At 38.5% G+C, this 50,392-nt stretch carries 45 protein-coding genes and 1 other RNA gene (1 of these 46 running past the window's edge); 17 read left to right on the forward strand and 29 right to left on the reverse strand.

The window, feature by feature from the left end; genetic code table 11:
• The 3 genes from rnpB to D9O48_RS17260 all read right to left on the reverse strand — a co-directional run.
• Window positions 1-45, reverse strand: an RNA gene (gene rnpB / locus D9O48_RS17250) — RNase P RNA component class A; it reaches 341 nt to the left of the window's first position.
• A gap of 24 nt (window positions 46-69) precedes the next feature.
• The gene (locus tag D9O48_RS17255) at window positions 70-1,107 is read right to left on the reverse strand and encodes a Smr/MutS family protein (RefSeq protein ID WP_126974244.1); all 1,038 of its coding nucleotides are present in this window, start codon (window positions 1,105-1,107) and stop codon (window positions 70-72) included.
• Window positions 1,108-1,167: 60 nt separating this feature from the next.
• Window positions 1,168-2,658 carry a succinate CoA transferase gene (locus D9O48_RS17260; protein WP_126974245.1) on the reverse strand — a complete coding sequence of 497 codons (1,491 nt, stop codon included), beginning with the start codon at window positions 2,656-2,658 and terminating at the stop codon, window positions 1,168-1,170.
• Window positions 2,659-2,883: 225 nt separating this feature from the next.
• Between D9O48_RS17260 and D9O48_RS17265 the strand changes: the two genes are divergently transcribed.
• The gene (locus D9O48_RS17265) at window positions 2,884-4,011 is read left to right on the forward strand and encodes an AI-2E family transporter (protein ID WP_126974246.1); all 1,128 of its coding nucleotides are present in this window, start codon (window positions 2,884-2,886) and stop codon (window positions 4,009-4,011) included.
• A gap of 5 nt (window positions 4,012-4,016) precedes the next feature.
• Here D9O48_RS17265 and D9O48_RS17270 read toward each other — a convergent pair whose 3' ends face one another.
• The 9 genes from D9O48_RS17270 to D9O48_RS17310 all read right to left on the reverse strand — a co-directional run bounded on the left by D9O48_RS17270 (window position 4,017) and on the right by D9O48_RS17310 (window position 15,186).
• The gene (locus D9O48_RS17270) at window positions 4,017-4,598 is read right to left on the reverse strand and encodes a chemotaxis protein CheB (protein ID WP_126974247.1); all 582 of its coding nucleotides are present in this window, start codon (window positions 4,596-4,598) and stop codon (window positions 4,017-4,019) included.
• The gene (locus D9O48_RS17275) at window positions 4,580-5,407 is read right to left on the reverse strand and encodes a CheR family methyltransferase (RefSeq protein WP_126974248.1); all 828 of its coding nucleotides are present in this window, start codon (window positions 5,405-5,407) and stop codon (window positions 4,580-4,582) included. Before D9O48_RS17275 ends, D9O48_RS17270 begins: the two co-directional genes overlap by 19 nt.
• Window positions 5,407-5,775, reverse strand: a complete 369-nt coding sequence (locus tag D9O48_RS17280) for a response regulator (protein WP_126974249.1) — start codon at window positions 5,773-5,775, stop codon at window positions 5,407-5,409. The genes D9O48_RS17275 and D9O48_RS17280 overlap by 1 nt, the downstream gene beginning before the upstream one ends.
• Before the next feature lie 7 nt (window positions 5,776-5,782).
• Window positions 5,783-9,394: a response regulator gene (locus tag D9O48_RS17285; RefSeq protein WP_126974250.1), complete on the reverse strand. Its 3,612-nt coding sequence runs from the start codon at window positions 9,392-9,394 to the stop codon at window positions 5,783-5,785.
• 25 nt (window positions 9,395-9,419) lie between these two features.
• Window positions 9,420-10,991, reverse strand: coding sequence for a response regulator (locus tag D9O48_RS17290; protein ID WP_126974251.1), 1,572 nt, complete (start codon window positions 10,989-10,991; stop codon window positions 9,420-9,422).
• Window positions 10,992-11,059: 68 nt separating this feature from the next.
• Window positions 11,060-11,635, reverse strand: coding sequence for a YceI family protein (locus D9O48_RS17295; RefSeq protein ID WP_126974252.1), 576 nt, complete (start codon window positions 11,633-11,635; stop codon window positions 11,060-11,062).
• Between the two features lie 193 nt (window positions 11,636-11,828).
• On the reverse strand, window positions 11,829-12,356 hold the full coding sequence (locus D9O48_RS17300) for an SET domain-containing protein (RefSeq protein ID WP_126974253.1): 528 nt from the start codon (window positions 12,354-12,356) through the stop codon (window positions 11,829-11,831).
• A 157-nt stretch (window positions 12,357-12,513) separates the two neighbouring features.
• Window positions 12,514-14,238: a sodium:solute symporter family transporter gene (locus D9O48_RS17305; protein ID WP_126974254.1), complete on the reverse strand. Its 1,725-nt coding sequence runs from the start codon at window positions 14,236-14,238 to the stop codon at window positions 12,514-12,516.
• Between the two features lie 291 nt (window positions 14,239-14,529).
• Window positions 14,530-15,186, reverse strand: coding sequence for a C40 family peptidase (locus D9O48_RS17310; RefSeq protein WP_126974255.1), 657 nt, complete (start codon window positions 15,184-15,186; stop codon window positions 14,530-14,532).
• Window positions 15,187-15,553: 367 nt separating this feature from the next.
• Here D9O48_RS17310 and dnaE point away from each other — a divergent pair, with 367 nt between their 5' ends.
• Entirely contained in the window at window positions 15,554-19,192 is a 3,639-nt protein-coding gene (gene dnaE / locus D9O48_RS17315) for a DNA polymerase III subunit alpha (protein WP_126974256.1), read from the forward strand.
• 105 nt (window positions 19,193-19,297) lie between these two features.
• Window positions 19,298-19,615, forward strand: coding sequence for a thioredoxin (gene trxA / locus D9O48_RS17320; RefSeq protein WP_126974257.1), 318 nt, complete (start codon window positions 19,298-19,300; stop codon window positions 19,613-19,615).
• 46 nt (window positions 19,616-19,661) lie between these two features.
• Here trxA and D9O48_RS17325 read toward each other — a convergent pair whose 3' ends face one another.
• Window positions 19,662-20,078, reverse strand: a complete 417-nt coding sequence (locus D9O48_RS17325; protein ID WP_126974258.1) for a hypothetical protein — start codon at window positions 20,076-20,078, stop codon at window positions 19,662-19,664.
• Window positions 20,079-20,295: 217 nt separating this feature from the next.
• Between D9O48_RS17325 and D9O48_RS17330 the strand changes: the two genes are divergently transcribed.
• Both D9O48_RS17330 and mqnE read left to right on the forward strand, forming a co-directional pair.
• A complete protein-coding gene (locus D9O48_RS17330; RefSeq protein ID WP_126974259.1) occupies window positions 20,296-21,591 on the forward strand; it encodes a NupC/NupG family nucleoside CNT transporter in 1,296 nt (431 codons plus the stop codon).
• Window positions 21,592-21,673: 82 nt separating this feature from the next.
• Complete coding sequence (gene mqnE / locus D9O48_RS17335) at window positions 21,674-22,843, forward strand: aminofutalosine synthase MqnE (RefSeq protein ID WP_126974260.1); 1,170 nt, start codon at window positions 21,674-21,676, stop codon at window positions 22,841-22,843.
• A gap of 224 nt (window positions 22,844-23,067) precedes the next feature.
• Here mqnE and D9O48_RS17340 read toward each other — a convergent pair whose 3' ends face one another.
• Entirely contained in the window at window positions 23,068-24,498 is a 1,431-nt protein-coding gene (locus tag D9O48_RS17340) for an L-serine ammonia-lyase (RefSeq protein ID WP_126974261.1), read from the reverse strand.
• Between the two features lie 11 nt (window positions 24,499-24,509).
• A complete protein-coding gene (locus D9O48_RS17345; protein WP_126974262.1) occupies window positions 24,510-24,851 on the reverse strand; it encodes a hypothetical protein in 342 nt (113 codons plus the stop codon).
• Between the two features lie 109 nt (window positions 24,852-24,960).
• On the opposite strand from D9O48_RS17345, the gene D9O48_RS17350 reads away from it, so the two are divergent.
• Complete coding sequence (locus D9O48_RS17350) at window positions 24,961-25,839, forward strand: hypothetical protein (protein ID WP_126974263.1); 879 nt, start codon at window positions 24,961-24,963, stop codon at window positions 25,837-25,839.
• A gap of 328 nt (window positions 25,840-26,167) precedes the next feature.
• On the opposite strand, the gene groL is transcribed toward D9O48_RS17350, so the two are convergent.
• Window positions 26,168-27,799, reverse strand: a complete 1,632-nt coding sequence (groL, locus tag D9O48_RS17355) for a chaperonin GroEL (protein WP_126974264.1) — start codon at window positions 27,797-27,799, stop codon at window positions 26,168-26,170.
• Window positions 27,800-27,882: 83 nt separating this feature from the next.
• A complete protein-coding gene (locus tag D9O48_RS17360; RefSeq protein WP_126974265.1) occupies window positions 27,883-28,170 on the reverse strand; it encodes a co-chaperone GroES in 288 nt (95 codons plus the stop codon).
• A gap of 281 nt (window positions 28,171-28,451) precedes the next feature.
• On the opposite strand from D9O48_RS17360, the gene nusB reads away from it, so the two are divergent.
• The 4 genes from nusB to coaE all read left to right on the forward strand — a co-directional run bounded on the left by nusB (window position 28,452) and on the right by coaE (window position 30,980).
• Window positions 28,452-29,396, forward strand: a complete 945-nt coding sequence (gene nusB / locus D9O48_RS17365) for a transcription antitermination factor NusB (RefSeq protein ID WP_126974266.1) — start codon at window positions 28,452-28,454, stop codon at window positions 29,394-29,396.
• 47 nt (window positions 29,397-29,443) lie between these two features.
• A complete protein-coding gene (locus D9O48_RS17370) occupies window positions 29,444-29,866 on the forward strand; it encodes a DUF1573 domain-containing protein (protein ID WP_126974267.1) in 423 nt (140 codons plus the stop codon).
• Between the two features lie 73 nt (window positions 29,867-29,939).
• A complete protein-coding gene (yajC, locus tag D9O48_RS17375) occupies window positions 29,940-30,284 on the forward strand; it encodes a preprotein translocase subunit YajC (protein WP_126974268.1) in 345 nt (114 codons plus the stop codon).
• 102 nt (window positions 30,285-30,386) lie between these two features.
• Window positions 30,387-30,980 carry a dephospho-CoA kinase gene (coaE, locus tag D9O48_RS17380; RefSeq protein ID WP_126974269.1) on the forward strand — a complete coding sequence of 198 codons (594 nt, stop codon included), beginning with the start codon at window positions 30,387-30,389 and terminating at the stop codon, window positions 30,978-30,980.
• Between the two features lie 23 nt (window positions 30,981-31,003).
• On the opposite strand, the gene D9O48_RS17385 is transcribed toward coaE, so the two are convergent.
• The 3 genes from D9O48_RS17385 to D9O48_RS17395 form a co-directional block, all read right to left on the reverse strand.
• Entirely contained in the window at window positions 31,004-31,309 is a 306-nt protein-coding gene (locus D9O48_RS17385; RefSeq protein WP_126974270.1) for a helix-turn-helix domain-containing protein, read from the reverse strand.
• A complete protein-coding gene (locus tag D9O48_RS19150; RefSeq protein WP_199750611.1) occupies window positions 31,290-31,472 on the reverse strand; it encodes a type II toxin-antitoxin system RelE/ParE family toxin in 183 nt (60 codons plus the stop codon). The genes D9O48_RS17385 and D9O48_RS19150 overlap by 20 nt, the downstream gene beginning before the upstream one ends.
• Before the next feature lie 357 nt (window positions 31,473-31,829).
• A complete protein-coding gene (locus D9O48_RS17395) occupies window positions 31,830-33,020 on the reverse strand; it encodes a pyridoxal phosphate-dependent aminotransferase (RefSeq protein ID WP_126974271.1) in 1,191 nt (396 codons plus the stop codon).
• Window positions 33,021-33,324: 304 nt separating this feature from the next.
• Here D9O48_RS17395 and secDF point away from each other — a divergent pair, with 304 nt between their 5' ends.
• A complete protein-coding gene (gene secDF / locus D9O48_RS17400; protein ID WP_126974272.1) occupies window positions 33,325-36,378 on the forward strand; it encodes a protein translocase subunit SecDF in 3,054 nt (1,017 codons plus the stop codon).
• Window positions 36,379-36,561: 183 nt separating this feature from the next.
• Window positions 36,562-37,263 carry a response regulator transcription factor gene (locus D9O48_RS17405; protein ID WP_126974273.1) on the forward strand — a complete coding sequence of 234 codons (702 nt, stop codon included), beginning with the start codon at window positions 36,562-36,564 and terminating at the stop codon, window positions 37,261-37,263.
• 127 nt (window positions 37,264-37,390) lie between these two features.
• Here D9O48_RS17405 and D9O48_RS17410 read toward each other — a convergent pair whose 3' ends face one another.
• Window positions 37,391-37,726 carry a HesB/IscA family protein gene (locus D9O48_RS17410; protein WP_126974274.1) on the reverse strand — a complete coding sequence of 112 codons (336 nt, stop codon included), beginning with the start codon at window positions 37,724-37,726 and terminating at the stop codon, window positions 37,391-37,393.
• Between the two features lie 114 nt (window positions 37,727-37,840).
• Here D9O48_RS17410 and D9O48_RS17415 point away from each other — a divergent pair, with 114 nt between their 5' ends.
• The 5 genes from D9O48_RS17415 (at window position 37,841) to D9O48_RS17435 (ending at window position 44,072) form a co-directional block, all read left to right on the forward strand.
• Window positions 37,841-38,371: a DUF7935 family protein gene (locus D9O48_RS17415; protein WP_126974275.1), complete on the forward strand. Its 531-nt coding sequence runs from the start codon at window positions 37,841-37,843 to the stop codon at window positions 38,369-38,371.
• Between the two features lie 17 nt (window positions 38,372-38,388).
• Entirely contained in the window at window positions 38,389-39,957 is a 1,569-nt protein-coding gene (locus tag D9O48_RS17420; RefSeq protein ID WP_126974276.1) for an acyl-CoA mutase large subunit family protein, read from the forward strand.
• A 182-nt stretch (window positions 39,958-40,139) separates the two neighbouring features.
• Window positions 40,140-41,435, forward strand: a complete 1,296-nt coding sequence (locus D9O48_RS17425; protein WP_126974277.1) for an amidohydrolase — start codon at window positions 40,140-40,142, stop codon at window positions 41,433-41,435.
• Between the two features lie 10 nt (window positions 41,436-41,445).
• Window positions 41,446-42,750 (forward strand): amidohydrolase, encoded by a 1,305-nt coding sequence (locus D9O48_RS17430; protein ID WP_126974278.1) that lies wholly within the window; start codon window positions 41,446-41,448, stop codon window positions 42,748-42,750.
• Between the two features lie 14 nt (window positions 42,751-42,764).
• Window positions 42,765-44,072: an amidohydrolase gene (locus D9O48_RS17435; RefSeq protein ID WP_126974279.1), complete on the forward strand. Its 1,308-nt coding sequence runs from the start codon at window positions 42,765-42,767 to the stop codon at window positions 44,070-44,072.
• A gap of 392 nt (window positions 44,073-44,464) precedes the next feature.
• Here the strand turns inward: D9O48_RS17435 and D9O48_RS17440 are convergent, their stop codons facing one another.
• The 8 genes from D9O48_RS17440 to D9O48_RS17470 all read right to left on the reverse strand — a co-directional run.
• Window positions 44,465-45,469 (reverse strand): hypothetical protein, encoded by a 1,005-nt coding sequence (locus tag D9O48_RS17440; RefSeq protein WP_126974280.1) that lies wholly within the window; start codon window positions 45,467-45,469, stop codon window positions 44,465-44,467.
• Window positions 45,470-45,530: 61 nt separating this feature from the next.
• On the reverse strand, window positions 45,531-46,625 hold the full coding sequence (locus D9O48_RS17445) for a DNA alkylation repair protein (protein ID WP_126974281.1): 1,095 nt from the start codon (window positions 46,623-46,625) through the stop codon (window positions 45,531-45,533).
• A gap of 182 nt (window positions 46,626-46,807) precedes the next feature.
• Window positions 46,808-47,077 (reverse strand): hypothetical protein, encoded by a 270-nt coding sequence (locus D9O48_RS17450; protein WP_126974282.1) that lies wholly within the window; start codon window positions 47,075-47,077, stop codon window positions 46,808-46,810.
• A gap of 566 nt (window positions 47,078-47,643) precedes the next feature.
• On the reverse strand, window positions 47,644-48,153 hold the full coding sequence (locus D9O48_RS17455; protein WP_126974283.1) for a hypothetical protein: 510 nt from the start codon (window positions 48,151-48,153) through the stop codon (window positions 47,644-47,646).
• A 17-nt stretch (window positions 48,154-48,170) separates the two neighbouring features.
• Complete coding sequence (locus tag D9O48_RS18815) at window positions 48,171-48,332, reverse strand: hypothetical protein (RefSeq protein ID WP_158624930.1); 162 nt, start codon at window positions 48,330-48,332, stop codon at window positions 48,171-48,173.
• 124 nt (window positions 48,333-48,456) lie between these two features.
• Window positions 48,457-48,843, reverse strand: a complete 387-nt coding sequence (locus D9O48_RS17460; protein ID WP_262707395.1) for an RHS repeat domain-containing protein — start codon at window positions 48,841-48,843, stop codon at window positions 48,457-48,459.
• Window positions 48,844-49,106: 263 nt separating this feature from the next.
• Window positions 49,107-49,487: a hypothetical protein gene (locus D9O48_RS17465; RefSeq protein WP_126974285.1), complete on the reverse strand. Its 381-nt coding sequence runs from the start codon at window positions 49,485-49,487 to the stop codon at window positions 49,107-49,109.
• 26 nt (window positions 49,488-49,513) lie between these two features.
• The coding region (locus D9O48_RS17470; protein ID WP_148114552.1) for an RHS repeat domain-containing protein at window positions 49,514-50,392 on the reverse strand (879 nt) is incomplete at its 5' end.

Genomic DNA, 50,392 nt, shown 5'->3' on the forward strand with positions numbered 1-50,392 from the left:
TCCTCCCTCCTGAAATATCAGGAGAGCGATAACCTGGTTTGTAGTTTTACAAAGTTAAGAAGACTATTTTTAATATTGGAAGAAGATCTCCGTTGCCCCGAAACCGTAGGCCGGGTGATATCTGTTGACAAAGTGCTTTACTTCCTTTTTAGTACGCAATACCTCGTGAATTTCATCACGCAGTTTTCCGGTTCCCACGCCATGAATAGCAATAAACATCGGTAAATGGTGCGCGATAGCCAGTTCAAGGTATTTCTCAAACGTATCCAGCTGTAAAGTCATTTTTTCAAAATTATCCAATACATCCGGATCAGGAGTAAGATTTTCAATGTGCAGATCAATATTCTGACGGGCAGGTTCTAAATATTGCCTGCCTTTTGAAGCATCATATACTTTTACTTTGAATCCTTTGTTCATTAAAGAACTCATATCTAACCCCTTATCTTCTTCAAAAGGTTTATCAGGATATTCATCAAACAGTTTGTAAGAGAATGTAGGTTCACCTTTTTTCTGAAGCTGTTCAATCTGTTTGAATACCTGCTTGGGTTTCAGTTTCAGGTGAGCTTCATGGTGAGCAGCTTTTTGTTTACTTGACTCTTTCAAAGAAAATTCAAAGTTGAATGCCGGAGAATCGTTCAGATTCTCAAAGTCTATATCATGAATGTAAAAGTCTTCAAAAGCGATCACTTCATTATTCAATTCAAAATGAGTTTCTCCGAAATAATCTAATTGATAAGTAAACTTAAAATGATCGTTCGTTTTGTTAATCAGGTGAATTTTCAGGCGGTCAACAACATCATCACCAAATTCATCTTCTACAAAAACGGGGATAAAGGTTAACCAAACACCGTCAGCTTCTTTCCGGATAATTTTTTTGTTTTCGCGCGGAATATGATCAATGTATTGTTTTTCAACCTTTTTTTTGTCCTGAACCAGTTTTTTCTCCGTAAACCATTTAAAATATGGGAAATCGAGCTGATCTGTATAAGCAGGAAACTTCACCCCACGCACTTCCACAATCACCATTTTTTCATCGATGATTTCAATTACTTCTCCTTCCTCATTTGAGAGTCTGACCACTACTTTATCGCCTACTTGAAATTTCATTCTGCAAATATAAATAATATCATCGTCTGTTCGGTGCAGACATCAGACAGATGATAATATTTATGATTTCATCGATCCTGTTTCAAGATACCGTATGTGCCATGTAAAAGCCTCGGAAAGAATATGTGGCGTTTGTCCGCCTCTCACTTCACCGGCGCGGTTAAAATAATCGAGTAATGCTTCTTTATAGTCAGGGTGTGCACAGTTTTCAATAATTGTAACGGCTCTCTCACGGGGCGCTAATCCGCGTAAATCGGCATAACCCTGGTCTGTTACCAGAATATCTACGTCGTGCTCATTATGGTCTACATGCGGAACCATCGGCACAACATGCGACAACCGGTTTGATTTTGATGCTGCCTGACAAACAAATACACTCAGGTAGGAGTTTCGTGCAAAATCTCCGGAGCCTCCGATTCCGTTCATAATATGGGTTCCGCTTACGTGCGTAGAGTTTACATTTCCGTAAATGTCAAATTCAAGAGCTGTATTGATGGCAATTACTCCCAATCGACGGATAATACCAGGTGAATTGCTTAAATTCTGCGGGCGGAGAAGAATTTTTTCGCGGTAAGTATCCAGATTATCCATGACTTTCTGATAACATTCTTTTGACACGGTAATTGAAGATGCAGAAGCAAACTGCAATTTTCCTGAGTCAATCAACTCGAAAGTAGAGTCTTGCAACACTTCCGAATACATAGTAAGGTCATAAAAATTAGAATCTTTAAAGCCGGTGAGCACAGCATTGGCTACTTTTCCGATACCAGCCTGCAAAGGCAATAACCGGTCAGTTAACCTGCCTGCTTTTACTTCTTCCTCAAAAAAGCGGGTAAGATGTTGTGAGATTGCGATTGTTTTTTCGTCAGGTACTGCAATATCTGCCGGAGAATCCTGAATATCAGTAAAAACAATAGCTACAATTTTTTCGGGATCAACCGGAATGGTAGTTCTTCCCACACGTACTCCTGGGGCAATTACCGGAATATAATTGCGGTGAGGATAGTTCTCCGGTAAAAAGATATCATGAACTCCTTTAATACTTTCGGGAATGGATATATTAACTTCCAGAATGATTTGTTTAGCTAATGCAGCAAAAGAAACAGAGTTTCCAACTGAGGTAGTTGGTATAAGACTACCGTCTTCTTCGATTGCCGCTACTTCAATAATCGCAATGTCAATATCACCGATGTATCCGCCATGCACCAATTCGGCCGTTTCACTCAGGTGTTGATCAGTAAATAATACTTCGCCTTTATTAATAGCAGTTCGTAATGTTTTATCTACCTGAAAAGGCATTCTTTTATGTAAAACCTTTGCCTCGGTTAATTTAGCATCGGTATCATGCCCTAAAGAAGCGCCAGAAATCAGCGTGATCTTCAACGGTTCTTTTTTGGCTCTTTCGGCTAATGCCGGTAATACCACTTTACTATCTCCGGCTTTTGTAAAACCGCTTGTACCAACGATCATTTTATCCTTAAACAATTTTGCTGCTTCTTCTCCTGTCGTTACTTTATCCAAAAGCTGAGAGATCTTAATCCTGTTATTCATAAAAGAATCGTTATAAAAAAGAGAGTTAAAAATAGGTTTACCAAAGTAGCCATTGTGACTGAGAAACTTATTCAAAATTAATTAAAACATTAGCTATCAAAGTTTTTTTATTGATTGTAAGCGGTAAACATGATAACAATCATGTTTGAGTGATTGTCTTATTTAAATCATTTATAATAAAAATCTTAGGTATAAGATTTGGATAGATGATTCAAAATAAACTTCATGAGAACCTTACCTATAACAGTTAAACGATCTATTGAATTGTTAGGATTAGTGCTGCTCTTTTTTGTATTTTATGTGGGGCAGAGTATAATTATGCCACTGTTAATGGCTTTTTTCATCAGTTTAATGTTATTACCCGTTTACCGGTTTCTGAAAAGGCTGCGCATTCCGGAGATTATTGCAATTGTTTTGTCCATATTTTTTGCCATTCTGATCATTCTGGTAATCGCAGGTTTTTTTAGCTGGCAGGTAGGTTTACTTGTACAGGATTTTCCCCAACTCAAACAAAACTTTATTGCACATTGGGATAACCTCAGTGCCTGGATTCAGGAGAAGTTCAACATCAGCAGTACAGAACAGGGCGAAATGCTGAAAGAACAGAGTCAGAAATTACTCGACAATACAAGTTCTGTTTTAAGTGGAGCTATGGTTTCGCTTACGGGAATTTTTGTATTCATCGGTCTTATTCCTATCTATACCTTTCTGATACTGTTTTATAAAAACATGATTTTAAGATTCATTTTTTTATGGTTTAACAGAGACGATCATGAAACTGTTGAATGTGTTTTAAGAGAAAGTGAAGTGATGGTAAAAAGTTATCTGATCGGTTTATTGATTCAGGTAACTTACATGACACTTTTACTGGGAGGAATTCTTTTGGTGATCGGAATAGACCATGCACTTTTAATTGCTATTCTTTTTGCAGTGCTGAATCTCATTCCTTATGTGGGGGCACTGGTGGGTAATATCCTCGGTGTATTAATTACCCTGAGTTCTTCGAACCAGTTGTGGCATGTAGCCGCCGTACTGATAGCTATTACAGTAGTGCAATTTCTCGACAACAATATTCTGATGCCGAAAATAGTAGGATCAAAAATTAAAATCAATGCGCTGGTTTCTATATTAGGAGTGGTTGTGGGTGGAACTTTAGCTGGTGTATCAGGTATGTTTTTGTCGCTACCGATTATTGCATTGATCAAAATCGTTTTTGACCGTACAGATCAGTTTAACCATTGGGGCATGTTATTGGGAGATGAGCGCCCTAAATTAAGTCCGATGTCGAATTATGTGGTTCGTTTACGTAACCGGCATGTTCGCAAAAAGGGATCAGAAGGTGAGATTGATTAAAGATACTATATAAGAGAATTGATATAAGTGGCAATTTCGTCGGGATGAATAACTCTGTCGATTGCCACTTTTTCTATTGCCTGTTTAGGCATATATGGCACTTCAGCAGTCTCAGGATCCTGTACCATACAAATACCACCTCTGTCTTTCAGATAAATCAAACCTTCTACCCCATCTGCATTTGCACCCGACAATAAGATTCCGGTAGCAGAATGGCGGAATAAATCAGCAGCCGATTCAAACGTGATATCGATGGCTGGCCTGCAAAAGTGAATTTTTTCTGAAACGTCGAGCGAAAAAGTAAAATCTTTTTCAATCAATACATGATAATCAGCGGGAGCTACATAAACGGTTTGAACAAGCAGCGGGTCTTTATCAGAAATTTCAATGACAGGCCATTTGGTGCGTGATTGCAACAGAGGGGTAAGCAGGTCGTCTGCTGCGGCTTTTCGGTGCATGATAAAAACAATACTTACGTTTGCGTTAGATTTCAATTGAGCAACCATAGATAACATTACATGCAACGAACCGGCAGAACCTCCTATTACCACAAGATGTGATGGTATGCTTAGGATAGTTTTTTCCATATTTTCTCTTTGCCTACATGTTGATAACGTTTATAAACATCCACATACTTTAAAGCTTCTTTACTTCCCAGTGCCAGATATCCCCCTACCTCAAGACTGGCATCGAAAAGACGTATAGCCCTGTCTTGCAACTGCTTTTCAAAATAGATCAGTACGTTTCTGCAAAGTATTAACTGAAACTCATTAAACGATCCGTCTGATACCAGGTTATGCGTAGAGGTCACTAACCTTTGTACGAGAAACTTACTGAATTTAACATTATCGTAATTGGCAGTATAATAATTTGAAAAATCGAATTTTCCTCCTGAGTTGATATAGTTCTCAGAATACAGTTTCATATGTCTGAGCGGATATATACCTTTTGATACAGTTTCCAGTACCTGTGCATTTAAATCGGTAGCGTATAATAAGCTTTTCTCCAACAATCCTGCTTCGTGCAATAAGATGGCCATAGAATAAACCTCTTCACCTGTGGCGCATCCTGCATGCCAGATTTTAATGAACGAGTGATGTGCTATATTAGGGAGTACGTCCTCGCGCAGAGATCGAAAGAACTTGGGATCACGGAACATTTCCGTAACGTTTACCGTTATCTCTTCTACAAAACGAAGAAAGTATACTTCGTCTAATTTGATACGGTTTCTGAAAGAGTTAAAATTGGCAAAATTATCTAAATTAATTAATCTCAAAATCCTTCTTTTCATAGAAGCTTTTGAGTATTCAGTAAAATCGTATCCGTACCAATCGCTAATATCTCTCAGCAATTGAAATATTTCTTCATCCTTTATGTCAAACTTTCTTGAATACATTACAAAAATTGATCAATCTGTTTAAAAAGTTCTGTGACATCTACGGGCTTAGAAATATAATTATCGGCTCCGGCATTTAAGCATCTTTCTCTGTCTCCTACCATTGCCTGGGCTGTAACAGCGATAATGGGTACTGTTTTATATTTTTCTATTTCTCTAATTTTCGGTAACGCTTCATATCCATCCATAACCGGCATCATCATATCTAGTAAAATTATGCCTATATCATCCCGCTGGTTCAGAATTACAAAAGCTTCTTTCATATCTGAAGCGGAAATGCTTTCATAATGCCTTGATCTCAATACCGCACTTAATGCGAATATGTTTCTGGAATCATCATCAATGATCAAAATCACTTTGTTACTCATTGTTCACTTATTTTATTGAATCGTATAACCAAACTCTCAATAGGGACAGTAATTGGTCTATATCCACCGGTTTACTAATATAATCGGATGCACCTGCATTCATACATTTCTCACGGTCACCAGCCATAGCCTTTGCCGTCACAGCAATAATGGGTACTTTTTTGTACGTTTGGTTATTTCTTACTCTTCGTGTAGTTTCATATCCATCCATTTCGGGCATCATCATATCCATTAATACGATATCGATGTCATTTCGTTCGTTTAACACATCCAGCGCTTCTTTACCATTCACTGCCGAAACAACATTCATATCCACTCCTTCCAGTGCTTTCGTTAATGAGAAGATATTTCTTACATCATCATCGGCAATGAGTACATTTTTATTCTGCAAAACATCTTTCAATTTACCTTTCCGCTGTACTTTCGATGTTTTTTCACTTTTCTCAGCCACCAGGTGTAAGAATAAAGAAACCTCATCTAACACACGCTGATAGGATTGTGCAGTTTTAATCACAATGGAAGAAGAATATTGCTTCAATCTTAATTCTTCGGTTTTAGAAAGATTTTTACCGGTAAAAATAATGATCGGAATCAATCCGAAAGAAACCATTCCTTTTAATTCATCCAGAATAGAATAGGTTTGTTGTGAAGGACTGTCTAAGTCGAGCACAATACAATTAATACCATTTTGCTTTAATTGCAATTTCGCGTTTTCAGGGGTCGGGCTGATCACCACTTTTACATCAAGAGATTCCAGGTAATAAGCCAATGCACGTGCGTGTTGTATATTATCTTCAATAATCAATACTTTATCCGGTTTATGACTGTTGAAAACCTCAATCTGTTTGAAAATATCCTGTATTTTTTCAATAGAAACCGGCTTGTTGATAAAGTTGATCGCACCTTTACTGATCGACTGATACTTGGCATCATGGCTCGACATCATATGTACCGGAATATGCTTGGTAGCCGGATTACCTTTCAACTCTTCCATGATTTCCCAACCGTCTTTCAACGGTAGTTGGATATCGAGTAGAATTCCGTGCGGTTGGTACTGCTCAGCCAGTTTGGTAGCTTCCTCACCGCTTACGGATATAATACCTTTATACCCATTCTGACGGGTAAAATTGAGGAGTGATTTAGCAAATGGCGTATCATCTTCCACAATCAAAATAACTCTGTCATTAATCTCAATAGCGTCACGGTCATCTTCTATCGCTACCGGAATACGCTGTGCAATCAATCTTTGATTTTTGAATGCGTCTTCGTCTTTATTCAAATCACTTTCGGTTACTTCTCCTTTGATCAGTTTAGTTAAAAGCTCTTCTTCCGCAACTATTTTGTCGGCAACGCTTTTATTGATCGGAATCGTTATGGTAAATATACTTCCTTTGCCCGGAGTCGATTCCAGCTGAATTTCTCCTTTTAATAATTTAGCCAGTTCACGACTGATAGATAGTCCAAGTCCGGTTCCACCATATTTTCTTCTGGTAGATCCGTCTTCCTGTTGAAATGCTTCAAAGATAATATTTTGTTTTTCAGGGATAATACCGATTCCTGAATCAGTTACGGCAAATGAGATATGATCGTTTTTACCTTCACTTACTTTCGCTTCCAGTTTTACATAACCCTCTGCAGTAAATTTCAGGGCATTTGAAATCAGATTTTTTAATATCTGCTCCAGCCTCATTTTATCAGTATCTAATAAAGCCGGTAGCGAAGCATCTAATTCAAGATAAAAATTCAGATCCTTTTCTTTAGCGATCGGATCGAACAACGAGCGCATATCTTCTAAGATTTCCTGTACCGGAACCGATTGATAAACCAGATCCATTTTACCTGCTTCTATTTTTGAAAGATCGAGTATTTCATCAATCAAGGCAAGTAAACCCTGTCCTGAACCATGAATCACCTGTGCATACTCCACCTGTTCCAGTGTTAAGTTTTTAACGGTATTCTCTACCAATAAACGGCTCAGCAGTAAAATAGAATTTAAAGGAGTTCTCAGTTCATGCGACATATTAGCAAGGAACTCAGATTTATAACGGGTACTTTGTTCAAGTTCTTCAGCTTTCCTTTGAATTTCAAGATTACGTTCAAATACCAGCTGATTTTTTTCTTCCAGCATTTTCGCTCTTTGCTCTAACGTTTCATTTACTTCTATGAGCTCTTCCTGTTGCACACGTAATTCTTCTTCGGAAGCCTGTAATTTTTCAGTTTGTGCTTCTAACTCAGAGTTGATGTTCTCCAACTCATTATGTTGAGCTTGTAATTCTTCGGCCTGCGATTGAGTTTCCTCAAACAACTCCTGTAGTTTCTTCCTGTTTTTAATGCCGTTTACAGTTGTTCCTATATTACTACGAATATCATTGAAAAACGCCATGGCTTTTTCAGAGAATGGTTTTACTGATCCGATCAACAAAACGCCTTCTACTCTTCTCTCGTGCTGGAAAGGGATTACCAGCAAGTGTGCCGGCACCAGATTTCCGCTACCGACCGGAATCACTACATTTTCTCTGGGAATATCTTTTAAATGAATCACCTGATTTTTTCTGATGGCTTCATACAGCAACCCTGACTTTTGTGTTAACAGCATTTTAGTAGCAACATCTTCTACTCCGTATCCTGCACAATATACCAGCTGCCTGTTTTCGTCTAACTGATAGAAATTACCCAATACAGAATCAGTATATTCTACTACATAATCAATCACTTTTCTGCTGAGCACTTCCATTTCGTATTCACCCAGCATGGCATCATTTAAATGAGTAACTCCTGTTTGCAGCCATTCTCTGTCAGATAGTGCATTAAAAGAGTTTTCTAAACTTTTAGCCATTCTGTTAATGGCAATAGAAACATTACCTAATCCGTCTTCACCCTGATCTTGCGCCCTTGTAGAATAATCTCCTTCTGAAATTTTATTAGCAATGTCGCGGATAACGTTAATACGATGCGTGATATCCGCATCCTTCTCTTCAAGTGCCCGCTGCATTTTAGAACGGCTTTCAAATTCTAACATCGTTCTTCTGAATGAAACAACGGTAATTAAAATAGATATAAGAGAAGCTAAAACTATAATAATCGGTGTATAAGTAGCGAATGCCTTTAAGCGCGCATCTCTTCTGTTAAGGAGTTGCAGTTCATCCTGTTTCATGATACCGATATAGGTACGTATATTGTCCATCATCTCTTTACCCAACAATAGCTGATGATGCAATTCATCATTTTTAGTACCGTACAATTCGATGTTATTTTTCAGAAAACGAACTCTTTCTGTCACCAGGCCTTTTAACGTATCTGCTCTGAATACCTGAATGGGATTGTCTGCCACCAAACTTTTTAACGCAGTGGTTTCCACACTAATTTCTTCCAGCGCCTGATCAAAAGGTTTTAAAAAAGTTTGGTTACCGGTCAGTAAATATCCACGCTGACCGGTTTCGGCATCCTTCGCCAGTGAAAGGATATTATCCAGTTTCGATAATACTGTCATTGTATGATTTACCCTATCGGTACTTGTAAGCAGGGTTTGTATACTGATATACGACGCTATTGATGCAATCAATAACAAGACTATCGAAGTACTATAACTGATAATAAGATTTCTACGAAAAGACTTCATATTTTTTTATTAAGGCAATTTAACATTAGACTTTTTGAGCAACCGGCAACAGAATATGAAAAGTGGTTCCGATACCTTCTTTACTCTCCACAAATACTTTTCCTTTATGGTTCTCAATAATTTTTTTCACGATAGCCAGACCGATTCCGGTACCTTCATATTCTTCTTTCGAGTGTAACCGTTGAAAGATAGAAAATATTTTCTCTTTATACACTTCATTAAATCCGATTCCATTATCTGCAAAAGATAAACATACATAATTACCATTCTCATCTTCCGGTGCATCCGGTTGTAATACATCTACTCTTTTGTGTGTAATATCGAGTATCAAAGGAATATCTTGTTTGGCAAATTTCAATGCATTCGATAGAATATTTTGAAAGATCTGTCTGATCTGCGGCTCCAGCACATCTATCACCGGAAGCTGCTGCCACCGGATAATAGCTTCTTTTTCTTTAATCAGCAATTCCATATCTATCATTATACCTTCCATGATCACATTCAGGTCTACCGGTTTAAAAGCATTTTCAATTGAAAGCTTTGAATAACTCAATACGTCAGTAATGAGGTTACTCATCCGGTTTGATGAACGCATAATCCGTTGCATATAATCTTTGGCATCATGGTTATCGGCCAGAAATTTTGAAGTAATCAGATTGCCGAACACCTGTATTTTACGAAGCGGTTCTTTCAGATCATGAGAAGCCACATAAGCGAATTGCTGTAACTCATGATTAGACACTTCTAATTCATGGTTGATTTGCTGTAATTCTTTCGTTCTTTCCTGTACTCTTTGTTCCAGAATCTGATTCATCATTTTCTGTTCATGAATGTCTGTAAACATCCCAACCCACTTCAAAATTTCATCATTCTTTTTTACAGGAGTCAACGATAAAAGATGATGACGATACGTTTCAGCATTTTTAAGTGCGATAGTTACGTCATAAACCGATGCCTGCTCATTTGTTAGTGTAAGATCAATCAGCTGACGAACAGATTTTTCTCCTTCTGCTGTTTTCGGAAATTCATCTTCATTTCCGGAATAAAGAAACCAGAAATGATTGACGAATTCAATTTCGCCCGCAGTATTTAAAGTAAAGGCAATTTGAGGGATAGAAGCCAGCACTGATCTGAGTTCTTCAACACTTTGATTCAATCGTTCCTGTGCAGCTTTTCTTTGTTCAACTTCCTGCAATAATGTATGATGGATTTCATTCAACTCACGTGACTGCATACTCAGGCGATAAAAGGTTTTCACCTTCATGAGCAAAATATCCGGATCAAAAGGCTTGGTAATATAATCCATCGCCCCTGAATCATATCCTTTTGCAATAAAAGTTTTATCAGTATTTACTGCCGAAAGAAAAATAATAGGAATATCTTTTGACTTGCTGAAACCGGTTACTGCTTCTGCTACCTCAAAACCATCCATATCCGGCATCTGTACGTCCAGAATAATAACAGTGTAATCATTTTTTAAAATTTTCAACAATGCCTCTTCTCCGGAAGTTGCCGTGTCAACCTGAAAATGGTTCAGCACCAACAACTGCTTAAGGGAATATATATTCTCCTGACGATCATCAACTAGCAGAATCATACTCAAATATATTTCAAATAAATATATCACCTGTGTAGAAAAAAATCCCCGATATGGGGATTTTTATTTTATCTCGTAAATTCTCCGTTTATCTCTATTTCAACCTCATCGCTAATCATTGGCGGTGGAAATTTAGCACCGATATTAAAGTCGGAGCGTTTAATTTTTCCGTCTGCTTTGAACCCTGCCGTCATCTTTTTATTCATTGCGTTCTCTACCATTCCATTATACTTTACTTCCAGCTTAACTTCTTTGGTAATTCCGTGCATCGTCAGGTTTCCGGTCACTTCTAATTCGTCTTTTCCTTTTTTCTTAACTGCGGTACTTACAAAATCAATTGACGGATATTTTTCTGCATCAAAAAAATCCGGGCTTTTCAAATGATCATCGCGCATTTTTACGCGCGTATCAATCGAAGCTACTTTTGCAGAAAACTTAAAAACGGCATCTGTAAAGTCTTCTTTATTGGTTTGAATTTCGATATCAAAATCCTTAAAATGCCCTGAAACTTCTGAAATACCTAAGTGTGTTACTTCGAAAACCACTTCAGCGTGGGCTTTATCAACCTTCCACGTATCCACTACAATAAAAGAGGTGGCGGCAATAAACAGAGTCAACAAAAAGTAATAATAGCTTTTCTTCATAATACTTGAGTTTTATTGAATTATAAATTTCCTTTATATAGACTACGGTCTGTTAATTTAAAGCTTTATGAATTGAGTCAATTCAGACAGTTACACTATTATAAAATTAAAACCAAGGTATATGCGAATTACGAAATCCGGGCCAGGTACCGGCAAAGCATAAAAAAAGCGAATCAGATTGATTCGCTGGTATTTATTTTTTCTTCGCTTTTTTAGCGGTGCCGGAGGCTTTTTTTGAAGTTTTCTTTTTTGCGGAACTTTTTTTCTCAGTAGCGGCTTTTTTAGCTGCTGCTTCTTTTTCTTCCTCTTTTTGTAGCTTAATATTAAACTTCACAACGTCCCAATATTCTTTACCGTAATCTACGAAGATCTCACTTCCTTTTGGAATATCTTTTTTTGCAACGATAAATACACGTTTTCCTTCCTCGTGGTATGCTGCATTATTGCTGATACCTTTCACTTTTGAGATGCCTTTTGCATCATTGGCATATCTGGCAATAGCTTCAGGATCTCCCATTGCATCGATTACAGTATTTCGGGTGATATAGTAAATATATCCATTGAATCCTTCCTTTGGTTCGGCTTCTTTCCAGCTAGAAACTTTTCCTTTATACTCTACAATAAATGCTCCTTTAGGAATGAATATTTTTGTAAATAATCCTTTTCCTGCTCCGGGCAATGTTGATTTCTTTACGACTAATTGACTATCCAATAATTCCATGATACGTTTTTTCGAGGGCGTGAAGATAGGCAAAAACAATTAACAAATAACTCCTGCATGAATAGTTTAACCAAAACAATACAATTTATACTTTACCATAAAAAAACTGCCCCACAACAAAGTTGGGGGCAGCACTTAATTTTATAAATTTTACTTACTACCAGAATCGGGCATACAACGCACCGATAATCATTAACGTTATAACGATTAAAGCAATGGTAGCCGGTTTCAATTTGAACATAGAAGCATCCAGGTCTAATGCCTTAGGATTAACTTTCGGACCAGCTAAACTCACGATGACCATTAACGACACGGTGAAGAAGAAAGACCATCCCATACTGATAAGGAAAGGAATTTCAACAATTGTCTGAACATTGCCATCAATTAACTTCTCATACTGATAAGCAGTGTACAATAAAGTTTCTTTTCCGAAAATATCTACTGCAAAACTGTTGAAGAACACCGACATCAGAAAACCTGTCAGAATACCCACTATGGCTGCTGTACCGGTTGTTCTTTTCCAGAAGAAGCCCAGAATAAACAACGCGAAGATACCCGGAGAAATAAAGCCGGTATATTTCTGAATAAAGGTGAAACCGCCTTCTCCGCCGATACCTAAAGTATCATTCCAGGTAAACAGGATAGACACCAGTAATGCTACCACTACTGTCATTCTTCCTACCCACACCATTTTCTTTTCGGTAGCTTCTTTATCAAAAAAGCGTTTGTGAATATCCAGCGTGTAAATAGTGGATATACTGTTTAATTTTCCCGCTAACGAAGCAACGATCGCGGCCGTTAAAGCAGCAATTGACAAACCTTTTAAACCTTGCGGTAAGAAAGCAAGAATAGCTGAATAAGCACCATCTTTACCACCCGACATTTCCGGTAAATGACCGTTTTTATAAAGTACCCAGGCAGCAATACCCGGCAGCATTACAATAATAGGCATCATCAGTTTTAAAAATCCTGCGAACAAAATACCGTTACGGGCAGTGGTTAAATCAGCCCCTAAAGCTCTTTGAGTAATATATTGATTACAGCCCCAATAGTTCAGGTGAACAATCCACTGGCCTGCAAAATACATAGCGATACCCGGTAAAATCACATACTTCTGAATTTCCGTATTCAAAGGATCTGTGATAGTAGCCACATTTACGGCCGGCTTGTCCAGCATAAGTTTAAAGTGTTCAGGTGAATCCTGCAACAGGGCATTGAAACCTGCCAGCACATCTCTTCCCAATCCGAACTTTTCACTTACAATCGTTAATGCGAAATAAGTAGTGGCCAAACCTCCGATAATCAGCACTGCCACCTGTATTACATCAGTATAACCGATTACTTTCATACCACCCAGTGTAATGATCAGGGCACAAAATGCCAGAATAATCATCAATATGTGCAGGTATTCTCCACCTAATAATCCATTAATGGCAACAGCACCGAGGTAAAGAATTGAAGTAAGATTTACAAAGATGTAAAGGAATAACCAGAAGATAGCCATGATCAGGGCAACGGTTTCATTATACCGTTGTTTCAGGAACTGAGGCATTGTGTATATCTTGTTCTTCAGATAAATCGGAATAAAATATACTGCGATAATAATAAGTGCGATAGCAGCGATCCACTCATAGGCAGCTACGGCAATACCCACAAAAAAGCCATCTCCGCTCATACCGATAAACTGTTCTGCAGAAATGTTAGAAGCGATCAGGGAAGCCCCGATTGCCCACCAGGTCAGTGAACCTTCTGCTAAAAAGAAGTCTTTAGTATCAAGCGTTGCTTTTTGTTTTTTCTTATAGATCCAGTACCCATAAGAACCTACTACGATAAAATAGAGGAGAATAATAATGTAATCAATCGTCTGAAGACTAGTGTTCATATGCAGCTTTTTACAGTTTTGTTTTGGATTGAGGGTTAAAAAATACAATCGGTTGCACTAAGTTAAGGTTTGGATTGAATAATTCAATAACATTGACAAATTATGCATAATTTTTTTCCTAAATTATTTAAAAATCATCCTTTTAAGAGGCTTGTTATGCAACAAAATGCAACTTCGGAATATCCGTTTTTTTTCGTATCTTAATAGATAGGCCCTTTGGTTTTTACAGCAGATCACAGAAAGGAACATACAAAAAAATGCAACTGTTTATAAACAGTTGCACATAATTTTTTATAATCTACCTGCCCCTACGTATCTTTTCGAGAAATAAAAGTCATCCAAATCGCTGATCATTACTCCCGAAGAAGTTGAAGCATGTACAAATTTGTTATTCTTTAGATACACCCCCACATGCGTGATAGCTCCCTTCCGGCGCTGGGTATTAAAGAAAACCAGATCTCCTTCTTTGAGATCTTTTTTCTTGATTTTTACCAATGCCTGGTATTGCTGAGCTGAGGTACGGGGTATTTCTTTCTGGTAAATAGCGCTTACAAAACGTTTGGTAAAAGCTGAGCAATCGATCCCGTCTTTGCCATCACCGCCATATTTATAACGGGTTCCCCACCACTCATCGAGAAAACTCAGCATTTTTCTGTTATTCATCTCCTCCACTGCAACATCCAGCAAAATCGCATATTTGAACTGGGCCGGAAAACTCATCTCAATACTTAAGGCCGGTATATTTTTAGATTCGTTCGATAAACTCGGACGGATATAATCGTTGGAGGAAGTCGTTTGTGTTGAAATATCTTCTAAATAGCGCGATTTGGCAGCACCCGACTGATTTCGCTGGTGCGGCGATGCCGTGGAATTGGATTGCGTAGCCTTTTTTGTACCACAACTCACAAGTGCCAATGAAACAATCGCTAAAACAATTCTAAAATGCATATCACTTAATGGGTTTTTCAGTTAACTGCCAAATTTACAAATACATTGCCAAAATGTATATATTTTTTGAGAACAGAAAGCCATTAGTTTTGTTAACTTACCAAACGGATAGAAATCTGCAGCAAATCAGCATCCGCTGAAGTGAATGGTAAACAGACGTTATGGATGATGATAGTTACCCTGACCACTCAGGTTTTATTTCAATTTTCATGAAGGTTTCAATCTGATTCGGTACTTTTACCGGCTTATTGATAATGAAGAATTTAGAATTCAGCATTCAGAACGAAAGACGCTTAAGATTTAACTTGTTGCTGCAGGATGATTCACGCTCTCAATGCTCAATTCGCCACGCTCAATTTTTTAAAGGATGACTAAATTTTCTCACTTACACTGCCATACTCAGTTTTCGTTGTTAGACGGGGCTGCCTCCATTCAATCGATGTACTCAAAAGCGATCAAAGATGGAATGCCGGCTGTTGCGATTACCGACCACGGTAATATGTTCGGAGCTTTTGAATTTGTATCGGAAGCATACAAACATAAAAACGATGACGGTTCTTTAAAAGTGAAACCCATCGTGGGTTGCGAGTTTTATGTAGTGGAAGACAGGCATCGTAAAACCTTCTCTAAAGAACAAAGAGACAGTCGTTACCATCAGGTATTACTGGCAAAAAATGCCAAGGGCTATGAGAACCTGATCAAACTTACCTCGCTCGGGTTTATAGAAGGAATGTATTCGAAATACCCGCGTATCGACAAAGAATTGATATTGCAATATCACGAAGGCCTCATCGCTACCACTTGTTGTATCGGTGCTTATGTGCCCCAAACCATACTGCATAAAGGCGAAGCAGAAGCGGAAAAAGAATTTAAATGGTGGTTAGACATATTCGGCGAAGACTTTTTCATCGAATTACAACGCCATGATATCAAAGAACAGATAGTCATCAATGAAACACTGCTGAAGTTTTCTAAAAAATATAACGTTCCGGTAATTGCTACCAATGATAGTCATTATACGGATCAGGACGATTATAATGCCCACGACATCTTACTTTGTATTAACACAGGTGAGAAAAAAGCAACACCTGGCTATGATGACTTTGTAAACGACGATAGCAATACCAAAGACAGAAGGTTTAAATTTCCGAACGATCAGTTCTATTTCAAATCACAGGATGAAATGAAAAAGCTTTTTCATGATATTCCTGAAGCTATCGACAATACCAATATGATTGTTGATCGTGTTGAAGTATTAAACCTGAAAAAAGATATCTTACTACCGGCTTTCCCTATCGAAGATAAATTCAAGATCCATAATGATTCGAACCTTAATCAGTGGGAATATCTTAAACACATCACTTACGAAGGGATGTATCAACGATATAACGATGTAACACCGGATATTCAGGAACGGATCGATTTTGAATTATTCACTATTAAAACGATGGGATTTGCCGGTTACTTCCTGATTGTATCCGACTTCATTAAAGCAGGGAGAGACCTTGGTGTATTCATTGGCCCCGGAAGGGGATCTGCTGCAGGTTCTGCAGTAGCATACTGTATTGGTATTACCAATATTGACCCTATTAAATACAACTTACTTTTTGAGCGTTTCCTCAATCCCGACCGTAAATCGATGCCGGATATTGATACAGACTTTGACGATGAAGGACGCCAGAAAGTGATTGATTATGTAGTTGACAAATACGGCAAAAACCAGGTAGCACAAATCGTTACTTACGGTACCATGGCAGCGAAAATGAGTATTAAAGACGTTGCACGTGTGATGGATTTACCCTTGTCTGAATCAAATGCCCTTGCTAAACTGGTGCCGGATAAACCCGGTATTGAACTGGGCAGGGTATTAAAAGCACCACTCACAGCGAAGGAAGGTCCTAAATCACTGGAAGAAAAAGACGGGATCAGTAGCGACGATCTGGAGAATGTGAAAAAAATCAGAGAAGTATATCATTCAGATACACTGGCCGGCTATGTATTACACGAAGCAGAAAGGCTGGAAGGTTCTGTAAGAAATACCGGTATTCACGCGGCGGGTATCATCATCGCTCCACAAGATCTTACCGAATTGATTCCGGTATGTACTGCTAAAGATTCTGATTTGTGGGTAACGCAGATCGAGGGATCTATGATTGAAGATGCTGGTGTAATCAAAATGGACTTCCTGGGTTTAAAAACCCTCACGATTATTAAAAACGCCCTGGAGATGATTAAACAGAACCATGGTGTTGAAATCGTAATCGATGATATTCCACTCGACGATCAGAAAACATTTGAGATATATCAGAAGGGAGATACCGTTGGTACGTTTCAGTTTGAAAGTCCGGGTATGCAAAAATACCTGCGCGATCTCAAACCTGACCAATTTGCGGATCTGATCGCGATGAACGCCTTGTATCGCCCCGGTCCGTTGGCTTACATTCCTAACTTTATCGACCGTAAACACGGAAAAGAAGTCATCAGCTATGACCTCCCGGAAATGCAGGAATACCTTGAAGAAACTTATGGTATTACCGTATATCAGGAGCAGGTAATGCTATTAGCCCAGAAACTGGCCGGCTTCAGTAAAGGAGACGCCGACGTTTTACGTAAAGCCATGGGTAAAAAGCAAAAGGCTGTTCTCGATAAAATGAAAGCACAGTTCATTGACGGGGCTGTAGCCAAGGGGCATCCTGCTGATAAATTGGATAAAATCTGGACCGACTGGGAGGCATTCGCCCAGTACGCTTTTAATAAATCACACTCTACCTGTTATGCGTTCGTAGCTTATCAAACGGCTTATTTAAAAGCTCACTACCCCTCTGAATACATGGCGGCAGTTTTGAACAACGCCGGTAGTATTGAAAAAATCACCTTCTTTATGGAAGAGTGTAAACGCATGGGATTAAATGTATTAGGACCCGATGTAAACGAGTCTAATAAAGGATTTGCCGTTACACCCAAAGGAGATATCCGCTTTGGTTTGGGAGGATTAAAGGGCGTGGGTGAAGCCGCCGTAATCAGCCTGATTGAAGAGCGTCAGAAAAACGGTGCTTATCACGATGTATTCGATATGATCAAACGGGTGAATCAACGTACCGTAAACAAAAAAACACTGGAGAGTTTAGTGTATGCCGGGGGATTTGATTGTTTCCCTGATTTTCACAGAGCCCAGTATTTTCATATTCCTCCGGGCGACACCTCTACCGGACTTGAAAAAATTATTAAATACGGAAATATATTCCAGGCAGAATCAAACAGCTCTGCCAATACACTGTTCGGAGAATTATCGAACAGTATGGACATTCCTCTTCCAAAAGTTCCGGAATGTGAAGAATGGACGTTAACTGTTCTGCTGGAACATGAAAAAGAAGTTACAGGAATTTTCATGAGCGGCCACCCGCTCGACCACTTCAAATTTGAATTACAACATTATAATATCACACCGTTGAACGAATTCAACGAAATCAAGGATAATATTGTTCATAATCCTACCAACCGGAATTTCCGTTTGGCGGGTTTAGTAACCGATGCTCAACACAGAGTTTCAAAAACCGGTAGAAACTTCGGCTCATTGATGATTGAAGATTATAACGGAAAATCAGAATTTATGCTGTGGAGTGATGATTACATCAAATACAACAATTACCTGGAAAAGGGTAAAATGGTATTCATTACCGGTTTCTTTAAACAACGTTTTAATCAGAATCAGTACGAATTCAAGATCGAAAAGATTATTTTACTCGAAAGCATTAAGTCTATTTTAACAAAAAACATTACCATCGACATCGAAGCACGGTACCTGAATGAAAAAATGGTAAATTTCCTTTCAGAGAACCAACAGAAGCATCCGGGTGTTATACCTATTAAGTTTAACATCAAAGATCCGAAAATGGGGTATAAAATCAGCCTCAATACGGTGGATAAAAAATTTGAAATGAATGACGATTTGGCCATCTGGCTGCAACAAACGCCTGAATTTGAGGTAAAAGTTGAAGTTGCATAATGTGGATATGTCGTAACGTCACAATTCCAAACTTGGTTGTAAATTTGTTTTTACTTAATTGTACTTTTTATAAACTATTTCATAGAACACATAAAATATAAAATCATGGCATTAGAAATTACAGATACCAACTTTCAGGAAGTGGTTTTGAATTCTGATAAATTATCAGTAGTAGATTTTTGGGCTGAATGGTGCGGACCTTGTCGTGCGATCGGACCAGTAATCGAAGAATTACATAAAGAGTACGATGGTAAAGTGAATGTTGGTAAAATGAATGTTGATAACAACTCGCAAGTACCTGTAGAATACGGAATCACTAATATTCCAGCAATTTTATTCTTTAAAAATGGTCAGTTAGTTGACAAATTAGTAGGTGCACACCCTAAAGCTAATTTTGTTAAAAAAATTGAACAACACTCATAAGGCATTCAAAAAGCCCCCAAAATATTGGGGGCTTTTTTTATTGATATTATTCGTATTTCAGTTTTTCGAGCACTTTCACGACCCACCGCATTTTCAGGTAAATTCCGATAAATAGTAGTGCTGCAGTATAGTAAAAAATCGGATATCCGAAGGAGTAACCCCAGTAAATAAACATCCCGGCAACCAACCCCCATTCTAAAAAAAATCTGAATTTTAAGTTCTTTTTAGATTGCCACCAGCCGAATAATACCAGGTCAGCCACCATTAAGCTCAATAATAGTTGCAACCAGTACCATTTACAGAGATTCCAATAACTGTCTACTGCCCATTTCAATTTTCCCCAACTCCAGCTAACATCACTGGTAATCATTGAGAAATGAATCAGGAAAATAATACAACTAATCAACGTCGTCCACATAATGACCACCCAGTTAGCCTTTAACACTGTCAATAATTTACTCATAGAATTCGGGATATTAATCTAAACGACCGGTACGGATGGTTAGTATGTAAAAGTTTTACACAGAATCGAAGAAAAAACGCACATGCGCAGTAATTCCACTCATGAAGTGTTTAAAAATGCGATTTTAGGAATAACTTGCACGATATTTTTTGACTATATTTAAAGTCAACCAGTTATCGCATCACCCGTAGGCTTCTGCCTGCACATTTAAATTTATATGGACCAGGTCTTAACAAACGTTGGTAGAGGGTTATTCGGCATGTTGGTGCTTATTTTTATTTGTTTTATATTCAGTAATAACCGAAGAGCTATTAATTGGAGATTAGTAATGATCGGTATAGTAGCCCAGATCTGTTTTGCGTTGGGTGTATTGAAGATTAATTTTATAAAAACAATCTTCGAGTGGGTTTCAGACGGTTTTGTCAAGATCATAAACATCGGGCATGAAGGAACCAAATTTTTATTCGGTAATCTGGCGGATGCTTCTCAAAGCTGGGCTTATGTTTTTGCCATTCAGGTACTTCCCAACATTATCTTCTTTTCTGCGCTCAGCGCTTTATTATACTACCTGGGTATTTTACAAAAAATTGTATGGCTGTTTGCTTTTCTGTTAAAAAAAATAGGTATTACAGGGCCGGAATCTGTTTCTACTGCCGGTAATATCTTCTTGGGCCAAACGGAAGCGCCATTAATGATCCGCCCTTTTCTTGAAAAAATGACCCGTTCCGAAATGCTGTGTATCATGGTGGGTGGTATGGCCAATACTGCCGGTTCGGTTTTAGCAGCTTATGTAGGTTTCTTAGGTGGCGATGACCCCGACCAGCAACGTTATTTCGCCTTACACATGTTAAGTCAGTCTATCATGAGTGCTCCGGCGGCGATTGTAGTTTCAAAAATATTATTTCCCAGTACTGAAAATGTAATATCCAACCTTTCAGTTCCTAAAGAAAAAATCGGCGACAACGTATTGGATGCAATTTCAATCGGAACAACCGATGGTTTAAAACTGGCTGTCAATGTAGGTGCGATGCTGATCGTATTCACTGCATTAATGTATCTCGCCAATGCAACCCTGGGTTTTACCGGCGATTTACTTTCTATCAATGATGATATTGCCCGGATGACCGGCAACCGTTATGAAGGATTATCCTTACAAATGATATTAGGCTACGTCTTCTCTCCTATTGCATGGATCATTGGTGTGAATTCTAATGAAATGATTCAGGTGGGGCAATTGTTAGGAGAAAAAACGATCCTCAATGAATTCGTTGCCTATTCCAGTTTTGGAGCGATGAAAAATGCCGGCGTGATACAGGATCCGAAATCGATTCTCATTACAACTTACGCATTGTGTGGTTTTGCCAATTTCGCCTCTATAGGTATTCAGATCGGAGGTATCAGCCAACTGGCTCCGAATCAAAGAAAAAACCTTACGGAATTAGGATTAAAAGCTTTGTTGGGAGGTACAATTGCCTGTTTAATGTGTGGTTGTGTAGCGGGTATGTTAATGTAACCCCGGCGTTTAAACATTCTAATAGGTTATTTGTTAATATTCTATCTTAAATTTGTGAAGGATTGCAAAAAATATTACGTCCATGAGTCAATCAATAGAACAAATAGTAGCGTCAGAAAAAGATCAGGATTTACAACGCATTGGTCAGAAAGTAATCAATAAAGAAAGAATTACTGCTGCTGAAGGTGTGATTCTTTATGAAAAAGCCCCTTTAGCTTATGTTGGAGCTTTGGCCAATTTTGTAAGAGAGCGATTACATGGTAATAAAACGTTTTTCAATAGAAATTTTCATATCGAGCCTACCAACGTTTGTGTATTCTCATGCAAATTTTGTTCTTATTCTAAACTATATGCGCACCGTGAAGAAGGTTGGGAATTAACCACCGACCAGATGTTGGAAATTGTAAAAAAATACGATGATCAACCGGTAACGGAAGTGCACATTGTAGGTGGTGTACACCCTAAATTAACGCTTGAGTTTTTTGCAGATTTACTGAGAAAGATAAAAGCTCATCGTGCAGATTTACATGTGAAAGGATTTACTCCTGTTGAGCTTGATTATATGTTCCGTAAAGCGAAGAAAACACGTCGTGAAGGAATGGAATATTTAAAAGAAGCAGGATTAGAATCATTACCAGGCGGAGGTGCTGAGATTTTTGCACCGGAAATACGTACGCAGATTTGCCATGATAAAGTAGACGCTAACGGCTGGCTGGAGATTCATGAAATAGCGCATGAATTGGGTATGCATTCGAACGCTACAATGTTATACGGACATATAGAAGGATTTGAACACCGGATTGATCACATGGAACGCTTACGTCAATTGCAAGACAAAACCGGTGGTTTTAATACTTTCATTCCACTGAAGTTCAGAAACAGCAACAATGAAATGAGCAATATTGCAGAATCTACCATTATTGAAGATATGCGCAATTATGCCATTGCCCGGTTATACATGGATAACTTCCCTCACCTGAAAGCTTATTGGCCGATGCTGGGAAGACAGAATGCACAATTAGCGTTACAATTCGGCGTGAATGATATTGACGGTACGATTGATGATTCTACCAAGATTTATTCAATGGCCGGATCTGAAGAACAAACACCGGCAATGAGTACTGCCGATCTGGTAAGCTTAATCAAGCAGGTAAAACGTCATCCGATAGAGCGCGATACCTTATACAATGAATTACGCGATTATAATGATGTTGATTTAGCAACAATTGAAACGAATCCGTTGTTGAATTAATTTCGTTAATAATATTGGATGTGAAAAAGATTAAACAAAAAATCTGATCATCCTGAAATATCGTAAATATATACAGTTGGGAGTCTTAAGACTCCCAATTTTCATTTTAAGTTAAGGTGGCACCGCTGCACTGCTTATCCATCTCCACAGCCTAACCTCATAACACTCAGTTCAAAACGAACGGTAATAAGTTCATTATCTCAAACAGTTCACTTATCAACTGTCTAACACTCGGGCAATGAAATCGGAATATGTACCGCTAACCCGCCTTCAGCCGTTTCTTTATATTTAAAACTCATATCAACCGCGGTATCCCACATCGTTTTTACCACGGTATCGAGCGATACCTTTGCAAAATCTGGCGTGCTTTGCAGTGCCAGTTGTGAAGCCGTGATAGCCTTGATAGCACCCATTGTATTTCGTTCAATGCAAGGTACCTGCACTAAACCGCCGATCGGGTCACAAGTCAATCCCAGGTGGTGCTCCATCGCAATTTCTGCCGCCATCAATGCTTGTCGCTGACTGCCTCCTAAAGCCTCTGTTAACCCCGCTGCCGCCATAGCTGAAGATACACCTATCTCTGCCTGACACCCTCCCATTGCAGCAGAAATGGTAGCACCCTTCTTAAAAATAGACCCTACTTCCGCAGCAGTGAGCATGAACTGTAAAATTTTGTCTTCACGGTTTCCATCACAAAACACCACAAAATAATGTAATACTGCCGGAATCACTCCTGCAGCACCGTTAGTAGGAGCTGTTACAACTCTCCCGAAAGAGGCATTTTCTTCATTTACAGCGAGTGCAAAACAACTTACCCAGTCGAGAATATATTTAAAATTGGTACCGCCTTCCTGAATAGCAGCAATCCATGAATCATAATCAGTGTACGTTTTACCGGCCAGTAACTTTTTAGAAAGGTCTGCAGCCCGACGTTTTACGTTTAGCCCGCCAGGTAAAACACCCTGTGTGGTAGCACCCCGTAAAATACATTCTTTCATCACACGGTAAATATTCATCAGCCCTTCTTTAGTAGTCTTTTCGTCACGCCATGCCAATTCGTTTTCCATTACTACTTCATGAATACTCAAACCGGTTTTACGGCACCAGTGCAAAATATCATCTGCATGATCAATCGGAAAAGGAAGATCTATTTTTTGAGTATGGGCTGTTGAAAGCTGACCTTCTTTCTGAATGAATCCACCTCCTACCGAATAGTAAGTTGAGGCGAAGTTTTCTCCGTTTTTGAAATTCACCAGAAAAGTAACTGCGTTCGGGTGATACGGTAATGATTCATTCATCAAAAACTGAAGGTGTACACCTTGTGTAAAAGGAATGGACACCTGGCCCCCCAAACTTAATACCTGGTTCTGCTGAATAGATTTAACTTTTGAATTAATTAAACTCGTATCAAAAGTAACGGGATCGTCGCCGCTTAGTCCTAATAAGATAGCAATATCGGTTCCGTGTCCTTTACCGGTTTTAGCTAAAGACCCGTATAGTAAAACGGTAACACTCTCTACTTCGGTAAGAGATTGTGCAGCTTGAATTTCTTCAACAAATGCCTGAGCTGCCCTCCACGGTCCGAGTGTGTGGGAGCTGGAAGGACCAACGCCTATCTTAAAAATATCGAATACTGAAATTGCTTCGTGTGGCAAGGCTGATCGTTTTATTGGTTAGGTGAATTTTTCTCTTCTTCTAAACGTTGTTTCTGCTTTAATCGCATGTATTCCTGATCTCTCAATTCAAATTGATGCTTCTTATAAAAAAATGCAACAAAAAGGGTGATGATCAGGATAATTATAGTTAACAGTACAGGGTTCATTTTGGCATTTGCTTCCCAATCTGCCCGAACATACCAGTACTTTGCCGTCCAGGTAATAAAAGCAATCGGAAGTGCAAACAATAATCCGTAGGGCAAACCCAAAATAAACTGACGCAAAGGTGCTGCTTCTTTTTCACGAATAGACTCCCAATAGCTAATAAATTTTTTTTCCGACTCTGTAAGCATGAGAATAATAATTTGGCATTTTTCAAATAAGTACCACAAATTTAACGTTAGGAAAGGTAGGAAAGTTGAATATTTAGTAAATTGTAGCTAACCCTAAACATTTATCGAGTTGAAAATTTCAGTTTTAGTAGCCCAATATCTCTATGACCACCATCTTTTGGAATTACCCGGATTGGGCGTTTTTAAAGTAGAGAATGATTCAAAATCAACGACTGACCATCACTCTTCAAAAGAGGCGGAGTCGCGGAATATTACCTTTCAGGGAAAAAAAATCACTCAGTTATCACCGGAGCTCATCGAGTATATCCGTTTGAAAACAGGTAAATTACGTCCACTGGCAGAAGCCGATGTGGTGAGTTATCTGGAAGATGCCAAAGCTTTTTTGAATTTAGGCAAGCCTTTTCATCTGGAAGGTATCGGAACACTTCTTTACCTGAATGACGGTAAACTACAATTCACGATGGGCGCTCCCATTCTTGAGAAAATAGAAAGTAAATCTATTAATACAATTGAGGAGAAGGCTAAAGACTATTCAAAAGCCCAACCTGTACAAATTCCTGTAAAAGCTATCTTGTTCGGCTTTATCGGTATCATTACTTTAGCTGCTGTATGGTGGTTGGTCGGACTTTTCATGAAAGCTAAAAACACTCCGTCAGAAGTAACACAAACGCCTGTTGTAGAGCAAGTTCAGATAGTAGATACAGCTGCATTAAGAAGAGACTCCATTGCGCTCGCACTGGCCAAAGAAAATGAAGGCAAGTATAAATTTGTAATGGAAGTAACCGATAGAAAAACACGTGCATTGAGAAGGTTTGCACAAGTAAATGAGTTGAACCCAAGAATAAAAATGGAAACCGGTGACTCAGTTACCTATAAAATATTTGTAGTATTACCGGCAACAGAAAGAGATACTACCAGAATCAAAGATTCGCTGAATGCATGGTATTATGGTACTTTACCGAATAAAATAAAAGTGGAAAAACCATAAAAGATTGGATACGAAACGGTTGTATTTTTTCTAAAAAAAATTTCAGAAATCTTTCGCAAAAGCGCAACTGTTTTAAGTAAAGTGACGTCTAATAGAAAAGGATTCCCTTTTTAACTCATTCCCAAAGTTAATCCGTAAAGTACCCACAATTGAGGTTTGATCTCATATGGAAATTTTTAATAAGGACAAGGCTGGGCAGTTTGCCCAGGCCTTTTTTTAAAATAATTTCAGATTCAAGCAACTCTCCTAAACCCTTTATACGACACGATATAACTAAAAAACCTCCTCAACTTAGTTGAGGAGGTTTTTTAGTTATTATATGAGAAGACTAGTATCCCATACCACCCATATCAGGGCCAGGCATTGCAGGAGCGTCTTTTTTCTCAGGTTTGTCAGCAATTACACACTCGGTAGTTAATAACATACCAGCGATAGAAGCTGCATTTTCCAAAGCGATACGAGTCACTTTAGTTGGGTCGATAACACCCGCTTTCAACAAATACTCGAATTTCTCGGTACGTGCGTTGAAACCGTAGTCAGCATCGCCTTCTTTGATTTTTTGTACAATAACAGCACCTTCTAAACCACTGTTATGAACGATCTGACGAAGAGGCTCTTCAATACCACGTTTAACGATAGCGATACCTGTAGTTTCATCTTCATTAAGACCTTTTAACTTATCAAGAGATTTGGTAGCGCGGATATAAGCAACACCACCACCAGGTACGATACCTTCTTCAACAGCGGCACGGGTTGCGTGTAAAGCGTCATCCACACGATCTTTTTTCTCTTTCATTTCAACTTCAGTAGCTGCACCAACATATAATACGGCAACACCACCGGCAAGTTTAGCTAAACGCTCTTGTAATTTTTCTTTATCGTAATCAGAAGTAGTTACTTCGATTTGTGCTTTGATTTGATTAACGCGGGCAGCGATATCATCTTTTTTACCTTTACCACCTACGATGGTAGTGTTATCTTTATTGATTGTAATAGAAGCAGCCTGACCTAAATAAGTTAAATCAGCACCTTCTAATTTATAACCTTGCTCTTCGCTGATAACAGTACCTTTTGTTAAGATAGCAATATCCTGTAACATTTCTTTACGACGATCGCCAAAGCCAGGAGCTTTTACAGCTGCAACTTTTAAAGTACCGCGTAATTTGTTTACCACTAAAGTAGCTAAAGCTTCGCCTTCCAGATCTTCAGCGATAATTACTAATGGACGACCACTTTGAGCAACTTTTTCTAAAATGCTCAAAATGTCTTTCATTGCACTGATCTTTTTATCGTAGATCAGGATATAAGGGCTTTGTAATTCAGCTTCCATTTTTTCGCTGTTAGTAACGAAATATGGAGAGATATAACCTCTGTCGAATTGCATACCTTCTACTACATCAACAGTAGTTTCAGTACCTTTTGCTTCTTCTACAGTGATAACACCTTCTCTACCTACTTTACCGAAAGCCTCAGCAATTAATTTACCGATTGTTTCGTCGTTGTTAGCAGAGATAGTAGCTACCTGCTGAATTTTTTTGGTTTCGTTTCCTACCGCCTGAGATTGTTTTTGCAAGCTTGCAACAACCGCCTCTACAGCTTTGTCTATACCACGTTTCAGATCCATAGGGTTTGCACCGGCAGCAACGTTTTTCAAACCTTCGCTGATAATTGCCTGTGCTAAAACAGTAGCAGTAGTGGTACCATCACCTGCAATATCAGCAGTTTTAGAGGCTACTTCTTTTACCATTTGTGCACCCATGTTCTCGATCGGATCTTCCAATTCAATTTCTTTCGCTACAGATACACCGTCTTTAGTGATATGAGGTGCACCGAATTTTTTCTCTAATACTACGTTACGGCCTTTAGGACCTAAAGTTACTTTTACCGCATTTGCCAGGGTATCTACCCCTTTTTTCATTCTGTTGCGGGCTTCGATATCGAAAAATAATTGTTTTGCCATTTTTACTAAATTGAAGTTTAGAAAAAGGATCTATATAGAAAGAACTTCTTCTAAAAAATAGATTGTTTAATTAAAGGTTCAGATTAAGCAGGAACAATTGCCAGAATATCGCTTTCGCGCATAATCAATAATTCCTCTCCTTCGATGTTAATTTCAGTACCACCATATTTGCTGTACAATACAGTATCTCCTACTTTTACAGTTACCGGCTCGTCTTTTTTACCTGCGCCGGCAGCCACTACTACTCCACGTTGAGGTTTCTCTTTGGCAGTGTCAGGAATAATGATACCACCAGCGGTTTTTGCTTCCGCTTTAGCGGGTCTCACAATTACCCTGTCGTGTAATGGGGTAACATTTAACTTCTTAGCCATAGTTTTATCTATTTTTTTAAGTTGAAATTTTATTTCTTCTGATGAGAAGATGCCAAAAGTACTCGAATTTTATACCAATACGTTCTTTCAGGTCATTTTTTCAGTAATATAACCTCCCTGCTCAAATTTGACAGCACAGTTAAAATAGAATAGCAGGTATAAGTGCCAATTTTTCAGCTAAATAGGTATTTTTATTAAATTACTCACAAAGCCTTCATTGAAACTTTGACACTATTCTAAAATACAGTAGCTTTGCCCGCTTAAAAACAAGCTCTTATAAAATGATTAGCCGAAGAAATATACGCGTAAAAGTGATGCAGACGCTCTATACTTTGGAAACACAGTCCGAAGATGTGATGAATGGTAATTTGTCAAAACCCGGCGCCCCTCTCCGACTCCTGAACGCTCATTTTGATGATTCAAACAAGTTATTCTTATTTCTGGTACATAGTTTAGTGGAAATCTGCCGCTATGCAGAAACGGATTCTCGTCAGAGAGCCTCAAAATATTTGCCTTCTGCTGAAGACCTGAATGTAAATACCAAACTGGCCGGAAACGAGTGGATCTGGAGACTGATTGAATCTCCGTCTTATCAAAAGGCAGTAGCTGAACTCAAACCTGATTTATTATTGCCGGCCGACTTTATCAAAAAACTCTATTATGAATTGACAGATAAAGCTATTTATAAAGAGTATATCCAAACTCCTTCCCGTGATCCTAAAAAAGAAAAAGAGATCATTCATTATATTTTTGCAGAAATCATGCTTCCTTCTTCATTGCTGGAAACAGCGGTGGAAGATCAGTTCAATAACTGGTTTGACGATGGAGATATGATGATTACCAATATGCAGAAACTGATTCAGAAACCTCATCAGGTAAACTTTCAGCAGTTCATTGACCCGGAAAAACTGCAATACGCAAAGTCTTTACTGAAATCGGTGATCGATAAAGAAGATTATCTGATGGATTTAATTAAACCCAAATTAAAAAACTGGGAAGCAGACCGTATTGCCGTACTCGACCTGATCATTATCAAGATGGGGGTTGTAGAATTTTTGTATTTCGATACAATTCCAACAAACGTAACGATTAATGAGTATATTGATCTGGCAAAAGAGTATAGTACTCCATCAAGCGGACAATTTACTAACGGTATTTTAGACAACATAAAAAAAGACTTATTGGCTAAAAACCTCATTAACAAGGTGGATTTTAAAGGAAAATAATAGAGATTTACATTATTATTGAAATTATCATTTAAAAACTTTACGATATGAAAATGCCTTATGCTTTATTAGTAACTGCACTGGTAGTTTTTTCAGCTTGCGGAAATCAGGACAAAAATGCCGAAGCTGGCACTGAACAGTCTGCAGCCAATGAAAAATTAACTTCTATCGAATGGGAAGCTACTTCAAAAGACTATGGCAATATTCAGGAAGGCCAGAAACTGGAAGTAACTTTTACCTTTAAAAATGTAGGGCAATCCAACCTCGTGATCAAAAGCGTACGCCCAAGCTGCGGATGTACGGCTGCAGAACCTCCGGCAAAACCTATTCCTCCGGGCGGAACTGGCGAAATTACCGCAACATTTGATTCAAAAGGAAGAAAAGGAGCTAATCATAAAGACTTATATGTAGAAGCAAATACAGACGGTACAGCAATGCACAGGTTGCTGTTTGATGTATTTGTGGACTAATTTTTATGGGTTATTAATGCATTATTAATGCCTTAATCCCTAACTTTACACTCTCATTTACAAATTTAATAAGATGACGTTATCAGCAGTTTTATTACAGGCTCCTGCTCCGGGTGGTGGTTATTCTACCTTGATTATGTTAGGAGGTATGATTCTAGTTTTCTGGTTGTTTTTAATCCGCCCGCAAGCGAAAAAAGCAAAAGAAGCTAAAAAATTTCAGGAAAATATTCAAAAAGGAGATAAAATCGTTACGATCGCCGGTATTCACGGTGTAGTGAACAAAGTAAACGAAGATAATACAACGATCAATTTAGAAACTTCTCCCGGAAGCTACATCAAAATTGAAAAAAGTGCTATCTCTTTAGAGTGGACAAATGCAATCAACAAAGCAGCTGCCGCTCCTGCTCCTGCAAAATAATTTCAGAGAGGTTGTTCAAACATGAACAACCTCTTTTTTTCTCTATTTTGAAACACTTCCCCTGCATTCTCAACTCTACACTTATATAGCTATCTTGCAGTCATGCTTAAAGTTGGTATTACCGGCGGTATTGGTTCCGGCAAGTCTACGGTTTGTCAGATATTCGCAACATTAGGGATTCCTGTTTATCAGGCAGACGATGCTGCGAAACGTTTAATGTGCGAAAACGAAGCATTAAAAGAGGCAATTACGGCCTTGCTGGGCGCAGAGAGTTATGAAAACGGACAATTAAACCGGTCGTATATTTCTCAAAAAGTTTTTCACTCACCCACCCTTTTAGAAAAACTGAATGCACTGGTACATCCTGTAACCATCGCTGACGGACAAGCCTGGATGGCAGCCCAAAAAACGCCCTATGTCATCAAGGAAGCAGCATTGATTTTTGAAAGTGGTACTCAAAACGAACTCGACTTTGTGATTGGTGTGTATGCGCCGAAAGCCGTACGTATTCAAAGAGTAATGAACCGTAATCAGATTACCAGAGAGCAGGTAATCGAAAGAATGAAACAACAACTGGAAGAGTCAATTAAGATGAGATTATGTGATACCGTTATTGTAAACGATCATCAGCAGGCGCTGATCCCTCAGGTAATGGCTTTACATGAGCAGTTTAATCAATTGAAAATTGAAAATTGAAAGATTACGATTGTTGATACTTATCAGAAATCTACACTAAGTTTTAACCGTCCACCTAACCCTTCCTGAACAATTCTCATTAAAGTAGATAATCTGATATCACTGGCATCATTTTCAATTCTTGAAATATAGTTTTTTGTGGTACCACATTTTTGTGCCAGCTGTTCCTGTGAAAGACCTTGTTGCTTTCTCATTTCCTTTAATAATACCCCCAATTTAAAAGCTTTAAACTCCTGTTCATACTTTTCTCTCGAAGCAGTGCCACGCTTTCCATATAGCTCATCCAGATGATCCACAAAGCTGGTAAGATTAGAACGATTTCTTTTCATCGAAGTATTGTTTTTTTAATTTTTCGGCCTGCCTGATTTCATTTTTAGGTATTTTCTGAGACTTCTTCTGAAAACCATTAAAAAGTACAATCAGATTTCCTTCATCAAAACATGCAAATACCCTATAAATATCGGATGCAACCTCTACTCTGATTTCAAGCAATCCGGAGGAACCTCTTATTCATTTAAAATATTTTTCAGATACCCTCGGAGTTGTCGCAATCAGATGCAGGGTTCACATAAATTTCTTTTTTACTTCGGATTTTAATTCTTCAAAAAAGAAAGATAGTACCTTTTCCAATAGAATATCTTTCTAACAAAAACCTTTTCCATAAGATTACAGAATGACAAAGTTACCGAATAAGGCAACATTTTGAAAAAATATTATATTAGATTATATACGAATACGAGGTTCATCCGGATGAAATGATTCTATCAAATAACAAACCGGACTGATAATCAATCCGGTTTGTTAGTTAATAAGTATTTCCTGGTATTCAGGCATACTGATATTTATAATTTATTTCAGTTTTGCCAATGCTTCTTTAATTCTCGCCCATGCTTTTTCGATATTTGTCATACTGTTCGCGTATGATAATCTGATGCAATCCGGTTCACCGAACGCTGATCCGGTAACTGAAGATACGTGTGCCGTGTTTAACAGATACATACAAAGCTCATCAGCATTCTGAATAGTGGTAGTACCGTCAGATTTACCAAAGTATGATTTTACAATCGGAAATACATAAAAAGCTCCGTCAGGTTCAACACATTGAAGTGCCGGAATTTCAGCCATTAACTCCAATACTCTTTTCTTTCTGCGTTCGAATTCGGTTACCATATCATAGGTAGGCTGCATATCACCGGTTAAAGCTACTACTGCTGCTTTTTGGGTAATAGAGCAGGTACCGCTGGTCATCTGGCCCTGTAACTTCTCAGCAGCTTTTACCACATCAACATGAGCAGCGATGTAACCTAAACGGTAGCCCGTCATAGCATAACCTTTAGAAAGACCATTGATGAGTATCACTCTGTCTTTCAACTCAGGGAACTGCGCAATAGATTCGTGTTTTGCTACATAGTTAGTATACTCATAGATCTCATCTGAAATGATATACACATTAGGATATTTTTTAAATACTTCTGCCAGTGCTGTCAGTTCTTCTTTTGTGTAAACAGAACCACTTGGGTTACAAGGAGAAGAGAACAGGAATAACCTTGTTTTCTCATTGATACTTTCTTCCAGCTGGGCAGGAGTGATTTTATATTTACTTTCAACGGAAGTTCTCACCAGTTTCACCACACCTTCGCCCATTTTTACGATTTCAGAGTAAGTTACCCAAAACGGTGTTGGAATAATCACTTCATCGCCGGGAGAAACCACTGCAAAAATGGCGTTTAGTAAACTTTGTTTGGCACCGGTAGAGGTAATGATATTTTCAGGCTTATAATCAAGGTTGTTATCACGTTTTAACTTGGTACAAACGGCTTCGCGGAGATCGGGGTAACCCGCTACAGGAGTGTAATGGCTCCAGTTATCATCAATTGCCTTTTTTGCGGCATCTTTAATATGCTGGGGGGTGTCGAAGTCCGGTTCGCCTAAACTCAGGTCGATAACGTCAATGCCCTGGGCGCGCAACTCGCGTCCCAGTTTAGCCATTTTCAATGTTTCCGGCTCATTGAAAAGCTGTAAACGGGTAGATAGTGCCATAATGATAATAAATAATGTAGTTGATTTGCTTGTTTGTAGAACAAAAATAAGAAAGAATAAATGAACATTTTTTCACTTATTTTAAAGAAAGAATTTATTTTTTGAAATCTTGTAACTATCTTGAATCCCAAAATTTTATCACAAAAATTCTTTTACTTGAAAATTTGGCTTTGAAGGGATGGAAGGGGAGGATAAAAATTCAATGTAATGCCTTAACACACTACATTACAGACATTTTTTGCTATTTCCTATTCAGGACTAAAACCCTATCTTTGCCAACTCTTAAAAAATAAACAACATTGCAATGAGAGTACTGGTTAGCATTTTTGCTGGTTTTTTAATTCTTATCTCCCTTTACCAGCTATCTTTTACATGGTTTGTAAATAAACATGAAAAAGAGATAGCGGCGCAAGCAGAGCTATACATCAGCAACAATTATGAAGCAGCTGCTGCAAAGTATCCTGAAAGCAAGGAGGCACAAAGCCTTTATCAGGATTCATTAAACCTCATCCGTAAGTTTTATGCGGACAGTTTATTAGATGCCAGCAAAGAAGACAAAATCACCTGGTGGGGTCATTCTTACCAGAAAGCTAAGGAAAAAGAGTTATTACTCGGCTTAGATTTACAGGGCGGTATGAACGTAACAATGGATATCGCTTTAGATGGATTAATCAAAGGCTTGTCTAATAACGCTTCAGACCCGATCATCGTAAGTGCTATTGATGAAGCCAACCGTTTAAAATTAAACAGTGATCAGAACTACATTACGTTGTTTGATCAGGCCATCAAGAAACTTCACCCGAACGTACAATTAGCTCCTTTATTCGCGAATCCGAACCGTAGCTTAAACGCCAACGCTTCCAACGATGACGTGATTAAGTACATTCGCACCCAGGCTGACGCTGCAATGAGTCAAACCTATCAAGTATTAAGAAAACGTATCGATAAATTCGGAGTTGCCCAACCTAATATTTCTCTGGATGAAAATAAAGGTATTATTACCGTAGAACTGGCAGGAGCTTCTGATCCTGACCGTGTTCGTACCTATTTACAATCTACTGCGAACTTACAATTCTGGGAAGTATATACATTAGCTGACAACGCTATCCAAACAGGTTACCAGAATGCTGACAAAGCATTGGAAACTATTTTATATGGCAATGAAATCGCTGCTAAAGATTCTATCGCAAAAGCCAATAATTTATCTGATTCAGCAAAAGCACTGGCAGATAGTATTTTCCTGGCTGAGCGTGCAAATCCTTTAATGCGTATTCTACAACCGGCTTTCCCTTCAGCAGATGAGAATGGCAGACCGCATTATGCAGGTTTCATCGGTTCTTCTTTAATTAAAGATACTGCCCTTGTTAACGCTTACCTTAAAATGAATGCAGTGAAAAACTCTTTCCCTGCAAACGCTAAATTCCTTTGGGGTAAACAAGAAAGAGACGCACAAGGATCTTTATTACCTTACTTAAACTTATACGCCATCAAAACCATCCCTGGTAAAGAAGGTGCTGAGTTGGAAGGTAACGCTATTGAAGACGCTGCTCAACAATTCGATCAGATTACCAATGAAGTGGGTGTTAGTATGACAATGACTAATGCCGGTGCTAAAGTCTGGTCTAAAATGACTGAAAGAAATATCAATAAACCAATTGCGATTGTTTTAGATGATATCGTTTATACAGCTCCTAACGTAAATCAGAAAATCGACGGTGGTCAATCAAGAATTACTTTAGGCAGAGGTGGTAATGACAAAAATGCTGCGGTTGAAGAAGCAAATGACATCGCTAATATCTTAAAGAGTGGTAAACTGGATGCACCGGCTAAAATCGTTCAGGAGCAGGTAGTAGGACCAACTTTAGGTGAAGAAGCCATCAAAGGTGGTATTTTATCATTCTCTATTTCTTTTGTGGCGATCTTCTTATTGATGATCATTTACTATAACTCAGCAGGTATCGTTGCCAATATTGCATTGATCTTAAACTTACTATTAACTTTCGGTATATTAAGTTCTTTAAATGCTACATTAACTGCTGCAGGTATCGCAGGTTTAGTATTAACCATCGGTATGGCGGTTGATACGAACGTGTTGATCTTCGAGCGTATCAAAGACGAATTAATACATGGCCACTCTCATGAACAAGCCGTTAATCTCGGTTATAAACGTTCACTGGCTCCGGTATTAGACGGTCACATTACCTCATTATTAACAGCGATCATCCTCTTTATTTACGGTTTAGGTCCGGTATTAGGGTTTGCTACCACTCAGATCATCGGTTTATTATTATCAATGTTCTGTGGAATCGTTATTTCTCGTTTAATCACTGATTTCTACATGAGAAATGGCAAACACTTTAACTACTTTACCAACCTGTCTAAAAAGATCTTTGCACACCCGCAATACAACTTTACCAAAATGCGTAAGACTGCCTATATTTTCTCTGGTATTCTTTGTATTCTTGGTATCGCTTCTTTCTTCAACGGATTTAACCAGGGGGTTGAGTTCAGCGGAGGTAGATCATTTATCGTAAACTTCCACGCTCCTGCCGATCAGGAAGGAATCCGTGAGAAATTAACTGCGGTATTCGATAACAAAGCACCGATCTTAAAAACATACGGTAGCAACCAGAAATTAGAAATCACTACCGATTATAAAATCAACGAAGGTGGTGTACAAGCTGATTCTGCTGTATTATATACATTATATGAAGGCTTGCAAGGCTTCTATCCTGCAGGATTAAGTTTCGCAGACTTCGCTACAAATAAATATGTAGAAGGTACCAAAAAAGTTGACCCAACAATTTCTGATGACTTGAAAACTGGTGCGTCATGGGCTACTTTCTGGAGCGTAATACTGATTACACTTTATATCTTCATCCGTTTCCGTGACCTGAGGTTCTCTATCGGAACCATCATTTCACTGATACACGATGCTTTAATTACATTAGCTGTATTCTCGTTCTTAAAAGACGTAATGCCGTTTAGCTTAGAAATTGACCAGCACTTTATCGCTGCCATCTTAACGGTTATCGGTTTCTCAATGAACGATACGGTGGTTGTATATGACAGGATTCGTGAATATGCAGGGAAAATGAAAGGAATCAGTAAAGAAGACCTTGTAAACAAAGCGATTAACGATACATTATCACGTACGATTATGACTTCTGTTACAGTATTCTTAACCGTATTGATTCTGTTCCTGGTAGGTGGAGAAGTTACAAAAGGTTTCGCATTCGCTATGTTGGTGGGTGTTGTTGCCGGTACTTATTCATCCATTTTCGTGGCTGCTCCGATCATTGTAGACTTCCTGAAAAACAAACCTCTTTCAGGTTATAAACAAGACTCTACAAAGTAGTGCAACATTAAAATTCAATCGATTACACATACCCCCCAATTCGTTGGGGGGATTTTTTTTACCCCAAATTGGGGAGAAAATTGCATTTTGAGAAGGGTACATATTTTGCAATGTCTCATTAACTAACGTTAATGATATACTATTAGAGGAACTGTAAGCATAAAACTCATCAAAAAAGATTACATGAACGAACATAAATTTAAAGTCCTACTGGCCGAAGATGATGATATGTTAGGTGGCCTGATCAAGAACCATTTGACCATGGCCGGATATGAAGTAGAACAATGTACCGATGGCAGAACAGCAATTGAACGTTTCGATAAAACTAAATTTGATATCTGTATACTCGACGTAATGCTTCCGGTGAAAGATGGATTAACCGTTGCTAAGAAAATACGACAGATGAGTGATATCATTCCTATTATTTTTCTGACGGCAAGGCTGATGGAAGAAGATAAAATCATGGGATTCAAAACAGGAGCCGACGATTATATCACTAAGCCCTTCAGCATGAAAGAATTGCTGTTGAGAATGGATGTATTTCTCCGCAGAACTAAAAAACTCTATTCAGATCAGGGTATTAAATACAATATCGGCAGTATGAAATTTTCTTATACTGACCTGAAATTGGAAACGCCTAATAATCAGTATAATCTTACTCAAAAAGAGGCTGATTTATTGAAGTTTTTGTGTCAGCATGCCAATCGTGTTTTAAAAAGAGATGAGGTATTACTGAATGTATGGGGCAAAGATGACTACTTTCTTGGCAGAAGTATGGATGTATTCATGACCAAACTAAGAAAGTTTTTTAAAGATGATCCGGAGGTAAATCTTGAAACCATCCACGGCGTAGGTTTCAGGTTTAATGCAAATATCCTGGCATAATATTCAGAAAAGCTGTTTTCTTTTAAGGCCATTACTATTTTCAAATACAACACTCCCCTTTGAGACAATGCTATAAAATCGGCAACAATACTCATAGGGGAGTTTTTTATGCTTACTTTACAAAGTATTAAGTATTAAACGAGCTTCCACAGCCACAGGTTTTTGATGCATTGGGATTACTAAAGCTGAATCCACGGGCATTCAGTCCATCTAGCCAATCGATTTCCATTCCTGACACATAAATTCCGTGTGCCGGTAACATTATATATTGAATTCCTTCAAATTCATATAACTCATCCGCTTCCTGCTTATCATCAAATCCGAGTAAATAGGTGAAACCGGAACAGCCTCCACCCTTCACCCCTACCCGTAAGAATTTGGTGGTATCAAATTCCGGAGCAGTGATTATACGCTTCAATTCAGTCAACGCTCCGGCCGTAAATAAAATAGGCCCCTTGTTCATATTGCATAAATTTTCAGTCAAATGTACAAATTGTTTACTCATTAGCGTTCATATAAATGTCAAACGCTTTCATCATTAATTCATTACATTTGTTACTCAAAATTCAGCTTTAAAATGTACGACGAATACTTACTCCCCGCCGTATTAGTGGCTCTTCTTATTGCAGGTGCTTATATGTTCTTTTTAATGAGAAAAAATAAGCAGGAAATCAAAGAAACATTAGATCAGCATAAAAAAACAGTGGATTCTGAAAATCCTGCCAGACAATTGCAACTACAATCCTATGAACGACTCATATTACTGGCAGATAGAATTTCATTACCCAATATTATCACCCGCGTCGGTTCTAATGTAACCGGTACAGCCAGGGAAATGCAGATTCTTTTAACGCAAACGATCAAACAGGAATTCGAATACAATGTAACCCAACAGATTTATGTTTCAAAAGAAGCCTGGGACGCTGTTACCAATTTAAAAGATCAGAATATTCTGATCATTAATCAGGTAGCATCGTTTTTACCGGAAGGTGCACAATGCCAGGACCTGAACAGGGCCATTCTGGAAATGCTGGTAGAACACCCTAAAGCATCGCTTCACACGATTGTGATGGAAGTGCTCAGTTATGAAGCGAAAAAACTCTTATAATTTTAGTTACGATTGCTATGAATGAAAAAATTAAACAAACTGATAGTGGAATTATTGTAGACCGCTTGTATACAAAAGATGCTGCAAACTATCAGGAAATGAACGAACAACCCGGTGAATTTCCTTTTACCCGTGGCGTTCAACCTGACATGTACCGCGGCCGGTTCTGGACCATGCGTCAATACGCCGGATTTTCAACGGCCGAAGAAAGTAACCGGCGTTATCATTATTTGTTATCACAAGGTGTAATGGGTTTGAGCGTTGCTTTTGACCTCCCTACACAAATAGGATACGACAGTGACCACCAGCTATCAAATGGAGAAGTAGGTAAAGTGGGTGTAGCAATTGACAGTTTAGAAGATATAGAACAATTGTTTGAAGGAATTGAGTTAGAAAAAGTTTCTACTTCAATGACCATCAATGCAACAGGGTTTATACTGCTTGCTTTTTATGTAGCACTGGCAAAAAAACAAGGGGCAGACTTATCAAAAGTTTCAGGTACCATCCAAAACGATATATTAAAAGAATATGCAGCCAGAGGAACTTATATTTATCCTCCGAAAGCATCAATGAGAATCATTACCGATATCTTTGAGTGGTGCAGTACAGATTTACCAAAATGGAATACAATCTCTATTTCCGGATACCATATCCGTGAAGCCGGTAGTACTGCCGCACAGGAAATCGCTTTCACACTTAGTAACGGAAAAGCATATGTGAAGGCTGCACTTGAAAAAGGATTAGACATTAATGTATTCGGTAAAAGATTATCTTTCTTTTTCAACTCACACAATAACCTGTTTGAAGAAGTAGCAAAATTCAGAGCCGCCAGAAGAATGTGGGCCAATATGATGAAATCATTAGGAGCCACCGACCCTAAAGCAATGATGTTACGCTTTCACACTCAAACCGGTGGTTCTACCCTTACAGCCCAGCAACCGCTGAATAATATTTCAAGAGTAACCATTCAAACATTAGCAGCCGTATTGGGAGGAACACAATCTTTACACACCAATGGTTATGACGAAGCTTTGAGTTTACCGACCGAAGAAGCAGCAAGAATTGCACTCAGAACACAACAGATCGTTGCCTATGAAAGCGGTGTAACAGATACTGTAGACCCTTTGGCTGGTTCTTACTTTGTTGAAAGCCTTACCAACGAAATGGAAGCTGCTGCACAACTAATCATTGATAAAATTGATGTACTGGGAGGAAGTGTTGCAGCAATTGAAGAAGGTTTTATTCAGGATGAAATTGCAAAATCTGCATATGTTTATCAAAAAGAAATCGAACAACAGCAAAAAATAATCGTCGGCGTTAATCAGTTTCAGGTAAAACAGGAAGATAAAATTCCTGTTTTCAAAATTGACGACAGCATTCAAACTAAACAAATAGAAAAGCTGCACCAACTTAAATCAAAAAGAGATCAGCAAAAAGCAATAGCCTGCCTGCAAAAAATAGAAGCTGCTGCCAACAACGGATCTAACCTGATGCCGGTGGTCATCGAAGCGGTAGAAGCTTATTGTACTTTAGGCGAAATCGCCAATACACTTAGAAAAGTTTTTGGAGAGTACCAGGCAAGTTGATCAGTTAAGAATTAAACATTAAGAATTAAGAGTCATTAAAATTTTGTATAAAAAGATCTGTAAATAACACAAAGGCACGAATATTCTTATTCGTGCCTTTGTAGCTATATGATTTACAAACTTTCAGTTCAATTTCATTCTTTTTCTTACTCAATACATTAACTTTAAGAAAACCGACTGGCATGAGAAAAATTTTCACGCTGGGGATTTCTTGTATATTCTTTACATCACCCCTATTTTCACAAAAGGCAGAAAAAAAGATTGCTGCTGCTGCAAAAGAAGTTTTACCACAGGTTATTGAATGGAGAAGGCATTTGCACCAGTATCCCGAATTATCCAACCGCGAGGAAAAAACGGCTGCTTATATTCTTGAGCAATTACAACCACTCGGATTAGAGATTCAGTACCCTGTAGCACATCACGGCATTGTTGCTGTTTTGAAAGGTGGCAAACCAGGACCTGTAATTGCACTACGGGCTGACATTGACGCGCTTCCGATCAAAGAAGAAGTAGACATTCCCTTTAAATCGATACAAACCACTCAGTTTAATGGTCAGACGGTCGGTATCATGCATGCCTGCGGGCACGATGCCCATACTGCCATGCTGCTGGGAGCTGCAAAAATATTGAGCGGAATGCGTAAAGATATTCCCGGTACGGTGAAGTTTATATTTCAGCCGGCTGAAGAAGGTGTACCCGCAGGTGAAAAAGGTGGTGCTTCACTCATGATTGAAGAAGGAGCACTTAAACAACCCGATGTTGATGTTATTTATGGTGCACATATGTCTTCAGGCTTACCGGTTGGCACAATCGGTTATAAGCCGGGCGCCACTCTCGCTTCCTCTGCTAATTTTAAGATCATTGTTCACGGTAAACAAGCGCATGGGGCAAGACCCTGGCAAGGAGCAGATCCGATCGTTATAGCCGCTCAGATCATCGTACAACTACAACAGATTGTTAGCAGGGAAACTCCTTTAACCCAGGCCCCTGCCATTATCTCAGTGGGGAAGATCAATGCCGGCGTACGACACAATATTGTACCCGAAGAAGCTGTATTGGAAGGTACCATCAGATTATTAGAAAGAGACTTCCAGGATAATACCTTCCGCCGCATTGAAGAAATTGCCAAAGGAGTAGCCAGATCAATGGGAGGAGAAGCCTCTGTCAATATTATTCCGAATAACTATGTTACACACAATGATGAAAAACTAACGGCTCATGCTGTCAGGGCTTTGGAAAAAGCAGTTGGTAAAGATAATCTTCAGCTCACCTCATGGGGAACCGCTGCAGAAGACTTTTCACATTTTGCCCGACAGGTTCCGGGTTTTTATTTTACGGTTGGCGGTAAAGCTACAGACCTGCCCGCAGCACAAGCTCCACCCCACCATTCACCTATCTTCTACATAGACGATAGTCGCCTCGATGTTGGCGTAAAAGCATTTGTTTATCTCGTGTTTAACGGTATCCCTCAACCTTAATGCAACAACTATGAGAAAGATATTTTTATTATTATATAGTTTTATATCCCTCCCCACCTTCTTCTATGCACAATCATCAATATCTGTTGACCAGCGAATTGCAGCAGAAGCAAACAAAATAAATCAACAGGTAATTGAGTGGAGAAGGCATCTTCACCAACACCCGGAGCTATCGAACAGAGAGTTTGAAACCGCAGCATTTGTAAAAGCTTTATTAAAAGAAATGGGCCTTGACGTGAAAACCAATATTGCCCATACGGGAGTAGTCGCTACACTAAAGGGCGGTAAACCCGGTCCGGTAATCGGACTCAGAGCCGATATGGATGCATTACCTGTGCTGGAACGGGGGGATCTTCCTTTTAAGTCAACAGCCAAAGGAATTTATAACGGTGAAGAAGTTCCCGTCATGCATGCCTGTGGTCATGACGCACATGTTGCCATGTTACTGGGAGCGGCAAAAGTATTATCCTCTATGCGCGATCAGGTACCCGGAACGATCAGGTTTGTATTTCAGCCGGCAGAAGAAGGTGCACCAGCAGGTGAAAAAGGAGGCGCACCGCTAATGATTGCCGAAGGTATCATGGATAATCCTGCAATAGAAGCTATGTTCGGTATTCATATTTCTGCTGAGCAGGACCTTGGAACCATAGCCTACCGGTCTGGTGGTCTGGCAGCCTCAAGCGACCGGTTAACGATTAAGGTGAAAGGAAAACAAACACATGGAGCATCGCCATGGCAAGGTGTTGACCCGATCGTTATCAGTGCCAATATCATCACGGCACTACAAACAGTAGTATCGCGTCAAACAGAACTGACCAAATCACCATTGGTGGTTACCATCGGAAAAATTGACGGTGGCATAAGGAGTAATATCATTCCTGAAGAAGTAGTAATGGACGGCACTATCCGTTGCCTTGATGCCACCGTTCAGGAAAAAGCGCATGAAAAAATTAAACAGGTAGCAGAAGAAATCGGCAAAACGATGGGAGCCGATGTTACGGTGACCATCAGAAAATCGACGCCGGTATTAGCGAATAACGAACAACTGGTAAATTATTCTATACCCGCCTTAATTAAAGCCGCCGGAAAAGATAAAGTGTATGCCGGCGAATGGGGAACAGGTGCTGAAGATTTTGCTTTTTACGGACATCGTGCACCGATCTTCTTTTTCAGAGTAGGCGCCAGGCCCGTACATTTAAGCAAAGAAGAAGCATTTTCACATCACACACCCGACTTTTACATTGATGACAGCCGCTTAGATGTAGGTGTAAAAGCTTTTGCGTATATTGTAATGAACGGAATACCCGCGAAATAACCAAACTATCACTTATGAGAAAATTTCATCAGGGTCTGCTATTCGCATTGCTGTTACCTGCATTTGGTGCTGCTCAGAAAAAGACCTCCATCGATCAGCTGATCGTCTCCAATGCCAATGACATTTTACCGCAGGTCATTGAATGGCGCCGGCATTTGCACCAATACCCTGAGTTATCTAATAGAGAAGAAAAAACTGCACAATACATTGCAGAGAAGTTGCGTGCGATGGGAATAGAAGTGCAAACCGGCATTGGTAAACACGGTGTTGTAGGAATACTCAAAGGAAAAAATGCCGGCCCCGTAGTGGCGTTACGCGCCGATATGGACGGATTACCGGTTTTGGAAAGAGCAAATCTCCCCTACAAATCAGTAGAAAAAGGAGAATACAACGGAGAAACCGTTCCTGTTATGCATGCCTGCGGGCATGATTCACATATGGCAATGCTATTAGGCGCAGCCAAAGTATTAACCACTTTAAAAGATCAACTATCCGGCACCGTTAAATTTATATTTCAACCGGCAGAAGAAGGTGCACCAGACGGTGAAGAAGGTGGTGCTCCACTAATGATCAAAGAAGGTGTTATGCAAAATCCGAAAGTAGATGCCATCTTCGGTATTCATATCTCCGCTCAATTGCCGATTGGTACCATCGCTTATAAGTCAGGGCCCTTCATGGCAGCCTCCGACTGGTTTAAAATTATCGTGAACGGTAAACAATCACATGGTTCTACGCCATGGACTGGTGTTGATCCGATTGTAGTCGGAACTACCATCACCAATGCATTACAGACAATAGTATCGCGCCAGTCTGATCTGACCAAAGCACCGGTAGTGATCACTGTAGGAAAATTTCATAGCGGCGTAAGAAGTAATATCATACCTGAACAGGCTATTCTGGAAGGAACGATCAGAACATTAGATAAAAACATGCAGGAAGAAGTACATGCACGCATCATAAAAGTATCCAGAGAAGTGGGAGAAGCAATGGGTGCGAGGATAGATGTGAGTATTGACAAAAAAACTGCACTGACCTACAATGATCCTGCATTAGTAGAACGTACATTACCCTCTTTGGAAAAAGCTGTGGGAGGAAAACAAAATCTGGTACAAAGTACCTGGATTACCGGAGCTGAAGATTTTTCGTTTTATGGAGAACATGCCCCCGCCTTCTTTTTTAATGTGGGAGGCAGACCTGCCAATGTAAGTTTGGAAGCATCTTTCCCACACCACACTCCTGACTTCATTTTAGATGACAGCCGGTTAGATGTTGGAGTGAAAGCTTTTGTGCAAATCGTATTTGATTATACAAATAAGAAATAATTAAACTACCATTAAGGAATTTAGAAATTAAGAAGATTCTAAATTCCTCCTGTGTTTGAAAAGGGAATTTGAAACATGAAGAAAATGATGGTATGAAGGTAAAGCAGCGCGGAATACAGCACTTCATTCGCTTTTCAGCTTCATTCCCTTCATGTTAAAATGGTGATCATAAGATAGAATAAGCCAAAGCGAAGCGGCAGGAGCTTCTTAATTTCTTCTATGTTTGAAAATCGAATTTGAAACATGAAGAAAATGAAGGTATGAAGGTAACGCAGCGCGGAACACAGCACTTCATTCGCTTTTCAGCTTCATTCTCTTCATGTTAAAATGGTGATCATAAGATAGAATAAGCCAAAGCGAAGCGGCAGGAGCTTCTTAATGATTCAATTATATCAATGTTTAAACGAAAGATAATTCTTAATCAATTCCTCTACTGTCATCATCTGTTCACCTAATACAAAGTTTGACCAGTCTTTAGCCGGTGCGAGGGTTTCAAGCACCAGAAATAAACTAAAGCCCTCATCCTGCGACCACCATTTTCTATTTCTTCTTACGCCTGCGATGGCAGTTTCTTTTGAAAGATTTGCACCCTGCGGATGAATCAGCCATACATACATGCTATACTGGCCCAACCCCTCCATTGTTAAAAACAAAGGGTCGAGCTGTTGAAATACCTCAAAAGAATCTTTGAAGAACTGTTGACGTCTGAACTGCATGGTTTTTAAAACACCTTCGATATTATCACTGGTAATAGGGCGTTGGTCTAAAAATGTTAATTCCACTCTGTAAATGCCAAGATACTTTTCGTTCGACGCAAAAATATGCTGTATCAGGTCGTCTGACAACTCATAATGTTCAGGAATTTGTTTTTCTAATGCAGTAATCTTCTTTCCGTATGTTTTCATTTGCTGACAATGTGAAAATTCATGCAAAAAAACGCCGGTTAAAAGATTTTCAAGTCCTAACTCTTTACTCTCTACACCCGCCTGTTGCCAGAAAGAGGGCAAGGGCATAATAAAAAAGGTAGATAATTTAGCGGTATCTGCTACAGAAGCATACGAGTAAATATTCAATGGAAGCGTATCTCTGTTAGGCAATACCAGATTACCGTTGTGCAAAGCTTTTTTCCATTGCAGTTTTTGTTGTTTTAGAGAAGGACCTGCTACTATCTTCCCTTTAGGGATGGTAACGGCAGAAGTGGAATACACATATTTTTCATCATAAAATACAAAGTCTACGGGCAAAAAAGTCTTCATCTGGTAAACCTGCTGGTAAACTAATTCCCAGGCATTAAACCACTTCCCTACTGCCTCTTTAAACTCTTTATCAGGGGTATTTGTTTGTGCACTCAGCAACAGCTGTGAACAACAAAACAAACAGATCATTAAATAACGCATGACTATAATAAATTAGGTACTGAACAAATATAACGGCTTAGCCCGTAAAAACTGTACAGAATCAGGATAAAGTAAAGTCTAACTTATCCAGTTCTTTGCCATTTACAATAATACTGATCTGGTGTTTACCCGGATAATAATTACGGGTTGTAATTAATTTGAAAGAGTGTTTTTTCTGAATATCCAGCAATTGATCCGGATAAACTTCTTTCTCAGTGATTTTAAATACTTTCTTGGCACTAAGGTCTTTTAATCTTTTGAAATACACTGCATATTCTAACCGTACATACTGTTTAACGGCCGCTTTATTTTCAATTACCGCTTCAAAAAAGAGGTCATTTCCTATCTGTACTTTTTTATTCTTCAGTTTGAAACTACTGCAAATAATATTGGAAGCATCGAGCTGATAAAAATCGAGTACACCGGTATGTCCGGCTTTCAGCAAAGTTCTGAGGGCGTGTTTAATTAATTGATCCGTTTGTGGAGAAGTTCCTTTCCATCCTTTTAAAAACTTCAATACCTCTTCGGGGTGATCTTTTGAAATATCATTCAGATGGTTCGCTACACTTTTACGCACATAGGCAGAAGAGTCATTCATCAGCAGGCTTAATACCGGAAATAAAGGTGCTGGATTTTTTTTAAACGCCGGAATAGCCATCCCCCAGGGCAGGCGTGGTCGTATGCCTTCACTGGCGAGTCGACGTACGTGTTCGCTTTTATGACGCGTCCATTTAGTAGCTATTTTCAATACAGCATCCGCATCTTCAATAATAAACGGCCTGATAGCAAATTCACAGGAAATGAACTGCGTAACGCGTTCAAATGCATTCAACGATAGCTTGAAGTGACTTAAACCATAATCGGCGATATACTGAGGAAAAAAAATGTATTCTAACCGGTGCTGAATTCCCTGATTTTGCAGATGTTTAATTACATCGAGTAATATATTCAGTGCTGTTTTAAAATCACCGGGTAAAAAATCGTGTAAGGTAGCAGTGGTATGGTTGAGTCTCTCTTTCCATTCCATTTGCTTAAACCCGTTGGGCATTACCTGTTTTACAAATCTATCTGCATCAAAAGCAGCGTAAACGGTTTTGAACTCTTTTGCGAGAAACTGGTAATAAGATTTATTGTAAATGTCCTTGATCAGGCTCATATGATGAAATTAGATAATAAAAGTAAGACAGGCGGGGGGAAATGCAAAAGAAATATAAAAGCCGGTCACTCAATTACCAGTTAATGTAATGAAGAAATGGCACCATTCAGGAAGGAAGGATTTAAGTTTTCGGGTTGATCAGTCAGATAACTGATCAGCATTATTTGCGTGGAATGAGATCGTTATTCAATCATCCAGTCAGAATGCGCATCACCTCTGCTGGCAACGGCATTAAAAGGTAAATCGGCCACTTCCAGTACGGTATCGTCTAATTTTATAATTTCTTCTAAAGTAACCAATCTATATTCTTCGTCGGGCAGGTCAATTTCTTCACCTGAAAACTGCCAGAAGCCGTCTTCAAAATGGGCTACGATCAATATGGGTGAATGTCCGCTTAAAACATCTTTCGACACGATTACTTTTGTATCTAACGCTTCCTGAAATGTTTTCATAGATAATCTTTATCAAACTTTGATTTGCAAAAACTAACAACTCCTTCTAATAAGTTACGAAAAAAAGTTGATTTTACCAAAAAAATCTTGATAACAGTACATACGCTGACGATGGAACAGCTGATCAAAAATTACAGACTTTACTATACACGAACACCGGACGCAATCCGACGCGAGCGAGGGATATAAAAAAACGACAGGGTATAAACCTTGTCGTTATAAAATAAATTATATTATCTGAAAACTTCTCCAACTAAAAGTACTTTTACATTATACACCGGACACAGTCCGGCGCGAGCGGTGAGGCTTCTTTAAATACTTTCATACAGATGATCTTTATCCTGTTTTAATTACAAAAATACGACCAACTCCTTCTTATAAGATACAAAAAAAATATTGAAAAATCAAAATATTTTTGAACTACACCAGCTATACCATTTATCCTCTCGAAAAAAAATAACGACAGGCTTGAAAGCCTGTCGTTATTAACAATCAGATATTTTAAACTAAAAAAGTATTATTCTATTTACACCGGATACAATCCGGCGCGAGGGGGGGAATATTTTTTATTCAAATGGTTTATCTCCAATAGCAAAAGGATTAAAACCTTTTGGCAATTTTTCTATTAATAATGAGAAAATATCCCATATTCCATCTCTCCACATATATGAATCATAAATTAGATCTTCATTATAATACATTTCTACACGTGGAGCACTAGACTCGCCATCTGCTTTAGAAGGATTTATTTTAAGTGTATTTACTCTATTCCAGAATATGGTAACGGAGTCTATGACAAATGTATCACTACGTATTATAGTTTCAGCCTTAAAAGGATCTTTATAATAAGTAGAAAATCCTTTTTCCACAAACCCTTTACCTTTTTTATCAATTACAATACTATAATACTTATTAACAAAACGTATGTCTGTTCTAAAAACATCATTAACAACAGGTTTGCTTAAACTACAAGCATAACAAAGTATTATTATAGCTATTACAACCAAACTTTTTTTATATTTTTTTAACTTATCCGGGGAAAGTATAACTCTTTCTTTGACTTTTTCCTTGTTCATATCTTAAACTATTTTCGTTAGGATAAATATCCTCCTTTTGAAATAGACTCCGTTTGTGTACGCCCCTTATCATCGTTATAAACGAGCTTAGAATTACCTTCCATTCTTTCGCCATTCATTTCAACTATAACATGAATAAATTCATGATTAAACATATCTGTCATTGATAACGTTTCCAATTGAGCCTTACCATTTTTCAACCATAAAAATTGTGTACTACCTCAATAAAAGTTATAACATCTGTACCCATACCATTAAACATATTAGTAACATCCCCTGCTGTAGCTTCTGTTGCAGCACCACTTATTCCTGATCGAATATTTGATTTATCTCTTTTATACTTAAATCCTTTTTTGTTATTTCGTTTTTACCAAGTATACTATCACTGGGAGCCATTCCATCCGGGTCAATAAACCTTATCGGATTATCAAAGGCATAATTATACGGGCTGTGCCTGCGCATCTGATCTGCCAACGGATCTACCACGCCCCATCTTCCAATTTGTGCATCATACATTCGGGCACCATAATCCAACCATTCTAATCCACTGCCATTACTGAACTCGTTACGTTGTTCTTCTTTGCCGTTGTACTTGAACTTGTTACCCGGATCTCCAAATCCTAAAGCCTTGCTACTGATGCCCTGCATCACCAATCCAAATGGATAATAGTGTCTTGGAAGAACTAATATAAGTTTTTATTTGGTATTGATTTCACTGTGATTCTTTCGGTGGGGTTAGCCCATTCTAATAAGGTACAATAAAAATATTGAAAAATCAAAATCGGTCATACTATATCAACTATACAATTTATCCTCTCGAAAAAAAATAACGACAGGCTTTCAAGCCTGTCGTTATTAACAATCAGATATTTTAAACTAAAAAGTATTATTTTATTTACACCGGATACAATCCGGCGCGAGAGGGGGGGCTTATACAATACATTCATTCCTATTTATTTTTTTAATAAATAAACAAGAAAAATACTTAAACCAAACAATCCTAACAATATAAAAGAAATAATATTCTGTATCACAGATTCATTAGGATGCAAAATTATATCTGATCCAGATAAATATTTCATTTCAATCAAATCACCAACTTTATGGCTTTCACAGAATCTTCCTCTTGTCGCTTTCGCATAAGTTTTTCCCTCATAACTATAATCAACAAAATATCGAACCCTAGATCCCAAGCATGATAAAGGTAATTTCTCGATACGCATACTTACAATTGTACCATTTCTGAAAACATTAAGTTTTTCTCGTTGACCTAATATTATAAGTAAAGATCCTACAAAAAAAAGTAATCCAGCAACTATTGAAATTGTTCTCATTATAACTATTTTATATTAGTATACTTTTATTGTGGCAGACGATTTTTTATAGATGTATTATCTTTAGCTTTTTTTTCATGATCTGGTAATGTCATAATTACATTCGGTATAGCTTCAGGTTTTATTGAATTACCGATACCCTCTAATAAGGTTGGTAAAATGGCTCCGGTTGAAATCTGAACAACAGAATTAGTTGTTTTTTTATTTTTTACTTCCTTCGTTAAATCTGTTACGGTTTTCCTTCGTCCAGAACTATTAGGATCTCCTTTAGCAATTCTTTCAGCTCTATCAAGTTGTCGTTCTTTAAATGTGATTGAATTTTCAGAAAAAATCTTAGTTTTTTCAGCGACCCTACCTCCAATCTCTCCTAACGTAATATCAGTAAATGTTGTCATAAAAGAAACAGATCCACTCTCATTATATTGTGTAGCCATTGATTCTGCTGTATTAATGAGAACATCTGCTCCTTTTACAAGAAGTTTTGCGGCCTGGCTTTTGGGAACTAATGCTGATACCCCACCACTTAATGCACCAGCAGCTGTGGAAATAATCATAGCATTTCCATCTATTTCCGTAACCGATTCGTATACAGATTTACCTTTTGATAAATTAACCGCTACTTGTGTTCCATACTCAACAGCGGCCCCGATAATAGCTCCTATTATACAGGTTGGGCACTTTCCATCTGGATCATTATATTTTGCAGGATTATTAAATCCAAACTGATAAGGTGTTAAACTCTCTTGTCCTCCATCCTCACTCAGAGGATCTATCTGGATAAACCTACCCGTCTGTGCATCATAGGTTCTTGCATTAAAATCATATGTTTCCCAACCACTGCCGTCGCTAAATTCTTTGCGTTGCTCTTCATTGCCGTTATACTTGAACTTGTTTCCAGGATCTCC

The organism is Gynurincola endophyticus, from assembly GCF_003991195.1.
Lineage (GTDB): Bacteria > Bacteroidota > Bacteroidia > Chitinophagales > Chitinophagaceae > Gynurincola > Gynurincola endophyticus.

What these genes read in the sequence shown, in the direction of transcription:
- mqnE (WP_126974260.1), top strand. Translation starts at nt 21,674, where the DNA reads ATGAGTCAATCAATAGAACAAATAGTAGCGTCAGAAAAAGATCAGGAT.
- trxA (WP_126974257.1), top strand. Translation starts at nt 19,298, where the DNA reads ATGGCATTAGAAATTACAGATACCAACTTTCAGGAAGTGGTTTTGAAT.
- D9O48_RS17405 (WP_126974273.1), top strand. Translation starts at nt 36,562, where the DNA reads ATGAACGAACATAAATTTAAAGTCCTACTGGCCGAAGATGATGATATG.
- D9O48_RS17415 (WP_126974275.1), top strand. Translation starts at nt 37,841, where the DNA reads ATGTACGACGAATACTTACTCCCCGCCGTATTAGTGGCTCTTCTTATT.
- D9O48_RS17440 (WP_126974280.1), bottom strand. Translation starts at nt 45,469, where the DNA reads ATGCGTTATTTAATGATCTGTTTGTTTTGTTGTTCACAGCTGTTGCTG.
- coaE (WP_126974269.1), top strand. Translation starts at nt 30,387, where the DNA reads ATGCTTAAAGTTGGTATTACCGGCGGTATTGGTTCCGGCAAGTCTACG.
- D9O48_RS17420 (WP_126974276.1), top strand. Translation starts at nt 38,389, where the DNA reads ATGAATGAAAAAATTAAACAAACTGATAGTGGAATTATTGTAGACCGC.
- D9O48_RS17305 (WP_126974254.1), bottom strand. Translation starts at nt 14,238, where the DNA reads ATGAACACTAGTCTTCAGACGATTGATTACATTATTATTCTCCTCTAT.
- D9O48_RS17260 (WP_126974245.1), bottom strand. Translation starts at nt 2,658, where the DNA reads ATGAATAACAGGATTAAGATCTCTCAGCTTTTGGATAAAGTAACGACA.
- groL (WP_126974264.1), bottom strand. Translation starts at nt 27,799, where the DNA reads ATGGCAAAACAATTATTTTTCGATATCGAAGCCCGCAACAGAATGAAA.
- D9O48_RS17300 (WP_126974253.1), bottom strand. Translation starts at nt 12,356, where the DNA reads ATGGAATTATTGGATAGTCAATTAGTCGTAAAGAAATCAACATTGCCC.
- D9O48_RS17435 (WP_126974279.1), top strand. Translation starts at nt 42,765, where the DNA reads ATGAGAAAATTTCATCAGGGTCTGCTATTCGCATTGCTGTTACCTGCA.
- D9O48_RS17290 (WP_126974251.1), bottom strand. Translation starts at nt 10,991, where the DNA reads ATGATTCTGCTAGTTGATGATCGTCAGGAGAATATATATTCCCTTAAG.
- D9O48_RS17370 (WP_126974267.1), top strand. Translation starts at nt 29,444, where the DNA reads ATGAAAATGCCTTATGCTTTATTAGTAACTGCACTGGTAGTTTTTTCA.
- secDF (WP_126974272.1), top strand. Translation starts at nt 33,325, where the DNA reads ATGAGAGTACTGGTTAGCATTTTTGCTGGTTTTTTAATTCTTATCTCC.
- yajC (WP_126974268.1), top strand. Translation starts at nt 29,940, where the DNA reads ATGACGTTATCAGCAGTTTTATTACAGGCTCCTGCTCCGGGTGGTGGT.
- D9O48_RS17465 (WP_126974285.1), bottom strand. Translation starts at nt 49,487, where the DNA reads ATGAGAACAATTTCAATAGTTGCTGGATTACTTTTTTTTGTAGGATCT.
- D9O48_RS17430 (WP_126974278.1), top strand. Translation starts at nt 41,446, where the DNA reads ATGAGAAAGATATTTTTATTATTATATAGTTTTATATCCCTCCCCACC.
- D9O48_RS17285 (WP_126974250.1), bottom strand. Translation starts at nt 9,394, where the DNA reads ATGAAGTCTTTTCGTAGAAATCTTATTATCAGTTATAGTACTTCGATA.
- D9O48_RS17310 (WP_126974255.1), bottom strand. Translation starts at nt 15,186, where the DNA reads ATGCATTTTAGAATTGTTTTAGCGATTGTTTCATTGGCACTTGTGAGT.
- D9O48_RS17395 (WP_126974271.1), bottom strand. Translation starts at nt 33,020, where the DNA reads ATGGCACTATCTACCCGTTTACAGCTTTTCAATGAGCCGGAAACATTG.
- D9O48_RS17425 (WP_126974277.1), top strand. Translation starts at nt 40,140, where the DNA reads ATGAGAAAAATTTTCACGCTGGGGATTTCTTGTATATTCTTTACATCA.
- D9O48_RS17265 (WP_126974246.1), top strand. Translation starts at nt 2,884, where the DNA reads ATGAGAACCTTACCTATAACAGTTAAACGATCTATTGAATTGTTAGGA.
- D9O48_RS17270 (WP_126974247.1), bottom strand. Translation starts at nt 4,598, where the DNA reads ATGGAAAAAACTATCCTAAGCATACCATCACATCTTGTGGTAATAGGA.
- D9O48_RS17255 (WP_126974244.1), bottom strand. Translation starts at nt 1,107, where the DNA reads ATGAAATTTCAAGTAGGCGATAAAGTAGTGGTCAGACTCTCAAATGAG.
- D9O48_RS17325 (WP_126974258.1), bottom strand. Translation starts at nt 20,078, where the DNA reads ATGAGTAAATTATTGACAGTGTTAAAGGCTAACTGGGTGGTCATTATG.
- D9O48_RS17345 (WP_126974262.1), bottom strand. Translation starts at nt 24,851, where the DNA reads ATGCTTACAGAGTCGGAAAAAAAATTTATTAGCTATTGGGAGTCTATT.
- D9O48_RS17330 (WP_126974259.1), top strand. Translation starts at nt 20,296, where the DNA reads ATGGACCAGGTCTTAACAAACGTTGGTAGAGGGTTATTCGGCATGTTG.
- nusB (WP_126974266.1), top strand. Translation starts at nt 28,452, where the DNA reads ATGATTAGCCGAAGAAATATACGCGTAAAAGTGATGCAGACGCTCTAT.
- D9O48_RS17280 (WP_126974249.1), bottom strand. Translation starts at nt 5,775, where the DNA reads ATGAGTAACAAAGTGATTTTGATCATTGATGATGATTCCAGAAACATA.
- D9O48_RS17275 (WP_126974248.1), bottom strand. Translation starts at nt 5,407, where the DNA reads ATGTATTCAAGAAAGTTTGACATAAAGGATGAAGAAATATTTCAATTG.
- D9O48_RS17385 (WP_126974270.1), bottom strand. Translation starts at nt 31,309, where the DNA reads ATGAAAAGAAATCGTTCTAATCTTACCAGCTTTGTGGATCATCTGGAT.
- dnaE (WP_126974256.1), top strand. Translation starts at nt 15,554, where the DNA reads ATGACTAAATTTTCTCACTTACACTGCCATACTCAGTTTTCGTTGTTA.
- D9O48_RS17360 (WP_126974265.1), bottom strand. Translation starts at nt 28,170, where the DNA reads ATGGCTAAGAAGTTAAATGTTACCCCATTACACGACAGGGTAATTGTG.
- D9O48_RS17445 (WP_126974281.1), bottom strand. Translation starts at nt 46,625, where the DNA reads ATGAGCCTGATCAAGGACATTTACAATAAATCTTATTACCAGTTTCTC.
- D9O48_RS17455 (WP_126974283.1), bottom strand. Translation starts at nt 48,153, where the DNA reads ATGAACAAGGAAAAAGTCAAAGAAAGAGTTATACTTTCCCCGGATAAG.
- D9O48_RS17450 (WP_126974282.1), bottom strand. Translation starts at nt 47,077, where the DNA reads ATGAAAACATTTCAGGAAGCGTTAGATACAAAAGTAATCGTGTCGAAA.
- D9O48_RS17410 (WP_126974274.1), bottom strand. Translation starts at nt 37,726, where the DNA reads ATGAACAAGGGGCCTATTTTATTTACGGCCGGAGCGTTGACTGAATTG.
- D9O48_RS17295 (WP_126974252.1), bottom strand. Translation starts at nt 11,635, where the DNA reads ATGAAGAAAAGCTATTATTACTTTTTGTTGACTCTGTTTATTGCCGCC.